The sequence below is a fragment of the Nonomuraea purpurea genome, assembly GCF_042650645.1.
Classification (GTDB): domain Bacteria; phylum Actinomycetota; class Actinomycetes; order Streptosporangiales; family Streptosporangiaceae; genus Nonomuraea; species Nonomuraea purpurea.
Genome location: NZ_JBHSBI010000049.1, coordinates 1 through 57,671 on the forward strand (window position 1 = coordinate 1; position 57,671 = coordinate 57,671).

Here is a 57,671-nt window from a genome sequence, read left to right on the forward strand (position 1 = left end):
GCTGGAGTTCGGCGTCCCCGATGAACGGCAGCCCGGCCTTGCGCGCGGCCTTGCGGGCGGCCAGAGCGTCGTTCCACACCATGCGGGCACACCCGAACGTTCTGGCGAGCGTCTGCCGCTGAGAGGCGTCGGGGTAGAGCCGGTAGTTGTAGCGCAGCTTCACCCTGGCCACCTCCCACCCGCCAGCCACGATCACCCCAGCCGATAATCGAACACATTAGCATCTGGCCTATGAGCCAGGAAGTGGAATACCGACGAGGCAGAAACGTGGTTTCCGCCATGCATATCCATTTGGTCTTTGTCACCAAATGTCGCAGAAACGTGTTCGGCGACGCGATGCTGCGCCGCTGCCAAGACATCACGATCGAAGTGTGCGACAGTTTCGAGGCCGAGCTGCGCGAGTTCAACGGCGAGGACGACCACGTTCACCCGCTCGTGCACCACCCGCCGAAGGTCGTCATCAGCAAAGTGGTCAACTCGTTGAAGGGAGTCTCCTCCCACTACCTGCACAAAGAGTTCACCGGACGAGTCAACCGGGCCATCATGCACGGCCACTTCTGGTCCCCGTCCTACCTCGCCGCGTCCTGCGGCGGAGCACCACCATCGATCATCAAGCAGTACATCGAACAGCAGCGCCGACCGATCTGACGCCCTGGGCCCGCGCTACGCGCTCCGGTCTGTCCCGCCTCCGGCGGGCCATCCCCTGACGGGGACGCATTTATCCCGCCCTGAAGGACGGGGCCTCCTGCGGTTTCTCGGTAAGTTTTGTCGCCGCAGCCCTCTAGCGTCCCGGGCAGTCGATCAAGCTCGGCATACCTGGAGAAGGACGGACATGACCTACCTCGAACTGTCTGAGGACGGCGGCGGCTCGCACAAGTTCTACGAGGTGACGTGGCTTACGACAACTCCCTGAGCTGCCTGCGCGACCTGCGGGCGCGCGGCGTCAAGGCCACGCTCACGGACGTCGGGGACATCGACCACATGACCTCGGCGTTCCTGCCGCTGCCTTGGGTGCTCGACTGGTTCGGCGGGGTGCGCGGAGGCGATCGATAATCGGGGTGTGCACCGGCCATCCAGGCGATCACTCTTCCTGCTCACCGGCGTGGCCGTGGCGGGGGCGGCAGGGGCCTTGGTCCCTGCGCGGGCCGCGTACACGCCGGACGACTCCTTCATCCGTTTACGCCGCCGGTGGCGCGACGTCAGCGCCGGAACCGGCTACGACCCGGGGGCTCAGCCGTACCGCGACCGGCTGGCCGCGCTGGGCAGGGCGGCCGCCCGCCACCGCGACACCATGGCGCCCTCGCCCGCCTCGCTCTGGCCCGACCAGGTCTTCCCCTCCCACGTGGCCACGCCGCGGCGGCTGCGGACCATGGCCCACGCCTACGCGCTGACCGGCGACGACAGCCTGGCCGCCGCCGTCGCCGCCGGCATCGACCACTACCGCCGCCACGTGTACGCCGCGGGCGCCGACCAGGTAGGCAACTGGTGGCACTGGCAGATCGGCATGCCCAAGGCGCTGCTCGACGCGGCCGTGCTGATCGCCCTGGACGGGCCCAGGAGCACGGCCCTGCGCGACGCGGTCGACCACTTCGTCCCAGAACGGCTTCTCGGCCGCTACGACGGCAACAGCACCGGGGCCAACCGCGTGGACCTGTGCGTGGTGATGCTCCTGCGCGCCATGCTCGGGTCCGACCACGGCAAGGCCGACCTGGCGGCCTCGGCGCTCGCCCCGGTCTTCCGTTTCGTCGGCGAAGGCGATGGGTTCTACAGGGACGGGTCGTTCATCCAGCACACGTATGTCCCTTACCAGGGCTCCTACGGAGTGTCACTGCTGTCGGGGCTGGCGACGTTGTTCGCGGCGCTGCGCGGCACGCCGTGGCAGGTCGCCGACCGGTTCGTCTTCGACATGGTGGAGCGCTCGTTCGCGCCGTTCGTGCGCGACGGGTTCGTCATGGACCTGGTGCGCGGGCGCGCGATCAGCAGGCGACCCTACGGCGACCATGACAAGGGACGCGAGCTGGCCGCCTCGATCCTGCTGCTCGGCGACGCCGCCCCGGCCGCGCAGCGGGCCCGCTGGCAGGCCATGGTCAAAGGATGGGCGGTGCGGAACACCTACCGGCCGATGCTGGAGCACGCCGAGCCCGCTTTCCACGCGCGGCTGAGTGCGATCATGAAGGACGACGCCGTCCCGGCCGCGCCGGAGCCTGTCGGGCACCGGCTGCTGCCCATGAGCGCCCGCGCCGTGCACCGCAGGCCCGGCTGGTGCGCGGCGCTCAGCATGGCCTCACATCGTGTCGGGCACTACGAGCACGGCAACCGCGAGAACCCGCGCGGCTGGCACACCGGCTCGGGGATGCTCTACTGGTGGGCCGACGGCCACGGCGACCAGTACTCCGACGCGTTCTGGGCGACCGCGGACCCCTACCGGCTGCCCGGCACGACCGTCTCCACCCTGCGGCTGCCCGACGGCGCGGGCGCGGCCTGGGGTGACACGCGCACCCCCTGGCGGTGGGTGGGCGGGGCCACGGACGGCGTGTACGCGGTGACCGGCCAGCACCTGAGCGGCCTGGAAAGCACGATGGAGGCGTTCAAGTCGTGGTTCTTCCTCGACGACGCGGTCGTCTGCCTGGGCGCGGGCATCACCGCCCGTGACGGCGTGGCCGTCGAGACGATCGTGGACAACCGCAGGACCGGCGCCGCGCTCACCGTCGAGCCGGGCTGGGCCCATATCGAGGGCCACGGGGGCTACGTCGTCCCCGAGGGGCTGCGCACGCTGCGCGAGAGCCGCGCGGGCGGCGGCGTGACCCGCGACTACGTCACGCTCTGGCTCGACCATGGCGTCGATCCGCGCGCGGCCGGCTACGCCTACCTGCTCCTGCCCGGCGCGAGCAGGGAACGCACGCGGGCGCGGGCCGCCGACCCGGGCGTGCGCGTGCTCGCCAACACGGCCCGTCTGCAGGCCGTCCACGTGCCCGCGCTCGGTCTCACCGCGGCCGCCTTCTGGAACGCCGGGACCGCCGGCGACCTGACCGCCTCGGCGCCGTGCGCGGTGCTGGTGCGCGACGGCGCGCTGACCGTGGCCGACCCCCGCCGCGACCTCGACGAGCTGACCGTGACGTGGCGCGGCGAGCGGCACACGTTCGGCCCGCTGGCCGGCCGCGAGGGCGCTTCGATCACCGTGCCGCTCGCCTGAGGTCAACCGTTGCGCAGCACCTGGCGCAGCGTTTGCGCGAACTCCCTCGGCCGGCCGATGAAGCCGCCGTGGTCGCCGGGGAACACCACCGGCGGCGTGCCGAGCAGGCCGGCCAGCGCCTCGGACGTCCGGTAGGTCACCAGCGCCTTCGAGTCCTCCCCGACGCCCACCACGATCCGCGCGGGACCGGTCTTCAGCGCCGCGACGTCGGGCACGTACCGGGTGGTGCCGCGCAGTTCGTGGGCGAAGAAGCGGGCGCCGTCGGCCATGGCCTGCTCCGACGGCTCACCGTGAGGGCCCTCGTCGTCTTCGGCGAACCCGGCGTTGCCCATGAACTTCTCGAAGGCCGCCCACAGTCCGTCCCGGTGGAAGGTCTCGATCATGTCGTCGGTCGCGGCCCGCTGCTCGGCGGCGTCGGGGAGCAGCTCCAGGCAGGGCGGCTCGTGCGCGACGACCGTACGCACCCGGTTGGGGTGCCGGACGGCCAGCGCCAGGCACGTCACCGCGCCGCCGCTGCTGCCGAACACGTCGGCGGACTCGGCGCCCAGCGCGTCGAGGATGGCGGCGACGTCGTCCGCGCGCAGTTCGGGCGTGGAGTCCTGGTCGGGGTCGTCGAGCACGCTGCCGGAGATGCCCCTGGGGTCGTGCGTGACCACGGTGTGGTCGCCCGCCAACTCCTCGGCCACCGGCGCGAAGTCCGCGGCGGCCATGGGCGAGCCCATCACCAGCAGCAGCGGGCCCGTGCCGCGTACCTCGTAGCGCAGCCGCACGCCGGGGATGTCAAGGATGTGAGCGGTCATGAACCCTCCTTCGTCGGGCCCATGTTTCCTTGCTTATTGATGACCTCGACAAGCTCGGTCATGGGGGATGGTCCTTCCTGCTGAGTAGTCACGCAGAAGAGACCTCGGCCGGAGGCGAAACTCATCGCGGGCGCATGAGGTGGCCGGTGATGTGGTCGCGGGCGACGGCGACGGCCCGCACCGTGAGGACGTCCACGTCGCGGGGCGGGCGGGTGTGCAGGGTGGCGTACCCGTGGGCGATGGCCACGTGCGCGTAGACGAAGTCGGTGGTCTCGGCCCACGAGGTGTCGGGAGGCAGGACGTCTGCGGCCAGGGCCATGAGCGTGTCAAGGAGCCGGCGGCTCTGCTCGTGGATGGTCTGGCGGTGCCGGCCGGAGAAGTCGTGGCCGTAGAGGAGGTCGAGCCCGGCGCGATGGGCCAGGACGTAGCCGGCGTAGGCCCCCGCGGTGGCGGCCAGGCGTTCGACCGGATCGGGGCCCGCGCGCTCCGCTGCCGCGATGGACACCTCGGTGAGGTCGGCGATGATCCCGGCCGCGCAGGCGGCCAGCAGCGCCTCCCGATCGGGGAAGTGGCGGTACGGCGCCGCCGACGACACGCCCGCGCGTACCGCGACCTTGGCCACCGAGAATCCCGCGACCCCCGTCTCGGCCAGCAGCGCGATGCCCTCGCGGACCAGCTCGGCACGCAGGTCGCCGTGGTGGTAGCCGCGCTTGGGCGGCGGGGTGCTGCTCACGGCGTCGATTCTGCCCCCCTCTCCAATGTTAGAGTGCTCTTACATTCATGGGAAGGATACGTGACATGCGGCAAAGGACACTTGGCAGCCAGGGCCTGACGGTCTCCGAGCTGGGCTACGGCGCCATGGGGATCTCCATGGCCTACGGGCCGTCCGACGAGAAGGAGGGGGCGGCGACCCTGCGCAGGGCCCACGAGCTGGGGGTGACCTTCTTCGACACCGCCGAGCTCTACGGCCAGGGAGCCAACGAGCGCATCGTCGGCGCCGCGCTCGCCCCCGTCCGCGACGAGGTCGTCATCGCCACCAAGTTCGGCTTCGACTTCACCGGCACCAGGGAGGGCGGCGTCGACAGCCGTCCTGAGCACATCCGCGAGGTCGTCGACAACAGCCTGCGCCACCTCGGCGTCGATGTCATCGACGTGCTCTACCAGCATCGGGTCGACCCCAACGTGCCGATCGAGGACGTCGCCGGCACGGTCAAGGAGTTCGTCGACGCGGGAAAGGTCCGCTATTTCGGGTTGAGCGAGGCGGGTGAGCAGACCATCAGGCGCGCGCACGCCGTGCAGCCTGTTTCGGTGCTGCAGACCGAGTACTCCCTGTTCGAACGCGACGTCGAGACGTTGCTGCCCGTCCTGCGCGAGCTCGGGATCGGCTTCGTCGCGTACTCGCCGCTCGGCCGCGGCTTCCTGACAAGCAATGTCAAACCGGGCGCCGAGTACGACTCCACCGACATGCGAAGCTGGGACGCCCGCTTCCAGCCCGGCAACTACGAGAAGAACATCGAGGCCACAGAGAAGCTGACCGACCTGGCCGCGACCAAGGGCGCCACCGTCGCCCAGCTCGCCCTGGCCTGGCTGCTCGCCCAGGGCGAGGACGTCGTCCCCATCCCCGGAACCCGCAGCGTCACGCGCCTGGAGGAGAACGTGGCCGCCGCCGGCCTCAAGCTCGACGCCGCCGACCTCGAACGCGTCGCGGAGATCCTCCCGAACGGCGGCTTCGGCGCCCGCTACCCCGAGAACCACCTGCCCCACTGGCACTGAGCGGCGATCCGCCTGCCTCCAATTTTGTCCAGGTTTCTTGACAATGACGCTTGACCCGCCATGTGCGTGTCTGTTGCGCTAACTTGGGTAATCGGAAGATCGCGAATTGGAGGCATGGCATGCCGGAGCAGGGCGGTGGCGCGTCGACGGGCATCGACGTCACCCGGCCGAGCGTCGCCCGCATGTACGACTACTACCTCGGAGGAAAGGACAACTTCGAGATCGACCGTGAGGCCGTGCGCCGGGTCGAACAGGCCATGCCCGAGATCCGCCAGTTGGCCAGGGAGAACCGGGCCTTTCTGCGGCGCGCGGTGCGCCACATGGCCAGGCAGGGAATCAGGCAGTTCATCGACATCGGCTCCGGACTGCCCACGGTGGGCAACACGCACGAGATCGCCCAGCAGATCGTCCCGGACGCCCGCGTGGTCTACGTCGACAACGACCCGGTCGTGCTGCAGCACGGCCGAGCGATCCTGGCGACCGACGACAAGACCACGGTGGCCGCCGCCGACATGCGGCGTCCTGAGGAGGTTCTCGGGCATCCCGAGACGGTCAAGCTGATCGACTTCAACGAGCCGGTCGGCGTGCTGATGATCGCCATGGTGCACTTCATCACCTTGGACGAGCGGGAAGCGGTCATGGGCCGGCTGCGCGACGTCCTGTCCTCTGGCAGCCTCTTCGCGGCGACCCACTGCACCCGCGACGGCCACTCGGCGGACGCGGTCGCCCAGATCGAGGCCGTCTACGCCGCCACGCCGACGCCGATCTTCTTCCGCGAGCACGCGGAGGCCGCCCTCTTCTTCGACGGGTTCGACCTGATCGAGCCCGGCCTGGTCACCCTCGACGTCTGGCATCCCGACCCGGACGACCCCGCCCCCGAGGGCACGAAATGGCTGCTCGGGGGCGTCGGCCGCAAGCCGTGAGTCAGGGGCGCGGTACGGCGACGCCGCCGTACCGGTCCCAGCCCTTGGAGATGCGGTCGTGGTACTTGACCGCCTCGGCCGCGTCTCTGACCCAGTCCCATTCGCCGGTTGCGGCGCGTACCGGATAAGTCTGGATCTGCTCGGCGACGCGTTGCGCGTCGTCGAGCCCGTCCCAGATGAGCTGCCGCATCTTCCTGGTCCGCTGCGCCTCGTCCCGGACATAGAGCCGGTACCCGAAGTACGCCGCCGCGACCGCCCGGTGCAGCCTGGCGGTCAGCACCGTGCGCTCGAAGTACGCCTTGAGCTGCCGGAAGTGCTCCGGCGACAGGTCACGCCCGGCCTTTTCTATGTCGCGCAGCGCGCTCTGCGCCACGCGCACCCCGTGGTCCTTCTCCGCGAGCACGTAGCGCAGGTACGCGGGCGTCAACTGGTCGCCCGGCGTCACCCACCCCCTGTCCAGCACGTACTGCGCCTCCCTGGCCAGCGTGGGGTCGCTCTTGCAGGCGGCCGGCGACAGGTGGTTGACCACGTCGGTCCAGAAGTGGAACCGCCTGTTCACGCCATGACGGACGTAGGTGACGGGCGGGTCGATCCACTTGCCGGAGACGCTGCGGTGGTAGCTCGAACAGTACGGCTCGTAGTCCAGCCTGGAGTGGTTCGCGGTGTTCGTGCCCAGGGTGTAGAGGACCGAGGTGACGATCTCGTACGACTTCGACAGCGCCGAGGCGACCTCGCGCGCGGCCTTCTTCCCGTACGTCCGCTCCGCGAACTCCCGGTAGATCGTCTCCACGCTCACCTTGGGGTCCTCCGAGGCCCTGGCCAGCGCGTACAGATTGATCTCCGTGGGCGTGCCGACGATGCTCGAATCGGCGTAACGGTCGGTCCTGGCCACGTAGCCGATCACGTTCGGCAGCCGCTGGTAGGCGCGCAGCCGGTCGACGTGTTCCTCCGGCCAGGCGTTCGCGATCTTCCCCTGGCCGTTGTACTCGCCCGCCGCGTCGTACTCGACGAGCACCGGCCGGTTGATCCGCGAGATCGTGGAGTCGTTCGGGTGGGTGAGGAAGAAGTCGTGCGGCGTGGCCTTGGCCATGACCTTGACGTCCGGGTTGCGGACCAGCTCGATCGCGCCGATCGTCCGCTCCATCTCCTCGGGGTAGTAGCCGAACGTCCGCAGGTAGAGCCCGAGCCCGCGCTCGTTGACGATGACCTCGGCGACCTGGTCGACCAGGTAGGCCAGCTTCTGCTCGGCCGTGGTGAGCTTCGCCGAGTGCTGCCGCTCCACCCGCGCGCCGGTCTCGATGAAGGTCAGGACGACCGAGTCGACGTCCGGCACCAGGTCGAGCATCTGCCGGTAGTCCTGGCGGAACCACTCCCAGAAGGCCGGATCGTCCAGGTCGATCGTGCCGTCGGGACCGGTGCGGAACTCGGCGGGATAGTAGTCCAGGTCGTAGAGCGAGTGGTCCCAGATCGCCACCTCGCCGATCCCGGCGTCGTGGGCGGCCTTGGTCAGCCGGTTGGCCTGCGCCCGCTTGGCGGGCTCGCGCACCTCGCGCAGGTCGTGCACGATCTCGTGGCTCAACTGCAGATGATTGATCTTGTACGGCTTCGCGGCGGCGATGACGGCGTCGGCCCCCGCGTCGCTGTCCGACAGGATCGTCCAGCCGCGTACCCGTCCCGCGTCGTCGGCCTGCGCGGGCAGCGCCACCCCGGCCGTCGCCAGCAGGATCAGGGCGGCGATGAGCTGCCTCACTGCTCCACCCCGTTCACGAACACCTTCCGCATCACCAGGTCGTCGGTGAAGGCGATCTTGTTCGGGCCTGCCACGTTCGTGAACGCGCACCGCTCCAGCCGCACCCCGGCCAGGTGGTCGCTCTCCAGGCCGACGAGGTTCAGCACGGCGTCGGCGCCATCAAGCTTTGTCCGTTCCATCCGGATGTCGCGTACCGACACCGGCTCCGTGCCCTGCTCGTTGCTCGCGTAGGCCATGTTGACGAACATCACCTCGCGGTCAACGTTCCTGCCGGTGAAGTCGCGTACGTGGACGCCCTGGATGAAGCCGCCGCGTTTCTTGCTGGCCTTGATGTAGACGGGGTACTTCACCGGGTAGTTGCCGGGGAAGTCCGGCGAGTTGATCACACACCGTTCGGCGAACACGTTGCGGACGCCGCCCGACATCTCGCTGCCGACCGTGATGCCGCCCCAGCGGCCCGAGAACAGGCAGTCCTGGACGACGATGTTCTCGCTGGGGACGCCCACCCGCCTGCCGTCGGCGTCACGTCCCGACTTGACGGCCACGCAGTCGTCGTTGGTGTTGAACCGGCAGCCGTGGATGTGCACGTAGGACGACGACTCGGGGTCGCAGCCGTCGGTGTTGTAGAGGGTGCTGACGACGGTGATGCCGCGTACGGTGACGTTCGTGGACAGGACCGGGTTCACGGTCCACATGGGCGGTTCGAGGATCGTGACATCACTAACCAAGATGTCCTGACATTTCACGAACTGCACCATGGCTGGGCGCAGGTAGTGCCCCGCGCCGAACACGCGCTGCTCGACCGGCACGTCGTCGTCGCCCATCCTGCGCAACTCCCGCTGGTCGGCGCCCTGGGGGCCGCTGTTGGCGTACCAGCTCTCCCACGGGCCCTGCCTGGCCTGGCCGTCGAGCACGCCCTTGCCCGTGACCGCGATGTTGCGCTGGCCGAGGGCGTAGATGAAGGGGCTGTAGTTGTAGCACTCCGTGCCCTCCCAGCGGGTGAAGACGACCGGCAGGTACGCGTTCGGATCGGTGCTGAAGGCGATCACGCCGCCCTCCGACACGTGCAGTTCGACGTCGCTGAGCAGGTGGATGGCGCCGGTGAGGAAACGTCCTGGCGGGACCACGACCCGGCCGCCGCCCTTGCGGTGGCACTCGGCGATCGCCGCCTTGAACGCGGCCGTGCAGTCGGTCGTGCCGTCACCCACGGCGCCGAACGCGGTGACATCCCATCTTCGGTTCCTGAATCGAGGGGGCCGGATCTTACGCAGGATGCGCGGCACCTCGTGCCAGGGATCAGCTGATTCGGCCTCGGCCTGCGCCGACATGGTTCCGGGGACAAGGGTGGCCGCGGTGAGAGCTCCGCCGGCCTTCAGTAGAGATCGTCGAGAGGGCATGGTCACCACCAGGGGGTAGTGGAGACATCGGATCTCTGGAGCGTAAATGCTTCTCTGTCGGAATTCAATTCTTGACGAAGTTAATTGTGAGGGGATGGGGTGTCCGTGAGGATTGATCGGGTTCGTGGTACCGCAGTCGACGGCAGCGTGGTGAGAATGTCGGCGAGGGAGACCCCGGCGAGGCTTCGCCGCCACGCTTCGTGCGCGTCGGCCATCTTCTCGGCGATGACGCAGGTGCGCAGGCACTGTTCGGGCGGCAGCGCACCCCGTCCTTGCTGGCGGATCTCGCGGCATTCGTACGGCGAGGAGGCCCCGTCCACGGCCTCGACGATCTGCAGCAGCGTGATCTCGGAAGCGGGCCGCCCGAGCCGGAACCCGCCTCGCGGCCCCGTCGTCGCGGACAGCACACCGGCCTTGACGAGCGCCTGCAACTGCTTGGCGAGGTAGGGGGCGGGCAGGTCGTAGTAGCCGGCGAGTTGTGCCGCCGACGCGGTGGCTCCCGATTCGAGTTGGGCCAGCGTGGCGGCGCAGTGCAACAGCCATTCGGTGCTCACGGGCAGCTTCACGGCACCCATCCTATCGCGGACATTGCGGATCTGTTTAGTCCGAGATACTGTTCCGAGGGAAACAAGGGAGGAAGAGCCATGCGGATTGCAGTCGCGGGTGCGACGGGGAACATCGGGTCACTGACCGTCGCCGCCCTCCAGCGGGGCGGCCACGACGTCGTGAGCATCAGCCGTTCGCTCGGCGTCGACCTGGTGAGCGGCGAAGGGCTCGACGACGCCCTCAAGGGTGTGGAGGCGGTCGTCGACGTCACCAACGCCCCGGCGGTCGACCGTGACAAGACGGTGGCGTACTTCACCACCACGACGCGCAACCTGCGGGCGGCCGAGGAACGGGCCGGCGTCCGTCACCATGTGCTGCTGTCGATCGTGGGGATCAGGACGATCGAGGGCAACGCGCACTATGCCGGCAAACGAGAGCAGGAACGCCTGGTGGCCGAGGGGCCGGTGCCGTGGACGATCGTCCCCGCCACGCAGTTCCATGACTTCGCCGCGATGGTGACGAGCTGGACCGAACAGGACGGCGTCGCCACGATCGCACCGCTGCTCGTGCAGCCGATCGCGCCGGCGGACGTGGCCGACATCCTCGCCGAGATCGCGGTCGGCGAGCCCCAGGGACGTTACGCCGACGTCGCGGGGCCCGAGACGCAGGACCTCGTCGACATGGCCCGCCGCACCAACCAGGCGCGTGGCCGACAGGTGAAGCTCGTACCGACATGGTCGGGTCTGTTCGGCACGGAAATGGCCGGCGACGTGCTGCTGCCCGGCGAGGGCGCCCGCCTCGCCCCGACGACCTTCGACGACTGGCTCGCCGAACAGCGCTGACACCGCTCAGAACGAGCCGCACCACACCGAGCGGTGCGGAACACGACGGGCCCTCGGCGCGGCCGACGACATCCTGGGCCGCGCCAGGTGGTCCGCATGCCTCTGCCCTTCTGAAGGCTCAAGGGCGAACCCGGCCGGCGAGAATGGGCTGGCCGGGTCCGGACAACTCGGCGACCACGCCGCGCCGACCGGCGATGACCATCAGCAGCGCCTCGGCCTTGCCTCGGGCCTCCGGGCCCTTGCCGGTGGACCAGTTCAGGTCGGTGGCGACCAGCCGCACGCCGCGTACCCGCCAGAACCCGCGGATGACCGGGGCGCTCAGAGCAAAGGGCAGGACGGACAGCAGCCGCTCTGGCGGGATGGCGCGCGGCAGACCCAGGGGGCGCCGGATGTCCTGGTGGTGGATCAGGCCGTCGGTCAGGGCGATCCTGCCGCCGAACGCCGCGGTCAGCCCGCGCGGTCGCAGATGCTCGGCCAGCAGCGCCTGCAACTCCTCAGGACTGCGGGTCGCGTAGTGCGTTGCTCCGACGGCGTTGACACGATCGGGCAGGAAGCGTCCGGCGGCGAAACGGCGCAGCAGGCCGCGTCCGTCCAGCTCCTCATAGCTGACCATGTGTGCCACGACGTCGCGCACCCGCCAGCCGTCGCACAGCGTCGGCGCCTCCCACTGCTGGGGGGACAGGGTCGCCAGGAAAGCCGCGAGGTCGCTCCGCTCGTCCTGCGCCAGCTGCATCAGGTCCATGGCGTACCGCCGTTCGTATCTGTCCGTATGTCGAGTTCGGCGTCGGGCATCTCGACGAGCGTACCCGAACATCCGGTCGAAGTCGTTGACCGCCGAAGCGGCAACGCCCTCGTCTAAGATCGATATCTTCGTCGGAAGCCGGATGCGAAGGAATGACGTGCCTGCACACGAGGAGATGGCCGCGCTCTACGGTCGCGAGAACCTCTTCACGGCCTCGGCGGCAGAGCTCGAGAAGTTCGCGCTCACCCCGAAGGACGCCGAAGCGCTGGGGGTCGTCGGGCTTCCCACGGACAGTTCCCCGTTCTTCACCACCCAGGTTGAGGGTGGTCCTGAGTTCCTGGCTGTCTTCGACGTCACCACCTCCAAAGGCGTGGACCACCGGGAGGTGGTCATCGGAGGTCCGCCGGGAGATCCCGGCATGCGGTTCTCGCTGAGCGCGTATGAGGGCTTCATCACGCTGATCCAGTTCGACGGGCCTCGCCCCAAAGGCGAAGTCGTGAACAACAACCTCGGCGAGTTCATCGAGTTCCTCTATCAGATCCGGCTCCACGAAACCCGCTCGGCCGACGACCCGGCCGTCCGCGACGAGTCCTTCCGCGAGTTGTCGAGCCGGCTGCGGGCCATCGACCCGTTCTCCTTCGAGCGGCCGGACGACTGGTGGTTCATGGCCCTGGAATTCATGCGAGGTTGAGGGCGGGCCTCACTTGCCATCCCAAGCCCGATGATCGGCTCGAAACCTACAAACAACACAATGCCGGACATCTAGCAATAAATCCCTCCCAGACTCGCCTCCAGCGATGACTTGGAGGTAAGTGTTGGGTTACAGCAGACGCGATTTCCTCTCCGCGGTCGGCGTCTCCGGCGGAGCAGGCGCGCTCTTCGCGACCATGGGCGCGCTCGGGCTGGCCCCGTCCGCCGAGGCGGCCGCGAAGGGAACCTTCGATCCGCCCCAGCCGTCCGACTTCTCACTCACCAGGCGGTCGGCGAAGAAGGTGGTGATCCTCGGTGCCGGGGTAGCGGGCCTCGCCACGGCGTACGAGCTGGGCAAGGCAGGGTACGACTGCACGATCCTGGAGGCCCTCGACCGGGTCGGCGGCCGGAACTGGACCATCCGCGGCGGCGACCGCGTGACCGAGCTGGACGGCTCCACGCAGGTCGCGAAGTTCGGTGACGGCGTCTACCTCAACGCGGGACCGGCCCGGCTGGCGCAGTGGATGGTCACCATGGACTACTGCCGCGAGCTCGGCGTGGACCTGGAGGTCTTCACCAACTCCAACGCCCAAGCCTACATCTACCACCAGAGCATGCCGGCCCCCGTCCGCTGGCGTACCGCCAAGGCCGACATGTACGGATATATCGCGGAGTTACTGTCGCGGGCGACCGACACGGGGGCGCTGGACGCCGCCCTCACCGCGCAGGACAAAGAGCGGCTGATCGCCTTCCTGTCGAGCTTCGGGGCGGTGGGCGACAAAGCATCCGGATTCAGGTACTCGGGAACCTCCCGCCGCGGCTACAGCCTGAACCCGGGCGCGGGCGATCAGCCGGGTACACCCCTCGGATCGGTGCCGTCCCTGTCGGAGGTGCTGGCGTGCGGTGTCGGGCAGCGGTTGTCGTTCGAGTTCGGCTACGACCAGGCGATGCTCATGTTCCAGCCGGTGGGCGGCATGGACGCGATCCCGACGGCGTTCGCCGGCAAGATCGGACGGCAGCGCATCCGGCTGCGGTCGAAGGTCACCAGGATCACCGATCTGCGGGACGGCGTCGAGGTGGAGTACCAGGACCGCCACGGCCGTACCCAGAAGATCAGAGCGGACATGTGCGTCGCGGCGATGCCCCCGCACGTCCTCGCCAAGACCGCGCACAACCTCGGCACGGAGGTCCAGGCCGCCCTCGCCACCCCGTCCGTCGCGAGCGCCGGCAAGATCGGCCTGGAGTACCGCCGCCGCTGGTGGGAGACCGACGAGGACATCTACGGCGGCATCACCGCCACCGACCTCGACCTGGCCACGATCTGGTACCCCTCCTACGGGTACGGCACGGCCCGCGGCCTGGTCGTCGGCTACTACAACTTCGGCGCCGAGGCCGACGCGTACGCGGCGCTGAACCCCGCCGACCGCAGGCGCCGCGCGATCGAGCAGGGCATGAAGATCCACGGTGCGAAGTACCGCGACGACCTGCTGTCGTCGGTCTCCGTCGCCTGGAAACTTCAGCCGCACATCGAGGGCGCGTGGGTGAGCTGGCCGTCCCGCCAGGGCGCCTACCAGCTCCTCAACGAACCCGCCGGCCACGTGTACTTCGCGGGCGACTGGCTGAGCTACATGATCGCCTGGCAGTCGGGCGCCCTGGAGTCCGCCCGCAAGGTCGTCACCGCGCTGCACCGGCGCGTCCTGAGCACCTCCTGAGAGAGGACACCCCCGCATGAAGATCCGCACCCTCGCCCTCCCCGCGGCCGTCGTCCTCATTCTCGGCACCAATACGGCCGCCGCCACCCCCACCTGGTCGCCCCGGCCGCAGGAAATCAAGCCCTTCCTTCCCGCGGGCACCACCAACCCCGCGATCGCCGACGGAGTGGCGCTCGGCAAGCAGGTAGCCACCTACACCGCCAGCGGACTGGGCCCGGCGGCGGCCAACCCCGCAGCCCCCGCCGACTCTCCTGAACGTTACGTCGACTTCCCCGGCGGAACCCTGCCCCCGGGCGTCACCATCACCGAAGCCCAGGCCCTCAACGTGCTCAAACGCATCAAGGCCAACCTCGCCGCCGCCGGACTGGGCCTCGCCGACGTCGTCTCCATGCGCGCCTAACTGGAGAAGCCTCCCGGGGCCGAGGCGGCCGACTTCGCCGGCTGGAACCGCGCCTACCGCCAGTTCTTCGCCAACACGGACCTGGCCACCCGGCAACCCGTGCCCGTCCCGCTCGGCACCGCGCCACCCGCCCCGCCCATGGAGGTCAACCCGGCCAGACCGGCCCGCGTGACGATCGAGATCGCCAACCTTCCTGTCGAGGGCTGGCTCGTCGAAGTGGAGGTCGCCGCCGCCTACAAACGCTGATAGTCACGGGTCAATAGGCGTCATTGAGGCGACATGGCGGTGACGGCACGCGTTCACCCGCGTCCAGGTCCAGCAGCGTCGACGTCGTGAACCCCGGCCGTCCCGGCTTTCACCTGACCTGGAGTCGCGAGCCCAGGCAACGATGCCCGCCTTGTGCATCGGCGGTGACCGCCCAGGTGGCGAGTGCGCAGAGGGCGAGTGTCGCACCGAGGACGGTGGGGCCGAGCCAGCCGGTGGCGTCGAGCAGGGCCGTGGTCGCGGCTGCTCCCAGGGCGGAACCGAGGGAGTAGAAGACCATGTAGGCGCCGATGGTGGTGCTGGTGCGGTCGGGGTAGGCGGTGGTGAGAGTGTGCTGGTTGCTCACGTGCACGGCTTGAACGGCGAAGTCGAGCAGGATCACGCCGAGGATCAGCAGCGACATCGACCACGGGAGTTGTCCGATCGCGGCCCAGGAGCCGAGCAGGAGTGCGAGTGCGATGCCGGTGACCCGGCGCGCGTGCCCGGCATCGCCCCAGCGTCCGGACCGGGCGGCACCGAGAGCTCCGGCAAGCCCGGCGACGCCGAAGAGCCCGATCTGCGCTGCGCTGAGATGCCATGGCGCACCGGCCAGCGGCAGGGCCATGCCGCTCCACAGGGTGCCGAACGAGGCGAACAGGAAGAACGCGATCAGCCCGCGGCCGAGGAACACCGGCTGGGCGAACAGCCTGCGCAAGGACCGTAGGGCCTGCCCGTACCGTGCCGTGTTCTGGCGAGCATCCGCGGGCAGCAGGGTGAGGGAGAGCAGCGCGAGGACGGTGGCGAGGATCGCCAGGGTCAGGTAGATGCTCCGCCATCCCCACAGGTCTGCGAGGACTCCGGCGATGACGCGCGCGCCGAGGATGCCGATCACCACGCCCGAGGTCACGATGCCGAGGTTGCGTCCGCGCTCGGCGGACGGGGAGATCGATGCCGTGTACGCGACGGTGATCTGCACCACCACCGCGAACACGCCCGCCGCGGCCAGTCCGGAGTATGCCGCCCAGGCGACCGGGGCGGCCGCGGTGGTCGCCGTTCCTGTGGCCACCAGGGCGAGGTGCGCGGCGATCAGGCGCCTGCGGTCGAGCACGTCGCCCAAGGGCACCAGCAGGACCAGTCCTGCCAGATAGCCGAGCTGGCCGGTGGCCACGAACCAGCCGAGTGAGTCGACAGGAACGCCCAGGTCGCGTCCCATCGGGCCCAGTACCGGCTGGCCGGCGTAGACGCTCGCCACCGCGACCCCGCACACCACCGCCAGCAGCAGCCTCGTCCTCCACGTCAACCGACACACCCCCGTTTGGTTTCATTTTGCAACTAATCGGGAGAGTAGGCCAGAATGGTTTCATTGCGCAACTGATTGGAGGGGTGATGGCACGCGACAGACAGGGTCCCGCGTGGACGGACCCGAGCTGCCCGGTCGCCCGCACGGTCGATCTGGTCGGCGACCGGTGGAGCCTGCTCATCATCCGTGACGCGATGGACGGCGCCCGCTCGTTCACCGACTTCCAGCAGCGCACCGGCATCGCCCGCAACATCCTCACCGAACGGCTCCGCAAGCTCACCGCCCACGGCCTGCTCACCCAGGTCGACGCCCCTTCGGGCAGACGCAGGCTGTACGCCCTCACCGAGGCGGGCAAAGACCTCTTCCCCGTGGTCGTCACGCTGCGACAGTGGGGTGAGCGCCACGCCTTCGAGGCGGGTGAGACGCACTCGGTCCTGGTCGACGGCGACGGTGCCCGCGTCCCCGACCTCCTGCCCGTGGCGGCGAACGGATCGCCGCTGACAAGCGATACGACCTCGGTGCGACGGCACGTCTGATCCCCGTGTCGCCGTGAAAGTTTCACGCTTCATTGACACCTGGAAAGCGCTTTCCTACTGTGTGGGTCGCCCCCAACACGCCCTGGTCATAGTTCGAAGGAGAAGGTGAAACGAGGATGAGACGTGCGATCGCGTTGCGCCTCCAGGTGGCGCTGGCCGCGGTGACCACCGCGGCCGCAGTCGGTGTGGCCTTACCGGTGATGCAGGTGTCGGCGGCGGCTGACGGCGCCACCGGCTTCGCCACCGGCAACGGCGGGACCACCGGTGGTGCGGGCGGGCAGACGGTCAGGGCCACCACGGGGACCGCCATTCATGCGGCCCTGTGCGGCCGGGCCAGCAGCAGCACCCCGATCACCATCCAGGTCGAGGGGACCATCAACCACGGCAACACCACCAAGGTGTCGGGCGGAAGCTGCAACACCGCCGCCGGAGTGATCGAACTCAAGCAGATCAGCAACGTCACGATCATCGGGGTCGGCGGCGGGGCCGTCTTCGACCAGTTGGGCATCCACATCCGCGAGGCCCGCAACATCATCATCCGCAACGTGACCGTCCGCAACGTCAAGAAGTCGGGCTCGCCCACGTCCAACGGCGGTGACGCCATCGGCATGGAGAGCAGCGTCCGCAACGTCTGGGTCGATCACGTCACCCTGGAGGCCTCGGGCGGGGAGGCGGAGGGCTTCGACGGCCTCTTCGACATGAAGGACGACACCCAGTACGTGACCCTGTCCTACAGCATCCTGCGCAACTCCGGCCGCGGCGGGCTCATCGGGTCCAGCGAGAGCGACCGCTCGAACGGCTACATCACCTTCCACCACAACCTGTACGAGAACATCGACTCCCGTACGCCGCTGCTGCGTGGTGGCATAGCCCACATCTACAACAACTCCTACGTGAGCCTCCACGAGTCGGGAATCAACTCCCGGGCCGGGGCCCGCGCCAAAGTGGACAACAATTACTTCAAGAACTCCAAGGACGTCCTGGGGACCTTCTACACCAGCGAGGCCGGCTACTGGCAGGTCGGCGGCAACATCTTCGACAACGTGACCTGGTCCGCCCCCGGCGACGACAACGCCCCCGCCGGACCCAACCCGCAGTCCAACACCACCGTCAGCATCCCGTACTCCTACAGCCTCGACGGGGCGAGCTGCGTGCCGGACATCGTCCGCCAGACGGCCGGCGCCAACAAGGGTCTGCAGGTGTCGAACGGCAACTGCACGCCGCAGACACCGACGCCGACCGTCGGCCCCACGACGTCGCCCACCCCACCGCCCGGCGGGTCCAACCTCAGCATCGGAGCCGGCTCCGACGGCTCCAGCAAGGCCGACGGGACGAGCTACGGCAACGTGCGGGACGGCAGCATGAGCACCTACTGGTCGCCGGCGGGTTCGACCGGTGACATCTCGATCAAGTGGGGCTCCGCCACGACGGTCTCCAGGGCCGTCATCCGTGAGGCGCCAGGCTCCGAAGGCGGCATCGGAGCCTGGCAGCTCGTCAACGCCGGAACCGGAGCCGTCCTGAAGTCCGGCAGCGGGGCGGGCACCATCACCTTCACCCCGACCTCACTAAGCAAGATCACCTTCAGGATCACCGGCTCGACAGGCGCGCCGAAGGTCGCCGAATTCGAGACCTACGCCGGGTAGCGGCCGGTCTCACCCGGGACGGCGGCGGGGCCGTCAGACGGACGACCTCGCCCCGTCTCCTTGCGAAGGCGCCCCACGCGCTCAAGCTTGGTCCAGCCGGTCCAGCCCCGCTGCTTCAGCAGCTCGATCAGCCGACGGGCCGGCGGCACGGTGTCGAACGCCAGCGTGTCCATCAGCTTGACCAGTGGTGGCTCGATGTCGATGTCGTCGGCATAGTCCTCGCCCTGCATCTGTGTGATGGAGGCGGCCAGCTTGTCGGCCAGCTCGGCCAGCCGCGGGTCGTCGGGGGTCAGGGCAAGAGCCTGGTCCAGGGTGCGGAAGAAGTCGATGAACCGCGGGTCGGCGATCTGCTCCCGCTTGCGCGAAATCCACTCCGGGACGCGCTCCGGTGAGTGCGCCGCCAGCAGAATCCAGCCGTCGCGTTCGGCCTGGACGATCCGCTCGTCGATCCCGAGCGCCCGCAGCCGGTCGAGATGCTCGACCACCTCCGATGGCAGCGTCAGACCGTCCCCGGCGGCGAGCCGGGCGATCCGCTCCCGGTGACGCTGTCGCTGCCGGATCTCCTCTCGCAGCCGCCTGTCGATGTCCTCGACCGCCGCGGCGAACTCCTCCTCGTCGGCCCGCAGCAGCTCCCGCACGCGCGCCAGCGGGACCCCGGCCTCGGCGAGGGTCCGGATCTTGATCAGCTCGACCACGGCGCCGGCGTCGTACCTGCGGTAGCCGGAGTGGTCCCGCTCCGGCTCCGGCAGCAGCCCCTTGGCGTGATAGTGCCTCACCGCGCGCACCGTCACTCCTGCGTAGGACGCCAGCTCGCCGATGGTCAGCATGGAGAATCAGGAGTTGCCTGGCCGGCTCTCCTGATGATCTGGGCGATTTCCGGGGCGTGGCTGAAGACCAGCCCATGGTCGGCATCGAGCCAGGACGTGGCGATGTGCGGCTGCTCCCGGACAAGCCGCTCGATACCGGCACGCCAGTTCCGGTTGAACCTCGGCGCATGCCCTTCACCGCCGTCGCCGGCCATCAAGGTCGACATGATCATGCTGATGGGCCGGTCGATCTTCGTGTACCGGTCAAGGATCCTGGACCGAACCACATCGATTTCGACATTCAGCTCGAGAATCTCCTGAGCGGTGAGCAACACCTGACGCGCGGTGCCCCGCTCGGTCTCCTGCCGCGCCGCCAGGTCCGCCCACATCGCGCGGAACTCCGGCAGGACGGCCTCGGTGACGAACGGTTCGGGCACCGGGTTCGCCCCATCGATGAGAACAAGCCCGGCGACGGCGCCAGGATGCTCGCAGGCATAGTGCACGGCCAGGTCCGCGCCCAGCGAGTACCCCACAAGCACGGGCGCCGCATCGAGCTCGGCCATCACGGCGGCCAAATCACCGAGGAACCCCTCGAAGGAGTACCGGCCGGCGGCCGAGGCGAGGCCATGGCCCCGCAGGTCGAAGGTCACCACGTCGTGATCGCGCCGCAGCAGTCCGGTCAGCTCGTGCAAGTCGGCCTGGGTCGAGTTCAGCCCAGGGCACAGCACCAGCGGCCGTCCCCGACCGCCGCGAGACACCGGGATCGTGACGCCGTCGTGGTGGATCGTGAAGTGCCGCATCGACCTGTCGCCTCGGGACACAATCGCACTGGTCATGCCACCATGCTGAAACATTGACCCTGCGTCAGGGTCAACCGTCGCGGCACCATGACCTCCGATTTCCGGATCAGAGGTACCACAAGCGGTAGCCCGGCGGTTTTCAGGCCATAGTGAAGGCGGCTGCCACCTCTTCCCGGTGCTCGGCCCACCAGGCCAGCAATCGTTCCGTCAGGACGATCAGTTCGGCGGCGCCGTGAGTGCCGAGGTTGTAGTGGTGGTCCAGTTGCCAGAAGCTGGTCATGCGTCTCCACCACAGCCGGTCGAGAGCGTCCACCACCTCCTGCGACCGCAGCGGTATGAGGTGACGGTAGCCGGCGGCGAACGCGGCGACGTGTTCCAGATACAAGTGGCCTTCCTGGGAAGTGAACTGGACCATCGCGGTACGGGTGATTTCCTCGGCGAGCGTCCGGACCTGGATGCGGTCCCAGTCCAGCACGGCCACGATGTCCCCGTCGCGCCACAGAAGGTTGCGGTACTGCAGGTCACCGTGTGTCCACCCGGCCGGCCCTGCGGGCGAGTCACTGGCGGGGCGCCGCCCTCCGTACTCCGTGAGAAGGTTCTTCCGCTGCTCCAGCAACGTGGCCACGGTCACGTCGAACGGCTGCCGGACCTCATGGGAGGAGATCAGCCGCAGGTAGCGGTCGGCCTCCGCGATGGCGGTGGCGCGGTCGGCGACTGCGGTGGGCGGGGCGGTGGTCACCGGGGCCAGGCCGGATTCTGGCGGGAGGCTGTTCAGCCGGTGGTGGATGCGCCCGGTCAGCCGGCCGAACCGCGTGACCTGCTCCAATGACAGCGCTGGGCCGCGCAGGTGGGTGCCCTGGGCCCAGGGGAGGAGGCAGTAGCCTCGGCCGGCCGCTTCGATGACGACGTCCCCGTCAACGCTCACTTCTGGCACGCACGCGGGGATCCCGGCCGCGGCGAGCAGGGCTTGAACACGCAGGTTGCGTCGTGCCATGCCCAGCGGCACGTCCAGGATCTGCTTCAACGCGTACGTTCCGCGGTCGGTGCGCAGACGCCAGTTGCGGTTCATCATCCCGTCAGGGAGGTACGTCAGGTCCTTCATGTCGAGCTCGCCGAGTCCGAAGGCCTCTTGAAGGAGAGGGAGGTCATGGTGGACCCCTCGAATGGCATCGGTCACGTGGAGCAAGGTATGCGACCGCCGTGAGAACGGAGCGCGCCAACCGGAACTGACGTCGCCTGAGCCTCCTGCTAGTCGAACAGGTGGCGGTTGGCTTGGCTCCAGGCCAACTTTCGCCCCGCTTCGTCGAGGAAGCCGTTGGCGACATTGTGGACTTGGGGCTGATGCCCGGCGTCGGCCAGCCGGAGAACCTGCTCGATGACGTCTTGTTGAACGCCGATGACCGCATCGATCAGACCGGCGGTAGAAGTCAGGCCGTAGGCGGCGGCGAACAGCTCCAGGCGATGACGCCGGTTGGGAGGCGCGGGGTAACGCAGCCAGCGCAGGCATTCGGCATCGTCGCGAAACGGCGCAACGTACTCCAACGCGTAGGCGACGTCGTGCAGCCGATGCCTGGGCCGGGCGTAATCCCAGTCCAGGATCCCGACGGGACGTTCACCACGCCAGACGGTGTTCCACGGGCCGAAGTCCCCGTGGCAGATCACCTGGTCATCGCGTGGTTCTGCCTCGCCGCTGGACCATCTGAGTCCCTGGGGCGGTCGAAAGCCGACGACCGCGTCGTGGTAGTCGCGCAGGAGGCGGGCGAAGGACGTCAGACCTGAATCCTCGACGACCTTGGCCCAGCCCTGAGGGCCGGATTCGCCGTCCAGGTAGGTGAGGATCTCCCGGCCTTCTTGATCGATTCCCAGCACCCGCGGCGAGTAGGGGAAACCCACCTCCTCCAGATGCCGGAGCAACGCATGGACGGCCGGTGTCCACGGGTGCATGGGCCGACGAACCGTGTCGCCGAGGCGTATCACCCTGCGATACGCAGAATCCTGCAAGATCTCCTCATCCGCCACGTGTCCAGAGATTACCGACCCGATGGCCCAGAAGGCAGCGCTCATTCATACCAGGACGACAGATCTTCTGGGGACGATGCCGGGTGTCAGGTGCCCCGGCCTCCTCGATGACACGTGAGGAGGAGGAACGCGACTTCGTGCGTGCTTTGAAGGTTCCTCACCGGACGCCCCTCCCGCGCCGTGGCCCTGGAGCAGCTCATCGGTCATATCCTCGACAGCGGAGACGTGCCCATCCTCACCGGCCACGAACTCGCCACCCACCTCGCCGAGATCGCCCTGCCCGAGCGAGCCCACGACAAGCCCGAGATCGAAGAAGGCCTCTTCCCCACACCCTGACCGACCCGATGTCGTCCATGCCGGATCAGGTGGAGACCTTCCAGTCGTCGGCGAGCCAAGCCAGGTCTGATTCGTGACGCTCGCGGGCGAGACGCTCTCGTTCGAAGAGGGTTTCCGTCTTGGTCAGCACCAGGGTGTACGGACGGCCCTGCCGTCTGGTCTCGTGACGGACGGGCAGTTCCGCGTCATCTATCCGGGCGTGGACATGCCTGCGTCTGTCCTTTGCCAGCGGCCAGTCGAGAGCACGCCGTTCAGGATGTCGGAGGAACGTGCCGAGCACGTCGCACAGCTCGCACGCGCATCCGATGGGCAGCTCGATCGACCAGTCGCCCGGCGCGCGTTGCGGCTGCGCCAGTGATGCCCGGATCCGTTCGGCGCAGTCGATGGCCAGCTCGTCGAAGCCCGCTTGGCGCGCCCCGGCCGCGCGCAGCGTGGCCATCGCCAGTACGTGCGCCCGCTCACCGGCCGTCCGCGCGAGCTTACGGGCATCCGGGACCACGACTGGGAGCCCCCGCGCGGTGACTCCACGCCCTCGGTACCTCCAACTGATCACGGGAGCAGGCGGCGGGCGAGTTGTTCGGCGTTGAGCGCGCGGATGGCATCGTCGACGGCCTGCCGGTCGGTGAGGTCGACGCCGCGGTCGGTGAGGGCGGCGGCGATCTGCTTGGCGGGGCCCCAGGAGGTGTCGTCATCGAACGCGTGGCGGAACTCGGGCAGGTGGGCGTCGACGGCGTCGACGACCGGGGTGATCCATCGGGTATCGACGCCGCGCTCGTCAAGGGCGTAGGTCAACCACTGGCGCAGGACGTCGGGGAGGGCTGTGCGCTGGGCGGCGTCGAGGACGGCTTTGCGGGGTAGCCAGTCGGTGAGCAGCAGCATGACCTCGGTTGGGCTCCAGGCCAGCGGGCCGGAGACGATGTAGCCCTCGCCGTAGTCCAGGAACAGCTCGGCCAGTGACCTGCTCACCTCGTCGTCCAGGTTGTTGACGGTGGTGAACTGCTGGATCAGGCGATGGCGTTCGGCCTCGGGCAGACGGTCTTCTTCTGGCCGGCCGGGCAGGTGGTCGCGGCAGCGGGACCAGGCCAGCGCCCGGTTGTCGACGAAGTCCTCGTCGTCGTTGCGCGGCCAGGTGATGTCGGTGGTGCGCAGCGCAGCGGCCAGGTCGGCGAGCACGTCGGCCACCGGAGCCTGGCTGATCGGCATGGGAACCTCGTCGGCCTCGCGCAGCTGGTCCCACTGCGCGGCGGCGCCAGGTTCCAGGATCACGATCTTGTCGATCATCAGCCCGCCGGATTTGAGGATCTGGGCCATCAGCGTGTGAGGGTGGGCGCCTTCGTAGTCGATGAACAGCACCTGTTCGCTGTCCCACACATCCACCGCTCGCCATGCCGCCACCGCGGTCCATCCAGTGTCCGCGGACATGGCGGTGTGCCAGGGCGGCAGCGGCTGGGTCTCGGCCAGGATGTCGATCGTCTCGGCCAGCATGGTGATGTCGGTGGCGGGTGCGACCCGCGCCAGCGCGGCGATCGCGGCCAAGCCGTGCGGTGAGGGTGTGGTGGATGCCCGGCCGGTCACCTCCATGCACAACTGATGCTCGGCCTCGCGTTCGCCCAGTTCGGCGGCCACCCATGCTGCGCCGAGCCACCCGCTGGCCCAGGTCTCGGCCATCAGCGGATCGGTCAGGCCGGTGAGCTGCCGGGCATCACGCAGCAGCAGGTCTGATCGGCGCGGTGGGAGGGGCGAACGACGGACCGGTTTGCTGCTGGTGGCCTTGCGGCGGCCGCGGCTCTTGGGCATGCTCCAGTCCATCACACCCGGCGACCGCGTCGCATTCTGACATGGGTCGCATGGCCGGGGGGGTGACGGCCCAGCGTCGCGGCGCGCTTGTCCCCCGTGCGAGCTACCGGCGAATGTCCACCATGTGGTGACGATTCCGGGGCTGTCGATTCCATAGCGTTACGTCATGGCCGCAGCGCTTCGGCTCGGCGTCATCTCTGACTGGAGGACATCATGCTCCGCAAGTTCAAGGCATCCGCTGTGGCCGTCCTGTGCTGCACCGTGGTCGGTGTGGGACTCGCCGGCACCGGGAGCGCCTCGGCGGCGGACTGGGACCCCTTCAGCAAGAAGGCGGCGGAGTGGGACCCCTTCGCCTCCACGCCGCGCAAGGCCGACTCGTTCTCCGGCACCAAGAAGATCGAGGTTGGCGGCCGGTCGGTGAACGTGTCCTGCTCGGGCGACCTGGCGGAGGGCAAGCCGGTTGTCGTCCTGCTGCACGGCGGGGGTGACGCGTTGGACAAGATGGCGGCCCTGCAGAAGACGCTGAGCGCGAAGAACCGGGTGTGTTCCTACGACCGGCTGGGTGCGGGCGGCAGCGACCAGCCGAAGGGCCCGCAGGACTTCGCGAGCACCGGCAAGGTCCTGACCGGGGTGCTCGACCGCATCGCCGGTGACAACCCGGTCGTCCTGGCCGGGCATTCCCTGGGCGGGCTGATCGCCGCCAGGTACGCCCCCGAGCACCGGGACAGGGTCAAGGGCCTGGTCCTGATGGACGCCACCCCCTCGACCATGATCGCCGACATCAGCAAGGTGATCCCTGCCTCCGCCAAGGGCCCGGCGGCCGAGGTGCGCGCCCAGAACCTCGCAGTCTTCCGCGGGAAGAACCCGGAGAAGTTCGTCATCACCGACGGCAAGGTCCGTTCCGCCGGCAACATCCCGGTCGAGGTGATCCAGCACGGCAAGCAGTACCTGGCGGCCGTTCCCACCTACGGGCCGCGTCTGGAGCAGGCGTGGACCGCGGGCCAGCGCAAGTGGCTCGGCCTGTCCGGCCGCAGCAAGCTGAGCACCGCCAAGAACAGCGGTCACTACATCTACCTTGACCAGCCCGAGATCGCCGTCCAGGCCATCGAGCGCGTCGCCTCGCAGGCCGCGCGGTAAGCGACTGGCGGAGTAAAACCTTCATCCACGCGGCCCCGACGCCTCACCATGGCGCCGGGGCCCTCTCCTGCCGCAAGCGACGAAGGTATAGGACATCGACGGAGCAGTTCCGATTAAGTTCTCCTGTCGCACGTTGTGGCGGAATTGAAGCCGATCTTCGCCGGGTATTGACAGTCGCCGTGTCGTTGATGACACTTTGGTCGAAACACGGCGGAAACCTGCATGTTATGGCGGGGCGCTCGCCGGTGATTGACCTGCGGCGTATGTCACTGTGCGCAGAGCCATGCCGACGGTGCCACACCAAGAAATCGGGCAATCGCCCATTTATGTTAGCGCTAACGGTTAAACTATTTCGGCGGAGTTGTTAGCGCTAACATGTCGCGTTCCCCAATGGTCACCGCCAGGCACTGAGCTGCCTCGCCGCACACGAAAGGCACACTATGGGTTTCCGGTCTCTGCGCCACTGGCGGCGAACGGCCCTCACGGTCGCCTCCTTCGCGGCGCTCGTCGTCACCGCGCTGGTCGTCGTGCCAGGCACGGCACAGGCGGCCGGCACATTGTCCTGCGACATCTACGCGAGCGGCGGCACGCCGTGCGTCGCCGCTCACAGCACCACCCGTGCGCTCTTCGGCTCCTACAACGGGGCGCTCTACCAGGTGCGGCGCTGGTCCGACGGCGCGACGACCAACATCGGCGTGCTCAGCGCCGGCGGTTACGCGAACGCCGCGACCCAGGACTCCTTCTGCTCGGGCACGTACTGCACGATCGTTCGCATCTACGACCAGACCTCGCGCCACAACGACCTCACGATCGCTCCCGGTGGCGGCGCCAACCCCACACCCGACCAAGGTGCGAACGCGGCGGCTCTGCCCGTGACGGCAGGTGGCCACAAGGTCTACGGCGTCTACATCTCCGCGGGCAACGGCTACCGCAACAACGCGACGAACGGCGTCGCCACCGGCAGCCAGCCCGAGGGCATGTACATGGTGACCGAGGGCACTCACGTCAACAACCGGTGCTGCTTCGACTACGGCAACGCCGAGACCAACAACATGGACACCGGCAACGGCGACATGGACGCGATCTACTTCGGCACGTTGTGCTGGTTCTCACCGTGCGCGGGCGGACCGCGCGTCGCGGCGGACCTCGAGAACGGGTTGTTCGCCGGCGGCGACGGCTCCTGGACCGCGAACACCGGCCGCAGCTCCGCATTCGTGACAGCGATGCTGAAGAACAACGGCACCTCGACATACGCCATCAAGGACGGCAACGCGCAGTCCGGCAGCCTGGCGACGCGGTACAACGGAGCGCTGCCGACCCAGCCCGGCTACCGCCCGATGACCAAGCAAGGCGCGATCATCCTCGGCATCGGCGGCGACAACAGCAACGGCTCTGTCGGATCGTTCTTCGAAGGCGTGATGACCAGCGGCTATCCGAGCGACGCCACGGAGAACGCCGTGCAGGCCAATGTCGTCTCCGTCGGCTACAGCAAGAGCGTCACCTTCCCCGTGAACGGAGCCACCTACCGGCTCACGAACCTCACAAGCGGCAAGGTGCTCGACGCCGTCAACTGCGGCACGGCCAACGGCACGCAGATCGACCAGTGGCAGGCGCTCGGCAACACCTGCCAGCAGTGGCGCTTCGACAGCGTCGGTGCGAACAAGTGGACGATCACCAACGTCAACGCCGGCAAGGTGCTCGACGCGGTCAACTGCGGGCTGGCCCTCGGCACGGCCGTCAACCTGTGGGAGCCGCTCGGCAACACGTGCCAGCAGTGGGCGGTCATCCCCGCGGGCAACGGCCGATATGAGCTGGTGGTCGAGAACAGCGGCATGGTGCTCGACGACCAGAACTGCGGCACGGCGAACGGCACGCCGGCCCGGTTGTGGATGTGGCTCAACAACACCTGCCAGCTCTGGTCGATCGCACCGTAAGGCGCCGGCTGGGCACACTCGTCCCACCGGACGGCATGAGCGTGGGACCGCCAGACGCCGGCGGTTCCACGCCCCGTCTGCCGGCGCGTCAGCCGGAGCGGACGACGCGGTTCAGCAGGACCGTGAGCTGCCGCAGTTCGTCGAGGTTGAGCACCGCCAGCGGGGTCTTCTCCAGCGCCGTCCGGACCAGTTCGTCGCGAACCTGGCGGCCCTTGGCGGTCAGGACCAGGACGCGGGAGCGGCGGTCGGCCGGGTCCACGGCGCGCTCCACCAGCCCCCGGTCGGTGAGCTGGTTGGTGATGAAGGTCAGGTTGGGGGCGTTGCAGTACAGGCGCTCGGTCATCACTTTCATCGAGGGTGGCGGCTCGGCCGGGTCGATGGCCCACAGCGCCTGGAACGTCGCCGGTGTCAGGGCGTGCTTGGCCAGCGCCTGCCCGATCAGATCGTTGGTCCGCATCCAGATCTCGTGGGTCGCGGCGACCACCGCGGTGAGCTCGGGCGTGGTCATCCCGCCATTCTACCGGTGTTTCGAGTTTCGAAGGATCGTGCTAGCGTCATTGCTTCGAGACTTGAAGCAATGGAGGATGTTGTGGCCGACGACTATCGTGGCGTCACCGCGCTCGTCACAGGCGCGTCCAAAGGGCTGGGACGGGAGTACGCGCTGGAGCTGACGCGCCGCAGAGCGCGGGTGATCCTGCTGGCCCGCTCGGACGACAGCCTGCGGGAGCTCGCCACACACATTCGGGAACGGCACGGCAGACCGGACGCCGAGGTCATCACCGGTGACCTCGCCGCTCCAAATGGTCCTGAGCGGGTCCTGCGGGAGCTGCGCGACCGCGGCTTGGCCGTCGATCTGCTGCTCAACAACGCCGGCGCGGGCAGCGCGGGCCCGTTCCTCGGCCGCCCGCTCGAGCCGCAACTGCGCTCCGTCGGGCTCAACGTCGTCGGTCTGGTCGCGCTGACCCACGCGATCGGGGCCGAACTGGTCGCCCGCGGCACCGGCGGCATCATCAACGTCTCGTCCACCGCGGCCTTCCAGCCCATGCCCTACCAGGCCAGCTATGCCGCGACCAAGGCTTTCGTGCTCTCCTTCACCGAGGCGCTGGCCGAGGAACTGCGCGGCACTGGCGTCCACGTCATGGCCGCGCACCCCGGCGCGATCGCGACCGGCTTTTTCGACGGCACCTCGGCCACGATCAACACCCGGGTCGCCGACGCACCGGCCACCGTCGCGGCCCGTACGCTGGACGACTACGCCCGGCGGCGCGCGGTGTCCTACCCGGGCCGGGCCGTGAACCGGGCCCTGACCTGGCCCGCGCGCCTGCTGCCGCGCACCGTCGTCGCGCGGATCGCCGGCGAGTTCAACCGCCGGCTCCGCATGCACGAAGTCGTCGACCTCGCCTAGCGCTCAGTGCGCCTGATCCCGCATACCGGGCGTGCCGCCGAGCAGTTGCAGGATCTCCCCGGACAGAAGCTCCTCCGGGCCCTTGAGAGCGTCGGCAAGTTTCGTGTCGGTGCAGAAGACCATCTCCGCGGCGATGTTGTCCTGCACGATCCGGGCGATGTTGTCCAGCGCGACGGGGATGGGCTTGGAGGGAATCTCGGCCGTGGATATGTCGATCAGGTGGCTGTCGGCCTGTGCCGGGTCCATGAACTTCTTGATGATGATGGAGTTCTGGTTCAGGGCGGATGTGGTCCAGATCGTGAAGACGACGACGTACAGGCCCTTCCAAGCGTCATCACCGAGTTGTTCGCGCCAGCGGGTCATGACGTCCGTGACGCCTTCGATCTGCACCTTGGACGCCCAGTACATGTTGGTGCGGATGTTCGGGTACACGCTGCCCGAGAAGTCCTCGAAGGACTTCATGGTGAAGGAGCGGCTTCGCGTTGCGTCCGCGATGAATTCGCGTGCTCTGTCGAGAATGTTCGCGCACGACTTCTGAAGGTCATCCGGCAGCTTCGCCTCGTCGAGTTGCCGCCGGGCCGTGTCGATCGTCATGGAGGAGTCCTGGAGCGGCTGGGTCCAGCCGTCCCCCGGTCCCTTGAACGCGACCATGTCCAGGTCGTGTGGATCGATTCTGGCGCTCTGGGGCACCGGGACCTGCTTGGGCAGGTATCGGGCGATGATCGTGAAGATGCCCAGCGGGAGGTGGGCGATCGACTTCGCCAGCTCGAAGATCTCGTCGACAGGGTGTAGCGACTCCAGTACCTGCCCATTTGAGACGAGGCTGTACAGACCACCCCGATAGTCGTTCTCAACGACGATGACCGGGCTCAGGTGGTTGGTGAGGTCGGCTTTCAGCGCGGCGTAGTTCCGCCGCGTGGCGGCGTTGACCGCACGGATCGCGTCGCGTGCCTGCAATTCTCGGGCCGCAACGGACGGAGAGGTGCCGGCACGTGCGACGGTCGGGACATCGCCGCCAAGGAGCGTCGTAGCACCGGCTGCGGTGGCGGTGCCGAGGAATGTTCTGCGTGTGACCACTTTCCGACCTTCCTCTCGAAAGCCGCCGCACCTCACGCGGCAAGACCACCAAGGGCAACCTTCTTACGTTTAATCCCTGCTCGGCCAAGCCGTCACCAGCACCGCCAAACCGACCCAGACCAGCCGATCACCAGCTCGGGGTTCGCTGTCACGAGCACGTTGAGGGCCTGACTGAGCCTCGCGCTGCGTGAGGTGGGCGGTCCGAGGATGCCGAGTGTTGACTTCATGTATATGAAATGTAACGGTGAGTAGCAAATCCGTGGGCTTTCCCAGCCCGGGACAAGCGAGATCCGATAACTGCGGTGACAGTGCGCGTAGTCAGGAGAAGGCATGTCAACCCTCAGGCTCGTTCCGCCGGTCGCATTCACCTCACGCGGGCTCCGGTTCGCCGGCATCGCAATCGGCGGCCTTGCGCTGCTCGTCACCACGCTCGTCTCGGCTGCGACCGGCGCACGTGCCGCGATCGGGTTCACCGAGTGCACTGGTTCCCAGACGGTGACCTACACCCCCGGCCTCACCGACCAGCCCCGCGAGGTCACGGTCACCGGGAAGGCTGCCTTGACCAGGTGCGTCTCCAGCAGCGATCCCACCATTTCCCAGGCCACGTCGACCTTCTCCGCCACCGGGACGTTCTCCTGCACCTCCGGCAGCAGGGCCGGGACCCGGAGGATCACGTGGAACAACGGCAGAACCAGCACGCTGTCCTCCACCTCCACCGTCTCCGTCAAGGGTGCCGAGAGCCTCGTTTTGATCAAGGGCATGGTCGTCGACGGCGAATTCAAGGGAACGCAGTGGGCCGGCACGTTCATCATGTTCAGCACGAAGCCTCAAGACTGTCTCACCCCGCAAGGCCTTGCCACCGCCTCGGGCCCGGTCGTCCTGAGCATCGGCTCACTGTGACCTCATTCGGCTGAGCGCACTGGTCATCCAACTCGGCGAGAACGATCGGCTGCAGCGCCCACACAAGATCAATCGCACCGTCGGCCGATCCATGCGGGATCCATGCGTCAGCCATGCGGCCGGATGCCATTGTCTGTCCAGAGTTCCCGTCACGATTGGCTGATGAGCAGACTTGGCTGACGAACCGATGAGGCCGCGACTGAAGACCCTCGCGTGGGAGCGCGTCGGGCACGAGCTGCGGCTCGTGTACGACCCCCGCGACCGACTCGTCATCTCCGACCCTGACGGGACCGTGGAGAAACTTCTCGACTTGCTGCGGGAGGGCGGCCGCACCGTCGCAGATCTCGCCGGCGAGCTGTCGCTGCCGGTCACCGAGCTCTCGGCCGCCGTCGACGCGCTGGACGCCGAGCGGCTGCTGGAGAACGGGGACCACCTGGGCCGGCTGGAACCGGGCGACGCCGAACGCCACTTCAGCAACCTGGCCTTCTTCGAGTCGTTCGGCACCCTCGAACGCAGCCGCGAGGACCTGCTGCGACGGCTCCGTGAGTCGCACGTGCTGGTGCTCGGCACCGGCGGGCTGAACTCCAACACCATCCCCCACCTCGCCGGGCTCGGCGTCGGCAAGATGACGCTCCTCGACCGGGACACCGTGGACCCGCGCAACTTCGCGCGGCAGTACCTCTACCGCTGGGACGACCTCGGCTACCGCAAGGTGGCGCGCGCTGCGGACTGGGTTCGCGCCTTCGACCCGTCCATCGAGGTCGAGGCGATCGACCTGGGTGTCGAGGCCCCTGAGCAGCTCGACGAACTCGTCGGACGTACCAGGCCCGACGTGGTGGCCTCCGGCATCGACCGGCCGAGCGAGATCGACCTCTGGGTGAACGCGGCCTGCGTACGGCACGGGGTGCCGTTCGTCAGAGGCGGCATGTGGGTCACCTCCGGGACGGTCTGGTCGGTCGCGCCGGGAGTCAGCGCATGCCGCGCCTGCGTGCCCCCGAACGTCGCGCCCGCCTCCGGCTCCGACGGGTCGGACCTGGCCGCGATCCGCCTCTACCGCGACGGGTCTCGGCCGAACCGCGGCATTGGCCCGGTCGCCGGACTCCTGGGTGCGTACGGCGCATTCGAGGTCCTGCGCTACCTGACCGGATTCGAGCCGCCGGCGTACGCCGGTCGGCCACTCATCGTCGACTTCGCGGGCGGTTGCGCCACGAGTCGTACCGAGTGGCCTCGCAATCCCGCCTGTGACGTGTGCGGAGGGAGGTGACCACATGAAGATCGAGATCGTGCGGATCGAGAACACCCGCCTGACCGGGGATGCAGACCCGGGGTCGGACTCCTGATGATCCGGGGTCGCATTCCGCTCAGGTTGGGAGTGCGGCCCCTCACACGTGGAGGTGGAGGAGAAGATGACCGCGTCGTTGGACGCTGACCTGCGCGAGCGGGCCGCACGGCTGACGGTCGCCTTCGACGGCGAGGCCTGGGTTCTGGGACGGCCGGATCTGGGCGTCTTCGTCGCGGTGCCGGAGCCGGGCGCGGTCTTTGTCACCACCCTGCAGGAGACGGGCTCGGCGGCCGAGGCGACGGCACGGGCGAGCGAGGTGGCCGGCGAATCGGTCGACGGAGGCGACTTCATCGACGGCCTCACAGCCGCGGGCCTGCTCGACCCGGCCGCGGCTCCGGACGACACCGCCGCGCCCGTCGGCCGGCAGATCAAGTGGATCGAGGGGATCAGCCCTCGGACGGCGGCCCGCCTCTTCGGGCGTACCGGCTGGTCGTTCTACGCGGCGGCGCTGCTGTTCGTCCTCGCCGTCCTTCTGACCCGCCCCGACCTGCGCCCTTCCTGGCAGGACGGGTGGTTCCTGCCCAGCCCGGGGCTGTCCGTGTTCGGCTGGTTGGTGCTGGGCATCGCGTTCGGCGCGTTGCACGAGGCCTGGCACTGGCTCGCCGGACGGGCGATCGGCGTCCCCGCGATCTTCCGGGTCAGCTACCGCGGCATGTACATCGTGTACGAGACCGACCTGACCCAGATCGTCGCGGTGCCGCGCAACCGCCGTCACGGGGTGTACCTGGCCGGGATGGCCGTCGACACCGTTGTCGTGGCGGCCGCACTGGGTCTGCGGATGCTCACCCCGCCCGGCGGCCTCGATGACCTTCTCGCCGCTGTGGTCCTGTTCAGGATCGTCGCCGTCGTGTGGCAGTGGGCCGCCCTGCCGCTGCGCAGCGACTCGTACGCCCTGCTCGCCAACGCCCTGCGCTGCCACAACCTCTACCGGACCACTTGGTTGACCGTGAAGAACCGGGTCTTTCGCCTCACCGGGCCCGAAACGGCCGAACTGGCCGGCGCGGGCGCGCGGGACCGCGTGATGGCTCGCTGGTTCGCGCTCCTCTACGTGGCGGGCATCGCCGTCATGGCCTGGATGTTCCTCACCGTCATGCTGCCGCTGATGCTCTCGCTGGCCCAGTGGAGCGCGGCTCAGTTCGCCGGGGGGCAGATCGGCTCGGCCGGCTTCTGGGAGGCGCTCGTTGTGACCGTTTACGTGGGGCTGCGGCTCGGCCTGCCCCCGCTGCTCGCGCTCCGCGAACGACGCCTGCGCCGCGCCGGCACACTTCTATGAGCCCTCTTCATCGAGATCGTAGGCAACCCCGGCAAAGCCGCCGAGGGCCGCAGGCTTCGACGGCTGGTGGCATCGTGAGAGCTCGTAGGAAACCACCGACCACCTGCCTCAGCCCATCGCGCCGGCCCCAGTCCGAGGCTGTCGGCGGGGTAGTCGGATGTTCCGCCGATCCGTACAAAGCCAGAAGCAGATCGGCATCGCCGACCCTCGATGACCTCGTCAAGACTCGGATAGCCGCCGTGTGAGTGGTGGTCGGGCTTGGGGCCTATTCATTCATGTATGTCAAGGAGGGCGAGCGATCTCGTCACCTGGCTGGAAGGTCGAACGGTCCCCTTCACGCAGCAGGCTGGCAGCGTGGCGGTCACCGTTTCGGCGGTAGCTTGATCACGCAGGTGCGGCCTGCGAAGTCCCATAGCGTACGATGCCGTGGCTCCCCCTTCGCGATCAGCCCCACGATCAGCATGGGGAATACGAGCAAAGAGCTTGGGGCGAACACGAAGAAGCGGAGCGTGGCGCGCCAGTAGCCTGGAGTGCCGCCCGTGGTGGCATCGACGATTCGGGTGTTCATCAGCCACTTGCCCGCTGTGAGTCCGCTGAGCGCGACCGGCAGCACCCAGTATGCCCACTGCGCCGCCAGGTAGATCGCAACGTAGAGCGGTCTTCCCACGTCAGCAGGAGCACCCGCCGATTCCAGCAGGAGCTGTGCCCCCGCTGCCAGGCCAACGCTGACGTAGAGGGCGATCAAAGAGCCCCATCCGTCGAGGTACCAGGCGAGGAACCGGTCGGCCATGTCTGCCGCCCGATAGCCGTTTCGACGCGAGCCAGGCGGGGGAAACGGTGGCGGATAAAAGGGCGCACCGTAGGCGGTGGGCGGACCACCGGGAACCCCTGGATACCCATGACCCGGCGGTGGGGACGGGGGGAAATATCCGCCCGGCCCCGCCTGCGGGCGTGGAACGTGGTGCGGGTACTGCGGGTGCACGTGACCTCCAGTGACGCTGCCCGGTCGCCGTGAGTGCCGAACCGCTTGGCGCGACCATCCTTGTGGAGAGGCCGGACACGGGCCAGAGGGTTATCCCTAACCGCGATCGCATCCAGCAGAGTTCCGCCAGGAAGGAGGAGACTGGGTATCAGTCGACGATGAGCTCGTAGCGGCGGATGCGGTCGCGCGGGGCGAGGGCGGAGAAGAGGACGACAGGGTCGACGCGCCCGGCGGCCGGGGTCACGTTCGGGTCCTGAATGCCGCCACGATGAGGCGCACCACTTGCGGCCGACCATGCACACATCAGGGATAGCCCTTCGCGACGTGAACTCCCGCGCCGCGGCGATCGCCCGTGCCAGGGAACCGACGAGTCCTGAAGCGGCCGGTGCCCGGGGATACGCCTTCCCGTCAGGACTTTTCGTCGGGATGAGTTCCTCTGAGGACCACCGGCGTGCGCGGGCGGCCTGTGAGCACCCGGTCTTCCGGTGGGATCACAGCAGCAGTTGACTGAGCGGGTACACGAAGTACCGCAGTGAGTACGCCTCCCACACCGCGCCGACGATGAGCAGCGCGAGTGCCGGCAGCGCCAGCAGGCCGATCCGCTGCAGGCCTCGGACATAGCCCTGGCGTCGGTTCTTCGCGCCGATGGTGCGGGGGAACAGCCAGTGCCTGCCCAGGAGGTACGCGCCGAGCAGAAGAAGCACGTACGCCTGGAACTCGATGACGAGGGTCAGCGAGTGGGGGATGAGTGCCACCCACCCCTGGGGGGATGCCGGAACGAGCGTGATGCCGGTCTCGACCGACCAGTAGCCGAAGAACGCGAGCCCCGCGAAGGGCACGATGAGTGACGGAAGCACGATGGTCAGTGCGCTGAGCCGGAAGAGGTTGACTCCGAGGATCGTGAGCGCGAACAGCGGCGGGGTGTTCACCAGCCAGCGCACCAGCTCGCCGGTGCCGTCCTCCTCCAGGGACGCAGACCGTGCCGCGCTGAGGTCGGGGAAGACGAGTCCGATCACGAACCCGATGATGGCGAGGCCGTAGGCGGCCGCGTTGATGACGAGATAGGCGCGCATGTTCTCGCGGATCACCCGGAAGGGTCGTCGCCAGAACGGTACGTGTGCGGGGTGCTCGATAGGGGCCGACTGGGATGTCATGCCCCCATCGCATCCCATCGTCCGCCGCACGTGCAGTGCCGGGGTGTCACCGGACGAAGTGACACCACGTCACTACTCCGGGCAGGCGACGGACGCGATCGTGGAGGGACTATGAAGATCCTCGACCTGGTGCTCAACGCGGTCATCGTCCTGTCCGTGACCGTCTTCCTCGCCTACATCGGGCTGTACTACTTCGACTTCGGCCTCTTCACGACGCTTCCTGAGAACATCACGGGGTTCTTCACCCGCAATGGGGCTCTACAATATGTAGCGCTCGGCCTCCTCATCGCGGCGCTGATCGCGAAGCCCTTCGTCGGCCGCGCGATCAAGCGACGGGAAGCCGAGAAGCGGATCTGACCATCGACGACCACACGCAGGACGACGCCCCGACCGATACACGGATGCGTCGGGTGGTGATGGTCACCGCCGTCGCCGCGATCGCGCCGCTGAGTGTCGTCGGCGTGGTGCTCACGGCGACGTCCTGGTGGGAGGGGCTGACCATGGCGGTCAGTTTCCTGCTCACCCTCGGCGTGCTGCGCGAATGGAGCCTGGACGGGTATCCCCGGCAGGCGCTCTTCGCACTCATGTTCACCATGGCAGCGTGGATCATCGGCGCCCTGACCACGTCCAGCCCCATCAGCTTCGTCCCGGCGTCGCTGGTGGGTGCGCTCCTGCTCGCCCGGACGAAGGGCTGGAAGCTGTGGATCGTGGCCTTCGCGCTGGGTGTCGCGGCGATCGGCGCGAGCTCGTTCTTCTTCCACCCGGCCACCTGGGAGCTCGCCGCGGCGTACGTCGTCACCCCGGTCGTCGGAACGCTCTTCATCGCCGGGGTGATCCTCGTCAGCGAGCAGGCCTGGCTGGTCGTGCGGCGCCTCGAGCGTGCGAAGGAGACGGAGGCCGAGCTCGCTGTCGCGCACGAGCGGATGCGCTTCGCCGGCGACCTGCACGACATCCAGGGCCATTCGCTGCACGTGATCAAACTCAAAGCCGCGCTCGCCCGCCGCATGGTGCGCGCCGACCCCGACCGAGCCGAGGTGGAGCTCGGCGAGATCCGCCGGCTCGCCGACGAGACCATCACCGAGACGCGGGCGCTGGCGTACGCGCGCTACGAGCTGAACCTGGTGGCCGAGCTCGAGAACGCCAAGCGACTGTGCGAGGCCGCGGGCATCGCCGTCGAGGCGCGGCTCGATGACGGGACCGGTACCTCTGCGCATCCTCTGCTGGCGCACGTGCTGCGCGAAGCCACGACCAATCTGCTTCGCCATGCCCGCCCCACGATCGTCACGATCACGGCGTCGCCGGGCGCGGTGGAGGTGACCAACGACGGTGTGATCGACGCTGCCGGCTCTCCGCTGCGCGGGCTCGCGCGCCTGCGCGAGCGCGTGGAGAGCGCCGGCGGCATGTTGCGGATCGAGCGGCCACCGGGCAGGTTCGTCGTCGCCGCACGGATCGATCCGGTTCCCGCCGACCGCGCGAAGGAGGATGCGCGATGACGAACGCCGATCCGATCCGGATCGTCCTGGCCGACGACGAGCACCTGCTGCGTGCTGCGCTTTCGGCGCTGCTCCCGCTCGACGGGACCATCGAGGTCGTGGCGCAGGCCGAGAACGGCGCCGACGCCGTGACCGTGACGCTGCGACACCGACCCGATGTGCTGGTCATCGACCTCGAGATGCCCGGAATGGACGGCCTCGAGGCGATCGCCGCGATCAGGGCGGAGCGACCCGAGCAGCGCGTGCTGATGCTCACCAGGCACGCGCGTCCTGGTGTCCTGCGACGCGCACTCAAGCTCGGGGTGCTGGGCTTCATGAGCAAAGGAGCCGACCCGGAAGACATCGCAGAGGTCATCCGCACGCTGCACACCGGGCGGCGTTGGATCGCGCACGATGTGCTCGAGGCATCCGTCGTCGACGACTCCCCGCTCACCGATCGCGAGGCCGACGCCCTCCGTGAGACGCGCGAAGGCTACTCGGTCAAGGACATCGCACGGCGGCTGCACCTCGCGCCGGGCACCGTGCGCAACTATCTCTCGAGCGCGATGCAGAAGACGAGGACCGCAACCCGGCACGACGCAGCGAGGGCCGCTCGCGACCGCGGCTGGCTGTGACGCACCCTTGGGGCGTGATCTCGGCTGACCAAGGGGGGCACTCCATGCCCGTCTGCTTACGACAAGGCTCGTAACCGGCACCGTTCAGGAATCGCCTGGTCCAAGTCAGCCGTCCGTGCGATCCTTTTCAACCCGCGTTACACGGGTCGCCAGGTCTGGAAAAGCTTTTGGACGCTCTGTGAGACGTCCATCACCGCGAAGCCCACGTCGATGCTGCCCTGCTCCGCGCCCGCCAGTCGCACCCCGTCAAGCCGATCGGCGTTCAGCTCCGCGCCCCGCACGTCCACGACGTACAGCCCGTCACCGGTGCGGATTACGCGGCCGAGCCGCCGCCAGCGGGGTTTGCCGCCGGTTCCTCCCTCAGCGGCGATCCACTCGTCCAGTGCGGTGACGATCTCCTCGCGCCAGCCCACGTCCCACTCCGCCCGCTGCTGACCCTCCGTGATGTCCTTACGACAAACAACTCCCCACACCGTTTCCGGCTGTCCGCGGTCAAGACTGGATCCGGCGGATGAAAGCGTTCACTGAACTCCCGCGTGTTGACTACTGCCAGGGTCCGGTCGCCACGGAGCGATGCCCTCGAACTTCCAGAATCTTGCGGAAGTCCTGTTGGCGATGCGGGAGGCCATGGACCAGCATGATCTGACGGGCGCCGACCTCGTCGGCGATGTCGAGCAGGCCCCGTTTGTCGGCATGCGCGGACAGGCGCATCATCTCGATCCGGGCTCTGAGCGGGATCTCCTTCGTCGCGCCGTGATCGTCGATCGTCAGGTGGGAGGCACGGTCTTCGACGAGCCTGAGCAACCTGGCTCCGCCCGATTCCTCATCCTGGTACCCGGACAAAAACAGGGCGCTGCGCGCTTCGGGGAGGATCCTGGCCGCCCACTCGACGGCTGGGCCTCCCGTCAACATGCCCGAGGTCGTGATCACCACGCCGGAGGTGAACAGGCCCAGGTGCTGCGGCCGTTCTGCTCGGTTGACGTTGCCGCCGAAGATGCATAAGGGCGAGTGCCGGTCCCCTGTCACGCTCTCGAAGGTCGACGTCAGATCGGCTGCCATACCATCGAGCAGCACCGGCACATGCGGCAGACGAGCCCGCATGATCATGGCGAGTTCCTGGGCGCGTCCGAGCGCGAAGGCTGGAATGAGTACGCGGCCCCCGGCCGTGTAGACGTCTTCGACGGCTCGGACCAGGTCCTTGACGCGGGTTTCCCGGGAATCGTGCTCCTCGGCGCAGCACGTGGACTCCATCACGAGGAGGTCTGCCTCTCGCGCCGAGTCCGGAATCGAGTAGCCGTCCACGGTCTCCTGGCGGAAGCCCGAAATGTCGCCTGTGATGACCACCCGCTGGTCGCCGGCCTGCACGACGACTCCGGCCGCGCCGAGAATGTGCCCGGCGGGGAAGAGCTCTACCGTGAGATCGCCGATCGTGCGCACGACGCCGAAAGGCACCTCTTCGCAGCGGTGTGCGGTCATTTCGACGGCGTCACGCTGGTACAGCGGCTCGCTGTCAGAACCCCATCGGCGGTGGAGACGCTCCCGTTGGCCCATGAGCTTGGCCGAGTCCGCCCACATGCGTGGCATCAGCGCGGTGGTCTCGGGCGTGGCGATGATGCGTAGGTTCGGAAGGCGCGTGGCCAGGGCGGGAACGTACCCGCAGTGATCAGTGTGAGCGTGTGTGATCACTACGGCGTGGATGGGCTCCGACAGAGCCTGGTCGATGTGACGTGGTGGACGTGCTGGATTGCCCGGGATCAGTCCGGCGTCGACCAGCAGGCGGGTCTGTCCTGCTTCGATGAGCACGCACGAGCCGCCGATCTCGGTGGCGCCTCCGAGAGGACGCACGCGAAGACGCCGTTCCCGGGAGACGGTCACTCGAGGGCTCTCCGGCTCATTTCGTGGTGGCGAGATGATCGCCTGTAAGGCGGCGACGAGGGAATCCGGTGCGATCCCGGCGACCTCGGCGGCCACCACGACAGGGGGCCGGTCCTGGACATCGGTGCGGGTGTTGCGTGGATCGCGCGCCTCAGAGGTCTCACCGGTGCCGTCAGGAGATCGCTGGAGGGTGCTGAGCAGGTTTGAGGCGAGGACACGTGGGTCGTGTAGTCGGCGTTGGAGCGCCGCGACCTGGGTGTCCAGTTCCTCCGCGCGCTTTTCCGCATCTGCGAGCGCGTTGCCGGCGCTCCGCAGTTCCGCGACGGTGTGGTTGTGACGACCCTTCTCCGTTTCCAGCTTGCTCCTCAGCCCGTTGACCTTGGTGTGGTGGCGAGCACGCAGGGTTTGGCGCGCCGTTTCCTGCCGACCGAGCAGTTCGAGCAGTCGCAGGCCAGCTCGTACAACATCGTCGTCGGCGGACAGGACCAGGGCGCAGACCGCCTGGAGATCAACGTCGTCACGACGGAGCTCCAGGCCGTCTCGGATCCTGCTCCGCAGCCCGGGTACCTTGGCCAGCGCATCGATGATCAACTGGCGTCGTTCAGTGGCGAACCGCTCTGCGTCATGCTCCTGCCCGGCCATGCCTGGCCGGGACAGGAGCACGCGCGCTGCCGCCTGGAGGATCGGCATGAGTGGGTCGGAGGTCACTTGGGGAGCCCCATCTGCTGGGTGGCCTTGGTGAGAACGGGCTCCAGCATGAGCCTCCCGTCCTCCTGAGGGACTAGCGCACCGAGGATGCGCAGCACCTCCACCAAATCTGCGGTGGAGATGTAGCCCTCCTCCTCCAGGCTGGCCTCGGCCAGTGGATGACCGGCGTCCTCCGATGCCAGGAAGTCGGCGAGCGTCTCGGGCGTATCGGCGTCGGAGAGCTCCACGAGCATGCGCCAGGCGGAGCTGATCGCCGTGCTCGATAGCACTCCGGTCGACTGGACGAACTGCTCCGGTTCCCGTTCCAGATAAGCCTGGCAGGAGTCCAGGGCGTGATCGCGGTCGGCGTCACCGGCAGTGAGCGTGTTGATCACCTTGCTGATCAAGAGCGGCCATCCACCGGTGGTACGGAGCAGAGAAGCTCGGTTCGGATCTTCCTGGAACCCGAGCCCGACCTCGTACATCCATTGCCGGACGGCGGGACGATTGAACCGCTGCAACTCGATGAGCTCGGCCGCACCGCCCAGCACGGTGGTTTCGTCGTCACCGGTTGTTGTTCCGCGACCTGCTGAAAGCCAGAAGGAGGCGTGCTCGGGCGGCGCGATCATTGCGACGGCGATCGTTCCCCGAGTTGGCGCGGAGAGTGCCCTGACCGCCTTTCGATGCATGGTGGTCGTCGTCTTGTGCGACAGCCCGGTGAGATCGACGATCACGACATCGTGATCCGGGCCCTGTGCGGCACGCTGTAGCGCTCCCTCGAAAGTGAACCTACCCGGCTCCACACGCCATGTCTGAGCCTGTTTGTGCGTTTGTGCCGCCTCTTCGAGAGCCGCGGCGACCCGATCGATCTGCAGCGCCGGGGATCCGGCTATGAGGTGCAGCACATTGCGCGGGCTGAGGAGTCGCGTGACCTGGCCACCAGTCAGTGGGGAGCACTCGTCGTTGGACTTGTAGGAGTGGCGGTATGACTGCGCGTCGAAGGAGTCGGGGCGCTCGAAGGTGTCGGCTTGCGCCAGCACGGTCTCGACCTCTTCGGCTCCGCCGAGCAGGTTGAGAATATGCGGGGTACGCAGCCGGTAGCCTTCTCCGTCGGCGGCGAGCACACCCAGGTTGACGCATTCTTCGAGGAGGCCGAGGAAACCGTCGTTGGTGGAGTCCCTGAATCCCTGCGGCCACCATTCCTGGCACTCGGTCCGCAGTTTGCCGGCCGTCAGCGTGACGTCGGTTCCCTCGTTGAGCGCACGGAACGCCACGGTGTAGGCGATGACCTTGTACCGTTTGTCCAGATTCAGTGTCCACTCGAAGCGATCACGGAAGCCCTGTGCGAGTTTGTTGTCCCGCCACACCTTGTCCACGTCCTCGCGGGTGATCTCGTACGGCACCGCCGCGTGAGCGGTGGAGATCCGGCGCAGCCTCGTCAAAAGGGCGTCCGCGAACAGCTGGATCAGAGCCGGGGCGTTGTTCGCTTCGGCGATGACACGTGCCGCCAGCCGTGGAGCGAAGCGGAACCCCAGCGCCTGTAGCGGCTTGGTCAGAAGACTGTAGGCGTCCTGGGGGTCGAGCGGTCCGACCGCTATGGGAGTCCCCAGGTGGGTGATCGGCTGGTTGGAATAGCTCTTGAACCGGGCCGTCTGGTGGAGGCCGGCGAAGACGACCTTGACACGATAGTCCGTATCCACCATGAGGTTGCGCAACGCCATGACGTTCGCGAAACCGGTGTCCCTGGCGTCGGTGTTGAGGAACTCGTCGGCCTCGTCCAGCAAGATCAACAACTGCCTGACGGGATCAGCCCCGATCCACTCCTTCACCCCGTCGCAGATCTCCTTCGGGTCGGTCAGGTAGGCCGCGGAACTGGGCAGTACCTCGGCCTCGGCCAGTTGTCCCGCGAGCATCTGCCAGAGCGATTTGACGGGTGTGATCCTGCCGATGGTTTGGATGATCGCGGAGATGACCTTCCGGTTCTCATCGGTCTTGCGGACGTTCCGTTCGGCTTTGCGCAGCAAGGCCGATTTGCCGAGCTGGCGTCCGCCGTAGACGAACGAGGATCCGGTGCGACTGGTGACCTCGTGCAGCTGGTCCAGCCGCCCGTAGAACATTTCCTCGGGAACGTCGCCGGTAGGCGCGTACGGGTTGGTGGAGGTGAACGGGGCCAGCAGACTTACGGTCGACGTCCAGTTGGCCTCGGGCAGACAGGCGAGGTAGCTGATCGCGGTGTCGTCGAGAACCGCCGCGACAGGCGCGGGCCGTCGGCGACTCGCCGCAGCGAGTTGGCGACGCTGCTCGGTCGTAAGGATGCCGAAGTAGAAGACCACTACGGTCTGATCTTCGGGCTGATCCTTGAGCCACTCGATCACCTGCTGCGGTCCCGGAGACTTCCACACCAGCAACAGGCGGAGCCGGTCGCCCGACGGGCTCATCCGGGATCCGAAGGAAGGCAGGAGCGGGTCGCCGATCGTCCGGACCCGGTTCAGCGTGATCCAGATCCGGTTCTGTTCCTCGCGGGATGCCTCCTGATCGCCTTCGAGGCCGATCATCTGCAGTACTCCGGTGACGGTGCTTCTGAAGTTTCCCGCGGACTTCGGTCCCTGAGCCATGTGCTGCCAGACGCGCAGCCCGTTCTCGGAGACCCCGCGTCTGCCTCTGGGGATGGCGGAGATCGACAGTCCGGTGTGGAGCAGGAGGCTGCTCAGAGCGGAATCGTTGATCTCATTGCCGGTGTGGAGCGCGTCCTTGAGCTTCTGCAGCCACTCCGCGCCTTCGCGACCTTTCTGCTTGCCCGGCAGCTTGGCGGACATGGCCTCGAACGCCGAAGGGAAGTGCGGAAAGTATCGATCCAAATGATCGATGGTGTCGGAGGTCTCTGGAAGCTGTTTGCCGGCCTTGGCCTGCGCGAGGAACTCACGGGCGGTGGTCAGGTCGCCGCTTTCGATGTATATCCTGATCCGTTCGTGGACCCCGGCGACGTCGGTGTTCTCGGCGCTGATGCTGCTCAGAGTGGTGAGCTCGGCGGCGATCTGCTCCTCGCGGATCCTGGCGACCTCCTGTTCCAGCTGACCCAGGGCATCGGAGATGGCATCGAAGTCGTCGCGGTCGTCGTTGCCGAGCGCCTGCAGCCTGGCGGCGAACCGGGTGGCGACCACCTCGGGCAGCACGCCGTCCCGCCGCCATTCCGCGATCCGGTCCTGGATGTCCTCGATCCGGTTGTCACGGTCGTGCCGGGCGGCATCGACGAGTTTCTCTCTCCGCCCGCGAAGCTCGGTGGCCAGCGTCGGGTCGTCGTACCCCAGCACGAACAGCAGAGCCCGGGTACCGGCGTGGTCACCGCGATCGGCTCTGGCCTCGAAGGTGGCACGCCAGTCCCGGTTGTCGGCCGCGCAGGCGGCCAACAGGTCGGAAAGCGCCGGCTTCCCCAGGGGGCCGACAGTGTCCCCGTCAAATCGGATCGCGGGTGATAGGAGCAGGTCGGCGTTGAGCACGTGCGTGGTGGACGGCTCCGGCTGCCCGAGCGAGCCGCCATCCAGCAGTCGCAGGGTGTCATCGACGAGCATTGAAGCGCCGGTCGCCGCTGCGGCGATGAGCGGGTCAGGGGAGTTCGCCAAGCTCGCGAGGTCTTCCTGCGCCTGGCTCCGATTGCGGTTGACGACCGTACGCAGCTCATTGAGCGGCTTCACCACCCAGGAGACACCGGCGTCGTCCGTCTGAAGCGACTTCACCTCGCGTATCGCCGCGACCCAGTCCGCCACGAGGTCCAGTGCTCTGTCGATCTTCTCGATGAGCTTGGCCCTGGCACTGGAGTGGATGTGGTTGCCTCCCTTGCGGGAGGTCCTGGTCTTGGTCGTTGCGTCGATCAACCGGTCGATGGCGTCTCCGGTGCGCAAAGCGTCGAGTTCCTGAGTCACCTCACGCACCCGAGAGGCGTCGTCCTGAGCCGCGATGGACAGCAGCCTGCCCGGGCTTGGGCTGATGTTTTCCTGCAGCAGGGACTTCCAGACTTCGGTGGCCAGGGCAAATTTGATCTTCTGAGACGGGCCGTCCTCCAGGAATCTGGCGGCGGCAGCGGCGGCAATCTCTCGATTGGCTTCTGCCTGTGACGCGTCGTGCATCCGCCCGGACAATCCCGGCACCAGGTAGGCGCCGGCCTGCGCCATCGCACTGAACGCCTCGCCGTATGCGGCCAGCCCGGGGTAGGGCGACAGAGCAGAGGAGAGCTCGTCGAGCAGGTCGGCCGCCTCCGGTGTCGGGTGGATCAGACCAGTGCGCAGCGCGGCCGCCCACACGAGCAACTGGCCAGGTGTGTCGTTGCTGAGAGCCTTCATCGACACCTCGCGGGCGCATTCGGTGAAGGCGGCCGACAGACGGCCGGCGAACTCGCTCATGTCGGCGGCGATCGCGGCACATCGTCGGGCGTTCACCTCGGCGGGCGCTCTGCCCGTGGCGTCACGTAGCCAAGCCGTCAACCCGAACCGTCCGGCGCGGAGCGCGAGCGCTTCGGCTTCGGCAACGTGACCTGTGACGCTCGGGCCGTCAGCGGCCGGTGCAGGGGAGGGCGCCCGAGCCGGTTCGGTCAATGGCTGGTCGGGCGCGTCCTGTGCAGCCGGGGCGGGAGACTGTTCTCGCTTTGGCTCAACGGCGGTGCGTCCCTTGGCCGGTCGTGCCGGCTTCGGCTTCGCCAGCTGGGCCTGATGGTCATCCAGGAACGCGTCCAGGTCCGCCAGATCGTCCTCCGCGGCTGGCTCCGGCTCCACCTCCAGGGCGGGTGGCTGCGGCTCGTCTCCTTCGTCGTCCTCGTCCGATGGGGGGTTGTCGTCTCCATCGGCTATGAGAGGAAGGGAGGGGACGGTCAGCATGCCGCGTGCTGCGGCCGTGGCCAATGGCACCCAGTGGCCGGGCGCCTCCTGACGGAAGCGTTCCTCCAGTTCGACCACCTGCATGATGGCCTCATCATCATCTGCGAGACGGATGAGCTCAGCCAGGATCTCCAGGGCAGGCGATTCGACGAGGGCCGCCTCACGAACCTCCTGAAGCAGTCCATCTAATTGAGGTGGGCCGCTGAGATGAGCGAGCGCGTGAATCTCCTCGCGCGGCGCCTCGGCCGACTCGAGGGTGGTGAGTACCTCATCGAGGGCACCAATGGTGGCTGCGGCGATCGGGGAGCCCTGCGCGGACTCCAGCCTCTCCCGCAGCCCGTCGAAGTCCTGGATACCGCGCGTGATCACGTTGATGTCCTGGCCCGAAGGACGCGCACCGTTGGCGAACGCTGCCCGCGCCCGCTCGGCGGCGTCGGCCGCGCCCAGAAACGTCTCGCGCAGTAGATCCAGCTCTGCCCGCAGAGCCTCGGCCGTGAGCGGAGCGCCTTCTCGGCTGTCCTCATAGAGGGCCATCTCACTCCTATCGAGAGCGTTGTCCTCGTCGTCGGCCGGCGTGTCCTCCGCAGGCGGAGTCGATTGCGAGGGAAGTGCCAGCGCGATGTCTCTGAGCTGGGGCAGCGAAATCGGTTCGTCTGGGAGTCCAGGGTGGCGAGCGCGAAGCTCGTCCCAGGCCGAACGGACCGCTGCCGCCGCGGCGGGCCCAAGGCGCTCGTGAGAAGGGGCGAGAAATGCGAGCGCCATGGGGGACAGGGGTACGTCAAGCCGATAGATCTCGGTGAGAACGAGATCGGTCAGAGAGTCGCCCAGAGCTCTTGTGCTCACCAGCATCTTGACGAACGCGTGGGCCTTGGCGAGGGCGGCTCCCGCTGAGGCGGGGTCCATCAACTCCGCGCACTCGTCCAAGGAAAGGTCGTCGTGATTCTCGAACGCGAAGATGAAGGGCAAGCTCAGATTGCGGATCAGCGAGGCACGCCGCCGTTTGTCGTTGCCACGCAACGTACCGGCGAGAGTGGCAGTCGCAAGCTTGGTGATCGATCGCATGTCACGAAGCCCGACATGGCTCAGAATGCCCTTGCGAAGCTGCGGGGGATAGGCGCGGATCGCGAGGAGATCATCCTCTGTTACCCCGGCCGCTGCGCCCGCCGTTATTAGCTCAGCCTGCCCGAATGCGGCGAGGTCGCTGACTCTGCCCATGGGTCTCGAGTGCGGCCCATGAGAATTCTTTGGGTTGGAGCGTTGCAATGTGTTGCCGCCCTTCTCCGGGTCCCTTGACGATAGGGACGGTGGGTCACAAATTCGCTTCTGCTTGGTACAGGTAAGGACGATGATGGAGCCGACTTCGACCTTGGCGTCGGCGCGGTCCACCGGCAGCCGCGCCGTTGGTGTCAACGACGGCCGAATTCGGTGATCGCTTGGGCGTGGTGCGCTCTAGTCTTCTCGTCGCGCTCCATCAGCGTGACCACGTCGTTAAGCATGACCAGGTGCAGGGGCCGGCTCACGGGGCCTCGCGCTCGTGGATAGAGGTGCCGGTCGTTATCGTTGCGTGGGCATCGAGGTCATAAAGGTACGGGCGAGACGGTCGATCTCGTCGTCCCTGGATGCCTCGTCGACGCGCTGATCTCGGTCGATCCGGCCGCGCTCGGCTTTCAGCCGGCTCTCCTCCATGCGTAGCCTGATCTCGTAATCGCCGGTCGTCTGCCGGGTGGTGAAGTTCAGTTCGGCCTCGTGACAGGCTGAGCCCGCGCGCAACTCCTGAGTGAGCAGGCGGTCGTACTCGGTCTTGCCGTTCAGCATCTTCGAGATGATCGGCATGCAGTCGAGCAGGACGAAGATGATGCGCAGCAACCAGTGGGCGAAGTTGACCATGCCGCTTTGGCCGGCGACCGTGCCTAGTGCCTCCCATCGGTCCAGCAGACCAATGTCGGCGTAGGCACGCTTCTTCTCCTCGACGTGCTCGGCGATCTTCTTGCTGAAAGTCTCCGCTCGTTCCTTTTCGGCACTGGCGCGATCGGCCGCGAGTAAGCCGATCTCCTCCTTCAGGTCTGCCACCTTCGCCTTCTGCTGGGGGATGTCATGGTTGGCGAGGAAGGTCGTGAGTTCGTCCTTCCGGCTCTGGCACTCGGGTCCGTTGCCGGGCACGCCCGTGGTCTCGTCCGTGTCCTCGCCGTAACATTCCTGGTTGCGGAGTCTCTCTCGATGCCCCTGCTCTTCCATGTCCGCCGCCAGCCGACTTTCTGCGGCCTTGAGATTGTCCTGCTTCTGCATCATGTTGCCTTCGACGGTGAGCGCCTGGTCGCCGCCGTCGAGGAGATAGCCGGTGCAGTCGACACCCGAAGGCGCAGACCCTCTCAGGGGGTTGCACTGCTTGTACCGGCTCTCCGTCAGGCTGATCGCCTGGTCTCGCTCTACCATGATCTGCCGGTCGAGCCGTTCCTGGAAGATCTTCAGGGTCAGGGGCTCGGCGATGAAGATCCCGATGACCACGGCGAGGGCAAGGCGGATGAGCACGTTGCCCCAGCGTGACCAGCCGTCATTGTCGCCGTGAAGGCTGGTGATCAGAAATCGGTCGACGTTGGCGATGATCAGGCCCCACAGCACCGCAATCGGCACCAGATACAGCGGGGACACCTGCGAGAGCAGTGTCAGCGCGCCCAGTATGGAGGCGCCAGCGATGAGCGCGGTGCTGACCACGACTCCGCCGAGGCTGGTGTAGCGGGAGCGTTCCTGCGGGACACTTGCGAGGATCTTCTCGTCGACTCCGGTGAACCGACGCAGGAACGTCCCGAGAGTGAGCCGTTCCCGGCGCCGGGGGTGCCGTCTGTGCTGCTCGGCCGCCTTGGATCCGTGGAGGATGTCAACCACGGACGTCCTCCTCCATGAAGAAATCGTCGTCGGTCTCGCCCGCTGTCACCTCGGCGCGGGCCTCGTAAGCGGGTCTTTCGAGCTCCTTCACCTCCGCTTCAGGCTCGACGTCGTCGAAGGTGGCAAGCAGTTCCTTGCCGGTTGTCTCGTTGAACAGGCCCTGGGCAATCGCTGCCTGGACGACCTCGGCCCTGGCGCGGGCCTGGAGGACTTGCAACTCGTGCTCCTGCTGGATCCCGCGCTGGATTGCGCTGTATTCCCGGTCACCCAGAGCGGCGTAACGGTCGGCGGCCTGTTGGTCGTTGAGATCGCGAGTGGTGAAATACAGGCCGTCGGCGGCGCCGGGACCACTGTTCAGGAAGTCTCTGACCTTCGTGGCCTCGGTGATCTGCTGATCCCGGTCGAGGGCCGCTTCCTGCCGGGTGAAGTCGTTGGCGCTGTGGTCCTTGGCGTGCAGGTAATCCTGCTCATCGAGTTCGAAGTCACGGTCGAGCTTGCGTTTGGCGTCGCGGAGGCCGTGTTCGCCCTGGATGTTGTGCAGGCCGGTTTCGTAGCGCCGCCGCCCCTGGGCGATCTCGTCGGGGGCGTACACGTCGAGGCTGGCGAACTCGACCGACATGCCGGGCAGTACACACGGCACCAGGGTCGTGTAAGCCTTCACCTGGGCATGCACGATCGTCCACAACTCGTGGGCCTCGTGCAACCCATGGCTTCGGCCGAGTTCGAAGAGCTTGTGGTAAGCCCGGATGTAGGTGACCAGGTGCTCGGTGACGTCGGTCAGGCCGGCGCGCACCGCCTCGATCGGTTCGTCGACCGTGCAGCGGAACTGCACCGCGACCGTGAAGTCGTGGGCGCCGGAGGAGTTGATCGACACGTGGATCGTCACCGGGTGGTCCTTGGCCACGTCCACGACGCTGACGCTGTCGCCGTGCAGCACGTGCGGTTCGTCGCCGCGCAGTCGCCGGTCGCCCAGTACGAACGTGCCGTCGTACTCGAAGACGAGCCGCTGATGTGGGAGCTGGCGAGGCAGGCTGGAGATCGGGCGCCGGGGTTTGCTCAGGAACCCTTGCTTGGCGACAGGATCAAGGGGGATCTGGCTGATCACGGGGTAGCTCATGGACGCTTTCCAATGGAGTCGAGGGACAGTACAGCCGGGTTCAAGAAGATCCGGAGCAGCGACAGGAGAAGCGCCAGCCGGTTCTCGTCGGCGTTGCGGGAGATGGCGTAACGCCGCAGGTCATGGGCCAGAAGCGGCCGTTCCTTCGCAGGGAGCGCCTCCACGAGCGCTGCGAACAGGGCACGGACACGGTCGCGGTCATCGTCGTCGCGCTCGTCGAAGGCGCAGACGGCGTCGTACAGGGCGGCCAGTGCATTCTTGCGGTGAGGGCGCGTGACCAGAACCGCGGACCAAAGTTTGGCGAGGGGAGCAGCTGATTCAGGGCAACTGCGCAGGTGAGCGGTGACTGTGGGCATTCTGACACCGTCTGCGCGAGCCGACAAGATACTCAAGATCGCCCGAATCAGCGGGTCGAGCGCACGGCCGATCCGCCTGTCGTTGCTGATCTGACGTGCAAACCGGTCGAGCATCGGGAGGGCATTGCCGGTGGCCTCGGTCAGCGCTGTGAAGAGACGGGCCAGTGCAATCTCCGCATGCCGGACAGGCTTCTCACTGTCTCTGATCTGCAGCCAAAGCATCCGGGCCGCTTCCAGTGGGAATCGGATGCCCAGCTCACCGGACCAGGCAAGGGTGGCGGTGAACCTGGGTCTGGCGGCGGATGCCCTCGTCCACGAGGCGACCGTACGTAGAACCTCTGGACGGGTCGTCTCGTCCACGCACAACCATGAGATGGCCATCGCGGCGGTGGCCTGGCTGCGCATGACGCCGCTTCCGCGGGCCCATGGGGTGAGAAAGGTGCTTTCGACGTACGAGTAGTCCGCGACGGAGGCCAGAATCGCCACCCCCCTGGCGATCCCTGCCTGTGCGCTTGGATTGTCGCGCAGAGTGGCGCACTCATGTAGCCATTCGGTGACCGGGTCCCACAACCGCATGCCGTGCCGCTGGTACAGCTCCCGCATCACATGTGTTCGGTGGCCATCGACCCTGAACTCCAGCCTGCGTCCCGGCGACAGACTGAAGAGCGAGCCCTCTGCCACCCGGAGCAGGCGGCGGCTCGGCATTGGATCATCCGCCGAGATGGCATCCGCCTTTTCCACTTCGATACCGGCGATGGACTCCAGCCGGGCGAGCAGCGACTCGAAGCCGCTTTCCGAGAGGCCGGCGGTGAAGGCCATGGCGGCCATCTCGAGGAGCTCACCTCGAGTACGTGGGCTATCGAACCAGGCGACCACGTCGCGCCGCCCGGCGGACTCCAGCTTGCCGACCGCATTGTCCAGCGGAACCCCTGCGGCCAGATCACGCGCCAGTGTCACCACGTCGGTCATGGCATGGTCGGCGGTGATTCGAGTGGCGGCCTCGTCAGCGACGTCGGGCGCCACCTGGTGAGCCCGCAGGACGTCGCGGACCGGCGGCGGTAGCCAGGAGATCTGGTCTTCTTCGGGCAGCGAAGTGGCCGTTCCCGTGATCACCAGGTGGGCCCCGGCATCGCGCACGCGGCGCCTGATCTCCCGTACGTGAAAGTCGGCGATGTTCCCGTCAGCGTCGTCCTTGGGCCAGTCGCACAGCAAATAGCCGTGAGCCTTCCGGTATTCGCGGGCGGCCAGCTTCTCCAGCGTGTGGGCAGGGCTGAGTTCCACCACCACCTCGTGCCGCCCCCCGACGAAGTCGTGAAGCAGATTGAGCGCCGCCGTCCGGCGGCCAGTGCCGGCGTTGCCGATCAAGGCCACCATGTTGCCGCTCTCCAGCTGTTCGGCGGCGGCCTTGTATCTGGCGTGGCGCACGTAGCAGGTGCGGGCCTCCGCCATTTCGTGCTGGGATACAGGGCCGGATGTGCGGCGAGATTTGGGGCGGGAACCCGAGATGCCGAAGGAGGCTCCCCCGATGTTGCCGTGGATGTGGTTGATGACGGTCTGGACCTGGGAGACTTGCGCGAAAATTTCGTCCGTCGCCTCGGCCTGATCAGTCAAATCGACCGGCGTGGCTTCCTCACCGATCAGGACCCCCTCGGCCGGCGACTCAGTTTCGGATGCCAAAGTTGATCTCCTCACCGGAAATGGGGGCAGTGATCAGGTTGACGGTCATCTGCTCGGCGTTGAACTGCTGCGCGAACTGCTCCGCGGCGGCGTCGACACGCACCAGCTTCTCCAGGGACTCCAGCAGGTCGTCGCGCGACTCCGGGTCGGCCGGTCGGCCCTGCTCGGAGCGGAACTCCTTGATCTTCGCGAGCAGTTTCCGGGCGCCACCGAGCCCGGTCTCGGTGCCGTAGGCGCCGAGACGTTCGAGGGCGCCACCAGCGATCAGAGCCCACAGGGTGTCGGCGACTTCGGGCAAGTTGTTCATGTCGGGAGTTCCTTTCTGATCCAGGTCTTCTGAGGGAATCCACATCCAGGCGATCTCGGTACGTTCCTTGGTCGGCACTTCCAGCCGGGTGAAGGACTCTGGTCGGTAGGAGGTGTGGAGCTGTCGGACGACGTCCTCGTAGAGCCGATCGGTGAGGATCAGCACCAGGTCGGTGCGCGGGTTCACCTTCAGGGCGGCACGGGCGGCCTTCGCGTCGAGCAGCCGGCAGGTGGTCACCACAACCTGGCCGACGAAGCCCATCGCGCCACGTTTCACGACCCCGTGGCCGATAGAGATGCGTATCCGCAGGCGGGCGTCGTCTCGGCGTTCGCGGTTGTGGTCGTGGAGTGCTTTGCGCACGCGGCGGACCAGGTCGTCGATGACCCGGAGCTCGGGCTCCCCTTCGGGGAAGACAATGACCTCACCGTCGCCGGCTTCCTGGCGGACCCAGGTCTCGCGGCGCAGCCCGGCCTCTCGTGCGCCCCGGTTCATGACCTGGGCCAAGCCCGACTGGATCGAGTCGTGCCGAAGGTCGTCGCCGCGGCCGTATCCCTCCGCATCGACCGCCATGACCAAGCGGCGGCTGAAATCAGAATCAAGCATCACGTCACCTTGTGGTTGCGAGAAAGATCGACCAGAGTGGTCGGGGAGATCGTTGGGGACAGAGTCTGGCGAAGATCGCATCGCCCCAAGACGTACCAGTACGCTTTACCGGAAATTGGCCAGACCGGTTGGGTCGATGACGATCTTCCGGCGATGACCGGGGTCGATCAGTTCAAGATCCTTGAAACGTCGGATGGCTTTGAAGACGGCGTCTTTTCTGGCCCCGACAAGATTGGCGATCTCCTCATGGGTGAGATCGACTCCGAGATCCCGTTTTCCGTCGACCCTGTCGACTCCGTGTCGGCTGGATATCTCCACGAGCACGTTCGCGACCCGTACAGGCACGCTGAACTGGGCGAAGTCAGTTCTTCTCCGGTTGGCCCAGTCGAGCCGGTCGGCGATCATTCTGGCCAGTGCATTCCATGCCGCTGGGTGGCGATCGAGGAAGTCGGTGAATGCCTGTGCGCGGATGACGTGCACCAACATCGGACTGCACGTGGTCACCATGGCCGATCTCGGCTGTCTGCGTAGAGCTGCCAGCTCGCCGACCACGTCACCGCTGACGCGGATGCCCAGCATGGCCGCCCCGCCTGATTCCAGGTAGGCCGTCACCTTCACACACGCCGTGAGCCGCTGACCTGGGACGGACCTCAGTAGATAAACCTCGGAGCTCTCTCGATCTCCTTGATATATGAGCGGTTCCCCAGCCTCTCGCGGGGACGACGGCGCGAGGGCCAGAAGTTCCGTCCGGTCCTCCGGACTGAGTCTGTCCAAAAGGGTGCCGATGGGCCATCTCGCCGGGAAATGATCATTTATCACGGGTTATGCGCCTTGGATTCATTGATGTAAAGATACAGAAGCTACACCCTGAAATGCTCGGGTGTCAGCTTCAAAGCCCTCAGAGTATAGGTTTGGGGCATTTTGTCCGCCTGTTCCCGAAAAAAGAGATCAGAGTCTCAGGGGAGCAGAATAATGTTCCTGTGATTGGCGTGAATTGGCGGAACGTCGGCGGCCGATCTGCGACTTATGTCCTTTTAGGGATGCTCGTCGATGTCCGTACCTATTCGGTAGCACCTTCGGTTAGACAAGCTGTCGGCGTTGGTGTTCAGCGTGGTGTCCGCGCTCTGGTACGTCCTGTCCAGCTTGGCCAGCTCCAGCGGCGGCCGGCAGCGCCTGGACCGAACGACGTGATCACGCCATGCTCGTGCTCGACCTGAACAGGATGAGCGAGGCTATCAGGAGGCATTCGTGCAGGTGAGCACGATGGTGGTGCCGACTTCGACCTTGCTGTCGGCCTTGTGGGATTGCTTGGTCACCGTCCAGTTCTCCGGCAGGAGGACCATCGTCTCGTCGCGGTCCTGCGAGCCGAGCTCGATGTTGGTGAACTCGTCCCACCCCCGATCGACCAGCCACTGGCGGGCGATCGCGGCGTTCTGTCCCTTGAAGTCGGGCAGCTTCACCAGACGGCCCTTCTCCTCCTTCTCGGCCGGCGGGAGAGTGGTGTCCTGCGGCGCCTTGGCGGCGGCTGGCTGGGTGGGGGACGCGACCGTGGTCGGCGTGCTGCCGATACTTCCCACGGCCACACCGCCGACGCAACCCGCGCCCAGGGCGAGAAACAGCGATCAAAGCGACCGCAGGCCCGGAGAATCCACGCCGTGCGGAAGGCGGCATGGGGGGCAGGTACGTCATGGGGGATTCCTTGGAATCAGGCGGCCAGGGCCGCGTCGAGGTAAGTGATGTCACGGGCGGCGGTGAGAATGCGCCCATGCGGGCCGCATGAGCTTCGGCAAGCGCTGCTCGGACTCGAGGGCCAGGTTGAGCTGCTGATCGCGGCGCTTCCTCCGTACCCAGAACTCGGACGGACGGTTGGCTCGGTGGAGGTCTCCTGTCCCCGCATGCCGGACGGAGCAGCCGACGCTCGGGGTGCCGCAGCTGGGCCGGTTCCTGGAGGATGCACGGCATGTTCTCGCGCCGAGTGGTCACCTCGCGGTTATCACGACGGCACGGTATGAGCGGGGCAGGCTGGTGGACCTTGGTCCGTGGATCATTCGGCGGGCAGCGCTTGACGCCGGAGGGGATCCGATCGAGATTTCCTCGTGGATCAACGAGACCAAGAGCGAACGCGCTCGCCTGGAAGGAGAGCTCAAAGCTGTTCCGGCGGCGCAGCGCATCACCATCGCGGAGATCCGGTCGATGATCGAGGAGGTCGGGGACCTGGTGCGGCGGGTTGACGACGCGGACCCGGACGACAAGGCGGAGCTCTACAACCAGCTCACGTACTACCCAGAAAAGCAGTATGTGGAGGCCCGGGTTGAACCGGAACCCCCACATGTGCGATCGGTGTGTGTCCGAGGGGGGACTTGAACCCCCATGCCCATCACTGGGCACTAGCACCTCAAGCTAGCGCGTCTGCCTATTCCGCCACCCGGACTTGGTGCCTGCACGCGGGACCGTCATCTCGCGTCGGCTCAGTAAGGTTAGCAAACTCTGAGGGGTGCGTCATACCAAGAATCCTGGCCCTCCCCCGAGAAGGTTCCGAGGGCTTCGGATGGGCTTCCCATGGCGGTCTGTTTGAGGGTGATGGGCCAGTTGGGAGGGTATGTCGCGAGGCGGTTGGTGAATTTCTGGGTCCTGCTTGAAAAGCCCTTGCGACAACCTTGAGTACTGCTACGGTTACGGACCGTTGAGGGATGCGTTCACGGACCGGCCTCACGTTGTGAGACCGACTTCGGAGTGCTCGGAGGGATGAAGTGGTGGCGCGCGCGACGGTGACGCAGCTGAGGGCGATGGCCCTCGGCGCGTGCCGTCTGCGCGTGGCCGCCTCCGCACAGGACGCGATCACCGAGCGGGTCGGCCGGATGGCGCGGTTCGCGGCCGGCGCCCGTCAGGTCGTCGTGCGGGCGGTTGTGCTCGGGGCCCTCGTGGTCACCGGGTGGCTGCTCGCTGTTCTGTACGGCATGCTCAATGTGGCTCCTGCGGTCGCGCAAACCGCCGCGATGACGGCCGCGGACACGGTCACGACGACGGTCGCGGAAACTGCCGTGACGACGGGTGCCCCGCAAGCCGGCACCTCGATCACGGATGAGACGCGCGCCGAGACCGTGACGACCGACGCGTTCCAAGCCGACGCGGTCCAAGCTCTCGGCCCGACCTCGGCATCGGACAACGCTGAGGCATCGGCCAGCGCCGAGGTTTCGGGCAACGCCGGGGCATCGGGCAACGTTGAGGCGATGGCCGACGCCGATGCGTCGGGCGATGCCGAGGCGATGGCCGGGCGCACGGTCGACGGCCTCAACAGCCAGCGGGATCCTGGCCTGCCACCACCTGCCTCCGCCAGCAAGATCCTGGACACCAATGGCTTGGTGCCCAATGGTGGTGGCGCCGGCCCGTTCGGGCCCGCTTCAGGGGATGTCGCGAGGTCCGTGTACGACCCGCGGCTCCAGGCTCGTCGTGCCCTTGTGGCGCGCGTGCTGCCCCCCGTCGTCCGCACAGCGGCGGACGACCCTTCTTTCTCACCTGACTGATCCCCGCTCAAGGGCCCGCACAGCCGGGCCGAACAGGCCGGTGGGTCCCGTGACGAACACGTCCAGTGGCGACCACGTCCCGTGACGACCACCGGGCCGTCGTAGAGCGGCGGAGCGCGGCCTGCGTCCCCTCCGCCCGCGGGTGAATCACGTCAGTTCAAGCTGGTTCGCCAACCCGAGGTCTCCGCTGTGCGCGTGACCGCGCCCGGCTTCGGGCTGCCCGCGAACCGTTCAGGTAATCCCCCCAAGAACCACTAGGAGCATTCATCATGCGTACGTGGGCCAAGGCATCGACCCCCGCGGCCTTGCTGGCCGTGGCCGCCCTGTCATTCGGCGGCGCCGGCACCGCCCTCGCCGACACCTCGGGCAACGCGTCCGTCGGCGGCGGCAACCAGATCAACGCGCCGATCTCGCTGCCCATCGACATCAGCGGCAACTCCGTCGCGGCGATCGGCTCGTCCGAGGCGTCCTCGCAGGGCGGCGCCGAGGTGATCAACCACGGCACAGGCAGCATCCCCAACCGCACCTCGGGCAACGCCAGTGTGCTGGGCGGCAACCAGATCAACGCGCCCATCAGCGCGCCGATCAACGCCTGCGGCAACGCGGTGTCGCTGATCGGCAAGTCGGACGCCGGCTGCAAGGGCGGCGCCGTCGTGCGCAACCAGGGCAAGGGCGGCGCGGGCGGGAACCGTACCTCGGGGAACGCAGGCGTTCTGGCGGGTAACCAGGTCACGGCGCCGATCAACGCCCCGGTGAACCTCTGCGGCAACGCGGTCGCGATCTTCGGTGACGCCACGGCCGGCTGCAAGGGCGGCTCCAGCGTCCACAACACCGGCGTGGGCGTCGGCGGCAACCGCACTTCGGGCGACGCGGCAGTGCTCGGCGGCAACCAGGTGATCGCGCCGATCACCGCGCCGGTCAACATCTGCGGGAACTCGGTCGCGGCGATCGGGCGGGCGTTCTCGGGCTGCAAGGGCGGCTCCAGCGTCACCAACCACGGCGGCGGCCCGCGCTACCAGAGCCGCCACGTGACCCCCGGTTCGAGGGGCAATGACACCGATGGGCGTTTCGGCGCCGGCAGCGGCAACCAGGTCGTCGCCCCCGTCACCCTGCCCGTGAACGTCTGCGGCAACGCCGTGGGCAACGCCACCGCCGGCTGCAAGGGCGGCGCGGAGGCCGAGAACACCCACCGAGGGTCCGGCGCGGGTGGCAACAGGACGTCCGGGCAGGCGGGGGTGCTGAGCGGGAACCAGGCGGTCGCGCCGATCACCGCGCCGGTCAACGTCTGCGGCAACGCCGCGGCCGTGCTCGGCCACGCGTTCGCGGGCTGCAAGGGCGGCTCGTACGTCAAGAACGGCGGGCGTGGCGCGGGCGGCAACCGTACTTCGGGCGCCGCTGGCGTGCTGAGCAGCAACCAGGCGATCGCCCCGATCACGGCGCCGATCAACGTGTGCGGCAACGCCGCCGCGGTGCTCGGGAGGTCTCGGGCCGGCTGCAAGGGCGGAGCGAGCGTCCACCCGCAGGGCGGCGTCGGCGGGGGCGGCAACTCGACCTCCGGCCGGGCCGGGGTGCTGGCGGGCAACCAGATCATCGCGCCGATCACCGCGCCGGTCAACGTCTGCGGCAACGCGGCGGCCGTCCTGGGCGATGCCGCCGCCGGGTGCCTGGGCGGGTCGCGGGTCGGCAAGCCGGGGCACGAGGGCCCTGACGGGTACGACCGTTTCGCCCGCGCCACAGGCAAGTTCTCCGCCGCCAAGGGCGGGCTGCTGCCCGTCCTGCCCTCTGTTCCTGCCCTGAGCGGTCTGAAGGACGTGACCGGCCCCGTGCAGGACCCCGCCGGGCTCCAGAACGCCGGCAACCTCCAGGACGTGGCCAGCGTCCAGAACGTCGCCGGGCTGCAGGACGTCGCCGGCCTCGCCCAGCAGGTGCAGGGCGGCGCGGCCACGCTTCCCGTCGTTCAGGACGCCTCCACGGCCCTCGGCCTGCCGCAACTGCCGGAGCTGCCCGGCCTGCCCGCCCAGGCGCAGGCTCCGAAGAAGACCCGGGCCGCCGCTCCGGTCGACGGCGCGGGCCGTGGCCGTCCCGCCAGGCCGTCCTCCCCGCTCGACCCGGCCACCCAGCTCGTCGCTTCCACGCCGGTCGGCGGTGCGGTGAACTCGGCCGCCCGCGGCCTGCCCGTCGGCGACCTGGGCCTGATGAGCGCCGAGCAGCCCGC

At 67.6% G+C, this 57,671-nt stretch carries 52 protein-coding genes, 1 tRNA gene and 1 pseudogene (1 of these 54 running past the window's edge); 26 read left to right on the forward strand and 28 right to left on the reverse strand.

Annotated features, from left to right (window positions below):
* A partial coding sequence (locus tag ACFOY2_RS51445) for a helix-turn-helix domain-containing protein (protein ID WP_379535511.1) occupies positions 1–190 on the reverse strand: 190 nt, incomplete at its 3' end.
* 41 nt (positions 191–231) lie between these two features.
* Between ACFOY2_RS51445 and tnpA the strand changes: the two genes are divergently transcribed.
* From tnpA to ACFOY2_RS51460, 3 genes are all read left to right on the forward strand, one after another.
* Positions 232–648, forward strand: a complete 417-nt coding sequence (tnpA, locus tag ACFOY2_RS51450) for an IS200/IS605 family transposase (protein WP_379535512.1) — start codon at positions 232–234, stop codon at positions 646–648.
* Positions 649–891: 243 nt separating this feature from the next.
* Entirely contained in the window at positions 892–1,053 is a 162-nt protein-coding gene (locus ACFOY2_RS51455; RefSeq protein ID WP_379535513.1) for a hypothetical protein, read from the forward strand.
* A gap of 7 nt (positions 1,054–1,060) precedes the next feature.
* Positions 1,061–3,193 carry a polysaccharide lyase 8 family protein gene (locus ACFOY2_RS51460; RefSeq protein WP_379535514.1) on the forward strand — a complete coding sequence of 711 codons (2,133 nt, stop codon included), beginning with the start codon at positions 1,061–1,063 and terminating at the stop codon, positions 3,191–3,193.
* A gap of 2 nt (positions 3,194–3,195) precedes the next feature.
* Here ACFOY2_RS51460 and ACFOY2_RS51465 read toward each other — a convergent pair whose 3' ends face one another.
* Together ACFOY2_RS51465 and ACFOY2_RS51470 are read right to left on the reverse strand one after the other, a co-directional pair.
* Positions 3,196–3,993, reverse strand: a complete 798-nt coding sequence (locus ACFOY2_RS51465; protein ID WP_379535515.1) for an alpha/beta fold hydrolase — start codon at positions 3,991–3,993, stop codon at positions 3,196–3,198.
* 121 nt (positions 3,994–4,114) lie between these two features.
* Complete coding sequence (locus tag ACFOY2_RS51470) at positions 4,115–4,726, reverse strand: TetR/AcrR family transcriptional regulator (protein WP_379535516.1); 612 nt, start codon at positions 4,724–4,726, stop codon at positions 4,115–4,117.
* 65 nt (positions 4,727–4,791) lie between these two features.
* Here ACFOY2_RS51470 and ACFOY2_RS51475 point away from each other — a divergent pair, with 65 nt between their 5' ends.
* Together ACFOY2_RS51475 and ACFOY2_RS51480 are read left to right on the forward strand one after the other, a co-directional pair.
* Complete coding sequence (locus ACFOY2_RS51475) at positions 4,792–5,766, forward strand: aldo/keto reductase (RefSeq protein ID WP_379535517.1); 975 nt, start codon at positions 4,792–4,794, stop codon at positions 5,764–5,766.
* Between the two features lie 119 nt (positions 5,767–5,885).
* Positions 5,886–6,689: an SAM-dependent methyltransferase gene (locus ACFOY2_RS51480; RefSeq protein WP_379535518.1), complete on the forward strand. Its 804-nt coding sequence runs from the start codon at positions 5,886–5,888 to the stop codon at positions 6,687–6,689.
* A gap of 1 nt (position 6,690) precedes the next feature.
* On the opposite strand, the gene ACFOY2_RS51485 is transcribed toward ACFOY2_RS51480, so the two are convergent.
* From ACFOY2_RS51485 to ACFOY2_RS51495, 3 genes are all read right to left on the reverse strand, one after another.
* Positions 6,691–8,439 carry a hypothetical protein gene (locus ACFOY2_RS51485; protein ID WP_379535519.1) on the reverse strand — a complete coding sequence of 583 codons (1,749 nt, stop codon included), beginning with the start codon at positions 8,437–8,439 and terminating at the stop codon, positions 6,691–6,693.
* A complete protein-coding gene (locus tag ACFOY2_RS51490) occupies positions 8,436–9,836 on the reverse strand; it encodes a glycosyl hydrolase family 28 protein (RefSeq protein WP_379535520.1) in 1,401 nt (466 codons plus the stop codon). Before ACFOY2_RS51490 ends, ACFOY2_RS51485 begins: the two co-directional genes overlap by 4 nt.
* Before the next feature lie 80 nt (positions 9,837–9,916).
* Complete coding sequence (locus tag ACFOY2_RS51495; RefSeq protein WP_379535521.1) at positions 9,917–10,402, reverse strand: RrF2 family transcriptional regulator; 486 nt, start codon at positions 10,400–10,402, stop codon at positions 9,917–9,919.
* A gap of 78 nt (positions 10,403–10,480) precedes the next feature.
* Here ACFOY2_RS51495 and ACFOY2_RS51500 point away from each other — a divergent pair, with 78 nt between their 5' ends.
* A complete protein-coding gene (locus ACFOY2_RS51500; RefSeq protein WP_379535522.1) occupies positions 10,481–11,224 on the forward strand; it encodes an SDR family oxidoreductase in 744 nt (247 codons plus the stop codon).
* Positions 11,225–11,342: 118 nt separating this feature from the next.
* Here ACFOY2_RS51500 and ACFOY2_RS51505 read toward each other — a convergent pair whose 3' ends face one another.
* Positions 11,343–11,966, reverse strand: a complete 624-nt coding sequence (locus tag ACFOY2_RS51505; RefSeq protein ID WP_379535523.1) for a maleylpyruvate isomerase family mycothiol-dependent enzyme — start codon at positions 11,964–11,966, stop codon at positions 11,343–11,345.
* Positions 11,967–12,123: 157 nt separating this feature from the next.
* Between ACFOY2_RS51505 and ACFOY2_RS51510 the strand changes: the two genes are divergently transcribed.
* The 4 genes from ACFOY2_RS51510 to ACFOY2_RS51525 all read left to right on the forward strand — a co-directional run bounded on the left by ACFOY2_RS51510 (position 12,124) and on the right by ACFOY2_RS51525 (position 15,014).
* A complete protein-coding gene (locus ACFOY2_RS51510) occupies positions 12,124–12,657 on the forward strand; it encodes an SUKH-4 family immunity protein (RefSeq protein ID WP_379535524.1) in 534 nt (177 codons plus the stop codon).
* A 124-nt stretch (positions 12,658–12,781) separates the two neighbouring features.
* Positions 12,782–14,368, forward strand: coding sequence for a flavin monoamine oxidase family protein (locus ACFOY2_RS51515; RefSeq protein ID WP_379535525.1), 1,587 nt, complete (start codon positions 12,782–12,784; stop codon positions 14,366–14,368).
* Between the two features lie 16 nt (positions 14,369–14,384).
* Positions 14,385–14,768: a hypothetical protein gene (locus ACFOY2_RS51520; RefSeq protein ID WP_379535526.1), complete on the forward strand. Its 384-nt coding sequence runs from the start codon at positions 14,385–14,387 to the stop codon at positions 14,766–14,768.
* Between the two features lie 99 nt (positions 14,769–14,867).
* Positions 14,868–15,014 (forward strand): hypothetical protein, encoded by a 147-nt coding sequence (locus tag ACFOY2_RS51525; protein WP_379535527.1) that lies wholly within the window; start codon positions 14,868–14,870, stop codon positions 15,012–15,014.
* 109 nt (positions 15,015–15,123) lie between these two features.
* Here the strand turns inward: ACFOY2_RS51525 and ACFOY2_RS51530 are convergent, their stop codons facing one another.
* Positions 15,124–16,311, reverse strand: coding sequence for an MFS transporter (locus ACFOY2_RS51530; RefSeq protein WP_379535528.1), 1,188 nt, complete (start codon positions 16,309–16,311; stop codon positions 15,124–15,126).
* Positions 16,312–16,397: 86 nt separating this feature from the next.
* Here ACFOY2_RS51530 and ACFOY2_RS51535 point away from each other — a divergent pair, with 86 nt between their 5' ends.
* Together ACFOY2_RS51535 and ACFOY2_RS51540 are read left to right on the forward strand one after the other, a co-directional pair.
* Positions 16,398–16,847, forward strand: coding sequence for a winged helix-turn-helix transcriptional regulator (locus tag ACFOY2_RS51535; protein ID WP_379535529.1), 450 nt, complete (start codon positions 16,398–16,400; stop codon positions 16,845–16,847).
* 116 nt (positions 16,848–16,963) lie between these two features.
* Entirely contained in the window at positions 16,964–18,490 is a 1,527-nt protein-coding gene (locus ACFOY2_RS51540; protein WP_379535530.1) for a pectate lyase family protein, read from the forward strand.
* On the opposite strand, the gene ACFOY2_RS51545 is transcribed toward ACFOY2_RS51540, so the two are convergent.
* The 4 genes from ACFOY2_RS51545 to ACFOY2_RS51560 all read right to left on the reverse strand — a co-directional run bounded on the left by ACFOY2_RS51545 (position 18,478) and on the right by ACFOY2_RS51560 (position 22,115).
* Positions 18,478–19,317, reverse strand: a complete 840-nt coding sequence (locus tag ACFOY2_RS51545; protein WP_379535531.1) for a MerR family transcriptional regulator — start codon at positions 19,315–19,317, stop codon at positions 18,478–18,480. The genes ACFOY2_RS51540 and ACFOY2_RS51545 overlap by 13 nt on opposite strands.
* Entirely contained in the window at positions 19,311–20,096 is a 786-nt protein-coding gene (locus ACFOY2_RS51550) for an alpha/beta fold hydrolase (protein WP_379535532.1), read from the reverse strand. Before ACFOY2_RS51550 ends, ACFOY2_RS51545 begins: the two co-directional genes overlap by 7 nt.
* 139 nt (positions 20,097–20,235) lie before the next feature.
* The gene (locus tag ACFOY2_RS51555) at positions 20,236–21,273 is read right to left on the reverse strand and encodes a phosphotransferase (RefSeq protein WP_379535533.1); all 1,038 of its coding nucleotides are present in this window, start codon (positions 21,271–21,273) and stop codon (positions 20,236–20,238) included.
* Between the two features lie 71 nt (positions 21,274–21,344).
* Positions 21,345–22,115 (reverse strand): aminoglycoside phosphotransferase family protein, encoded by a 771-nt coding sequence (locus ACFOY2_RS51560; RefSeq protein ID WP_379535534.1) that lies wholly within the window; start codon positions 22,113–22,115, stop codon positions 21,345–21,347.
* Between the two features lie 180 nt (positions 22,116–22,295).
* On the opposite strand from ACFOY2_RS51560, the gene ACFOY2_RS51565 reads away from it, so the two are divergent.
* The gene (locus ACFOY2_RS51565) at positions 22,296–22,451 is read left to right on the forward strand and encodes a hypothetical protein (RefSeq protein WP_379535535.1); all 156 of its coding nucleotides are present in this window, start codon (positions 22,296–22,298) and stop codon (positions 22,449–22,451) included.
* A 25-nt stretch (positions 22,452–22,476) separates the two neighbouring features.
* On the opposite strand, the gene ACFOY2_RS51570 is transcribed toward ACFOY2_RS51565, so the two are convergent.
* Entirely contained in the window at positions 22,477–22,950 is a 474-nt protein-coding gene (locus ACFOY2_RS51570; RefSeq protein WP_379535536.1) for a hypothetical protein, read from the reverse strand.
* Between the two features lie 50 nt (positions 22,951–23,000).
* On the reverse strand, positions 23,001–24,248 hold the full coding sequence (locus ACFOY2_RS51575) for a hypothetical protein (protein ID WP_379535537.1): 1,248 nt from the start codon (positions 24,246–24,248) through the stop codon (positions 23,001–23,003).
* 213 nt (positions 24,249–24,461) lie between these two features.
* Between ACFOY2_RS51575 and ACFOY2_RS51580 the strand changes: the two genes are divergently transcribed.
* Both ACFOY2_RS51580 and ACFOY2_RS51585 read left to right on the forward strand, forming a co-directional pair.
* Positions 24,462–25,385, forward strand: coding sequence for an alpha/beta fold hydrolase (locus ACFOY2_RS51580; RefSeq protein ID WP_379535538.1), 924 nt, complete (start codon positions 24,462–24,464; stop codon positions 25,383–25,385).
* A gap of 440 nt (positions 25,386–25,825) precedes the next feature.
* Positions 25,826–27,319, forward strand: coding sequence for an arabinofuranosidase catalytic domain-containing protein (locus tag ACFOY2_RS51585; protein WP_379535539.1), 1,494 nt, complete (start codon positions 25,826–25,828; stop codon positions 27,317–27,319).
* Between the two features lie 88 nt (positions 27,320–27,407).
* Here the strand turns inward: ACFOY2_RS51585 and ACFOY2_RS51590 are convergent, their stop codons facing one another.
* Complete coding sequence (locus tag ACFOY2_RS51590) at positions 27,408–27,827, reverse strand: MarR family winged helix-turn-helix transcriptional regulator (protein ID WP_379535540.1); 420 nt, start codon at positions 27,825–27,827, stop codon at positions 27,408–27,410.
* 69 nt (positions 27,828–27,896) lie between these two features.
* Here ACFOY2_RS51590 and ACFOY2_RS51595 point away from each other — a divergent pair, with 69 nt between their 5' ends.
* Entirely contained in the window at positions 27,897–28,724 is an 828-nt protein-coding gene (locus ACFOY2_RS51595) for an SDR family NAD(P)-dependent oxidoreductase (protein ID WP_379535541.1), read from the forward strand.
* 3 nt (positions 28,725–28,727) lie between these two features.
* Here the strand turns inward: ACFOY2_RS51595 and ACFOY2_RS51600 are convergent, their stop codons facing one another.
* On the reverse strand, positions 28,728–29,837 hold the full coding sequence (locus tag ACFOY2_RS51600; protein ID WP_379535542.1) for a twin-arginine translocation signal domain-containing protein: 1,110 nt from the start codon (positions 29,835–29,837) through the stop codon (positions 28,728–28,730).
* Between the two features lie 294 nt (positions 29,838–30,131).
* Between ACFOY2_RS51600 and ACFOY2_RS51605 the strand changes: the two genes are divergently transcribed.
* From ACFOY2_RS51605 to ACFOY2_RS51615, 3 genes are all read left to right on the forward strand, one after another.
* The gene (locus ACFOY2_RS51605) at positions 30,132–30,701 is read left to right on the forward strand and encodes a hypothetical protein (RefSeq protein WP_379535543.1); all 570 of its coding nucleotides are present in this window, start codon (positions 30,132–30,134) and stop codon (positions 30,699–30,701) included.
* 172 nt (positions 30,702–30,873) lie between these two features.
* Complete coding sequence (locus ACFOY2_RS51610) at positions 30,874–31,965, forward strand: HesA/MoeB/ThiF family protein (RefSeq protein WP_379535544.1); 1,092 nt, start codon at positions 30,874–30,876, stop codon at positions 31,963–31,965.
* Between the two features lie 142 nt (positions 31,966–32,107).
* A complete protein-coding gene (locus ACFOY2_RS51615; RefSeq protein ID WP_379535545.1) occupies positions 32,108–33,316 on the forward strand; it encodes a hypothetical protein in 1,209 nt (402 codons plus the stop codon).
* Positions 33,317–33,677: 361 nt separating this feature from the next.
* Here the strand turns inward: ACFOY2_RS51615 and ACFOY2_RS51620 are convergent, their stop codons facing one another.
* Together ACFOY2_RS51620 and ACFOY2_RS51625 are read right to left on the reverse strand one after the other, a co-directional pair.
* On the reverse strand, positions 33,678–34,106 hold the full coding sequence (locus ACFOY2_RS51620; protein WP_379535546.1) for an RDD family protein: 429 nt from the start codon (positions 34,104–34,106) through the stop codon (positions 33,678–33,680).
* A gap of 683 nt (positions 34,107–34,789) precedes the next feature.
* Positions 34,790–35,452: a stage II sporulation protein M gene (locus tag ACFOY2_RS51625; RefSeq protein ID WP_371786565.1), complete on the reverse strand. Its 663-nt coding sequence runs from the start codon at positions 35,450–35,452 to the stop codon at positions 34,790–34,792.
* 111 nt (positions 35,453–35,563) lie between these two features.
* Here ACFOY2_RS51625 and ACFOY2_RS51630 point away from each other — a divergent pair, with 111 nt between their 5' ends.
* The 4 genes and pseudogenes from ACFOY2_RS51630 to ACFOY2_RS51645 all read left to right on the forward strand — a co-directional run.
* On the forward strand, positions 35,564–35,809 hold the full coding sequence (locus tag ACFOY2_RS51630; RefSeq protein WP_379535547.1) for a hypothetical protein: 246 nt from the start codon (positions 35,564–35,566) through the stop codon (positions 35,807–35,809).
* A gap of 44 nt (positions 35,810–35,853) precedes the next feature.
* On the forward strand, positions 35,854–36,945 hold the full coding sequence (locus tag ACFOY2_RS51635) for a sensor histidine kinase (protein ID WP_379535548.1): 1,092 nt from the start codon (positions 35,854–35,856) through the stop codon (positions 36,943–36,945).
* Complete coding sequence (locus ACFOY2_RS51640; RefSeq protein WP_379535549.1) at positions 36,942–37,559, forward strand: response regulator; 618 nt, start codon at positions 36,942–36,944, stop codon at positions 37,557–37,559. The genes ACFOY2_RS51635 and ACFOY2_RS51640 overlap by 4 nt, the downstream gene beginning before the upstream one ends.
* 90 nt (positions 37,560–37,649) lie before the next feature.
* Positions 37,650–37,694, forward strand: a pseudogene (locus ACFOY2_RS51645) (hypothetical protein); the annotation flags it as partial.
* Positions 37,695–37,696: 2 nt separating this feature from the next.
* Here ACFOY2_RS51645 and ACFOY2_RS51650 read toward each other — a convergent pair.
* From ACFOY2_RS51650 to ACFOY2_RS51690, 9 genes are all read right to left on the reverse strand, one after another.
* A complete protein-coding gene (locus ACFOY2_RS51650) occupies positions 37,697–37,972 on the reverse strand; it encodes a hypothetical protein (RefSeq protein ID WP_379535550.1) in 276 nt (91 codons plus the stop codon).
* A gap of 130 nt (positions 37,973–38,102) precedes the next feature.
* Positions 38,103–40,142: an MBL fold metallo-hydrolase gene (locus ACFOY2_RS51655; RefSeq protein WP_379535551.1), complete on the reverse strand. Its 2,040-nt coding sequence runs from the start codon at positions 40,140–40,142 to the stop codon at positions 38,103–38,105.
* Positions 40,139–46,204 (reverse strand): nSTAND1 domain-containing NTPase, encoded by a 6,066-nt coding sequence (locus tag ACFOY2_RS51660; protein WP_379535552.1) that lies wholly within the window; start codon positions 46,202–46,204, stop codon positions 40,139–40,141. The genes ACFOY2_RS51655 and ACFOY2_RS51660 overlap by 4 nt, the downstream gene beginning before the upstream one ends.
* Positions 46,205–46,543: 339 nt before the next feature.
* Positions 46,544–47,872: a DUF4407 domain-containing protein gene (locus ACFOY2_RS51665; protein WP_379535553.1), complete on the reverse strand. Its 1,329-nt coding sequence runs from the start codon at positions 47,870–47,872 to the stop codon at positions 46,544–46,546.
* Positions 47,865–48,989, reverse strand: coding sequence for a hypothetical protein (locus tag ACFOY2_RS51670; protein WP_379535554.1), 1,125 nt, complete (start codon positions 48,987–48,989; stop codon positions 47,865–47,867). Before ACFOY2_RS51670 ends, ACFOY2_RS51665 begins: the two co-directional genes overlap by 8 nt.
* On the reverse strand, positions 48,986–51,022 hold the full coding sequence (locus ACFOY2_RS51675; RefSeq protein WP_379535555.1) for a hypothetical protein: 2,037 nt from the start codon (positions 51,020–51,022) through the stop codon (positions 48,986–48,988). The genes ACFOY2_RS51670 and ACFOY2_RS51675 overlap by 4 nt, the downstream gene beginning before the upstream one ends.
* Complete coding sequence (locus ACFOY2_RS51680; RefSeq protein WP_379535556.1) at positions 51,006–51,932, reverse strand: hypothetical protein; 927 nt, start codon at positions 51,930–51,932, stop codon at positions 51,006–51,008. The genes ACFOY2_RS51675 and ACFOY2_RS51680 overlap by 17 nt, the downstream gene beginning before the upstream one ends.
* Before the next feature lie 105 nt (positions 51,933–52,037).
* Positions 52,038–52,751 (reverse strand): Crp/Fnr family transcriptional regulator, encoded by a 714-nt coding sequence (locus ACFOY2_RS51685; RefSeq protein ID WP_379535557.1) that lies wholly within the window; start codon positions 52,749–52,751, stop codon positions 52,038–52,040.
* A gap of 416 nt (positions 52,752–53,167) precedes the next feature.
* On the reverse strand, positions 53,168–53,515 hold the full coding sequence (locus ACFOY2_RS51690; RefSeq protein ID WP_379535558.1) for a PASTA domain-containing protein: 348 nt from the start codon (positions 53,513–53,515) through the stop codon (positions 53,168–53,170).
* A 340-nt stretch (positions 53,516–53,855) separates the two neighbouring features.
* Between ACFOY2_RS51690 and ACFOY2_RS51695 the strand changes: the two genes are divergently transcribed.
* Positions 53,856–54,296 (forward strand): hypothetical protein, encoded by a 441-nt coding sequence (locus ACFOY2_RS51695; RefSeq protein ID WP_379535559.1) that lies wholly within the window; start codon positions 53,856–53,858, stop codon positions 54,294–54,296.
* Here ACFOY2_RS51695 and ACFOY2_RS51700 read toward each other — a convergent pair.
* Positions 54,278–54,363: transfer RNA gene (locus ACFOY2_RS51700), tRNA-Leu, on the reverse strand. The two genes, ACFOY2_RS51695 and ACFOY2_RS51700, sit on opposite strands and share 19 nt — an antisense overlap.
* Before the next feature lie 322 nt (positions 54,364–54,685).
* Between ACFOY2_RS51700 and ACFOY2_RS51705 the strand changes: the two genes are divergently transcribed.
* Positions 54,686–55,456, forward strand: a complete 771-nt coding sequence (locus ACFOY2_RS51705) for a hypothetical protein (protein WP_379535560.1) — start codon at positions 54,686–54,688, stop codon at positions 55,454–55,456.
* 269 nt (positions 55,457–55,725) lie between these two features.
* Positions 55,726–57,671, forward strand: the 5' portion of a protein-coding gene (locus tag ACFOY2_RS51710; protein WP_379535561.1) for a chaplin family protein. The gene runs 115 nt beyond the window's last position; only the first 1,946 of its 2,061 coding nucleotides appear in the window; its start codon is at positions 55,726–55,728; the stop codon falls past the right edge of the window.

Coding starts and splice junctions, on each gene's coding strand:
- tnpA (WP_379535512.1), top strand. CDS start 232: ATGAGCCAGGAAGTGGAATACCGACGAGGCAGAAACGTGGTTTCCGCC.
- ACFOY2_RS51465 (WP_379535515.1), bottom strand. CDS start 3,993: ATGACCGCTCACATCCTTGACATCCCCGGCGTGCGGCTGCGCTACGAG.
- ACFOY2_RS51475 (WP_379535517.1), top strand. CDS start 4,792: ATGCGGCAAAGGACACTTGGCAGCCAGGGCCTGACGGTCTCCGAGCTG.
- ACFOY2_RS51480 (WP_379535518.1), top strand. CDS start 5,886: ATGCCGGAGCAGGGCGGTGGCGCGTCGACGGGCATCGACGTCACCCGG.
- ACFOY2_RS51490 (WP_379535520.1), bottom strand. CDS start 9,836: ATGCCCTCTCGACGATCTCTACTGAAGGCCGGCGGAGCTCTCACCGCG.
- ACFOY2_RS51500 (WP_379535522.1), top strand. CDS start 10,481: ATGCGGATTGCAGTCGCGGGTGCGACGGGGAACATCGGGTCACTGACC.
- ACFOY2_RS51505 (WP_379535523.1), bottom strand. CDS start 11,966: ATGGACCTGATGCAGCTGGCGCAGGACGAGCGGAGCGACCTCGCGGCT.
- ACFOY2_RS51520 (WP_379535526.1), top strand. CDS start 14,385: ATGAAGATCCGCACCCTCGCCCTCCCCGCGGCCGTCGTCCTCATTCTC.
- ACFOY2_RS51535 (WP_379535529.1), top strand. CDS start 16,398: ATGGCACGCGACAGACAGGGTCCCGCGTGGACGGACCCGAGCTGCCCG.
- ACFOY2_RS51540 (WP_379535530.1), top strand. CDS start 16,964: ATGAGACGTGCGATCGCGTTGCGCCTCCAGGTGGCGCTGGCCGCGGTG.
- ACFOY2_RS51545 (WP_379535531.1), bottom strand. CDS start 19,317: ATGCTGACCATCGGCGAGCTGGCGTCCTACGCAGGAGTGACGGTGCGC.
- ACFOY2_RS51550 (WP_379535532.1), bottom strand. CDS start 20,096: ATGCGGCACTTCACGATCCACCACGACGGCGTCACGATCCCGGTGTCT.
- ACFOY2_RS51575 (WP_379535537.1), bottom strand. CDS start 24,248: ATGCCCAAGAGCCGCGGCCGCCGCAAGGCCACCAGCAGCAAACCGGTC.
- ACFOY2_RS51580 (WP_379535538.1), top strand. CDS start 24,462: ATGCTCCGCAAGTTCAAGGCATCCGCTGTGGCCGTCCTGTGCTGCACC.
- ACFOY2_RS51585 (WP_379535539.1), top strand. CDS start 25,826: ATGGGTTTCCGGTCTCTGCGCCACTGGCGGCGAACGGCCCTCACGGTC.
- ACFOY2_RS51590 (WP_379535540.1), bottom strand. CDS start 27,827: ATGACCACGCCCGAGCTCACCGCGGTGGTCGCCGCGACCCACGAGATC.
- ACFOY2_RS51595 (WP_379535541.1), top strand. CDS start 27,897: ATGGAGGATGTTGTGGCCGACGACTATCGTGGCGTCACCGCGCTCGTC.
- ACFOY2_RS51605 (WP_379535543.1), top strand. CDS start 30,132: ATGTCAACCCTCAGGCTCGTTCCGCCGGTCGCATTCACCTCACGCGGG.
- ACFOY2_RS51615 (WP_379535545.1), top strand. CDS start 32,108: ATGACCGCGTCGTTGGACGCTGACCTGCGCGAGCGGGCCGCACGGCTG.
- ACFOY2_RS51620 (WP_379535546.1), bottom strand. CDS start 34,106: ATGGCCGACCGGTTCCTCGCCTGGTACCTCGACGGATGGGGCTCTTTG.
- ACFOY2_RS51625 (WP_371786565.1), bottom strand. CDS start 35,452: ATGACATCCCAGTCGGCCCCTATCGAGCACCCCGCACACGTACCGTTC.
- ACFOY2_RS51630 (WP_379535547.1), top strand. CDS start 35,564: ATGAAGATCCTCGACCTGGTGCTCAACGCGGTCATCGTCCTGTCCGTG.
- ACFOY2_RS51635 (WP_379535548.1), top strand. CDS start 35,854: ATGCGTCGGGTGGTGATGGTCACCGCCGTCGCCGCGATCGCGCCGCTG.
- ACFOY2_RS51640 (WP_379535549.1), top strand. CDS start 36,942: ATGACGAACGCCGATCCGATCCGGATCGTCCTGGCCGACGACGAGCAC.
- ACFOY2_RS51660 (WP_379535552.1), bottom strand. CDS start 46,204: ATGGGCAGAGTCAGCGACCTCGCCGCATTCGGGCAGGCTGAGCTAATA.
- ACFOY2_RS51670 (WP_379535554.1), bottom strand. CDS start 48,989: ATGAGCTACCCCGTGATCAGCCAGATCCCCCTTGATCCTGTCGCCAAG.
- ACFOY2_RS51680 (WP_379535556.1), bottom strand. CDS start 51,932: ATGCTTGATTCTGATTTCAGCCGCCGCTTGGTCATGGCGGTCGATGCG.